This is a genomic window from Salmonella sp. NW177 (genome assembly GCF_051811585.1).
GTDB lineage: Bacteria > Pseudomonadota > Gammaproteobacteria > Enterobacterales > Enterobacteriaceae > Salmonella > Salmonella enterica.
Genome location: NZ_JAMMZV010000002.1, coordinates 213778 through 271448 on the forward strand (window position 1 = coordinate 213778; position 57671 = coordinate 271448).

57 protein-coding genes, 1 tRNA gene and 4 pseudogenes (1 of these 62 running past the window's edge) are annotated in these 57671 nt (G+C 49.6%); 25 read left to right on the forward strand and 37 right to left on the reverse strand.

The genetic code is table 11. The features are described 5' to 3' along the window. Positions 1-227 carry the beginning of a glutathione-dependent disulfide-bond oxidoreductase gene (yghU, locus tag NA986_RS07710; RefSeq protein WP_000774851.1) on the reverse strand. 640 nt of this gene lie to the left of the window's left edge, so only the first 227 of its 867 coding nucleotides appear in the window; its start codon is at positions 225-227; the stop codon falls past the left edge of the window. Between the two features lie 226 nt (positions 228-453). On the opposite strand from yghU, the gene gss reads away from it, so the two are divergent. Together gss and NA986_RS07720 are read left to right on the forward strand one after the other, a co-directional pair. Then, a complete protein-coding gene (gene gss / locus NA986_RS07715) occupies positions 454-2310 on the forward strand; it encodes a bifunctional glutathionylspermidine amidase/synthase (protein ID WP_000033690.1) in 1857 nt (618 codons plus the stop codon). Between the two features lie 669 nt (positions 2311-2979). Further along, on the forward strand, positions 2980-4038 hold the full coding sequence (locus tag NA986_RS07720) for a methyl-accepting chemotaxis protein (RefSeq protein ID WP_020899247.1): 1059 nt from the start codon (positions 2980-2982) through the stop codon (positions 4036-4038). A 299-nt stretch (positions 4039-4337) separates the two neighbouring features. Here the strand turns inward: NA986_RS07720 and uxaC are convergent, their stop codons facing one another. The 3 genes from uxaC to uxuA all read right to left on the reverse strand — a co-directional run bounded on the left by uxaC (position 4338) and on the right by uxuA (position 8529). Continuing rightward, a complete protein-coding gene (gene uxaC / locus NA986_RS07725; protein WP_000190180.1) occupies positions 4338-5750 on the reverse strand; it encodes a glucuronate isomerase in 1413 nt (470 codons plus the stop codon). An 11-nt stretch (positions 5751-5761) separates the two neighbouring features. Further along, entirely contained in the window at positions 5762-7234 is a 1473-nt protein-coding gene (locus NA986_RS07730) for a fructuronate reductase (protein ID WP_000437132.1), read from the reverse strand. Between the two features lie 110 nt (positions 7235-7344). Then, positions 7345-8529 carry a mannonate dehydratase gene (gene uxuA, locus NA986_RS07735; protein ID WP_000815487.1) on the reverse strand — a complete coding sequence of 395 codons (1185 nt, stop codon included), beginning with the start codon at positions 8527-8529 and terminating at the stop codon, positions 7345-7347. A gap of 403 nt (positions 8530-8932) precedes the next feature. On the opposite strand from uxuA, the gene NA986_RS07740 reads away from it, so the two are divergent. The 5 genes from NA986_RS07740 (at position 8933) to iraD (ending at position 14065) form a co-directional block, all read left to right on the forward strand. Continuing rightward, entirely contained in the window at positions 8933-10237 is a 1305-nt protein-coding gene (locus NA986_RS07740; RefSeq protein WP_000784371.1) for an MFS transporter, read from the forward strand. 396 nt (positions 10238-10633) lie between these two features. Continuing rightward, positions 10634-11512, forward strand: coding sequence for a carbon-nitrogen hydrolase family protein (locus NA986_RS07745; RefSeq protein ID WP_000089254.1), 879 nt, complete (start codon positions 10634-10636; stop codon positions 11510-11512). Positions 11513-11550: 38 nt separating this feature from the next. Beyond that, positions 11551-12474 carry a polysaccharide deacetylase family protein gene (locus NA986_RS07750; protein ID WP_000540892.1) on the forward strand — a complete coding sequence of 308 codons (924 nt, stop codon included), beginning with the start codon at positions 11551-11553 and terminating at the stop codon, positions 12472-12474. Positions 12475-13199: 725 nt separating this feature from the next. Then, complete coding sequence (locus tag NA986_RS07755; protein ID WP_000338753.1) at positions 13200-13685, forward strand: Hcp family type VI secretion system effector; 486 nt, start codon at positions 13200-13202, stop codon at positions 13683-13685. Continuing rightward, positions 13685-14065 (forward strand): anti-adapter protein IraD, encoded by a 381-nt coding sequence (gene iraD, locus NA986_RS07760; protein ID WP_000988938.1) that lies wholly within the window; start codon positions 13685-13687, stop codon positions 14063-14065. Before NA986_RS07755 ends, iraD begins: the two co-directional genes overlap by 1 nt. Positions 14066-14199: 134 nt before the next feature. Here the strand turns inward: iraD and NA986_RS07765 are convergent, their stop codons facing one another. After that, positions 14200-15684 carry an NAD-dependent phenylacetaldehyde dehydrogenase gene (locus NA986_RS07765; protein ID WP_023216894.1) on the reverse strand — a complete coding sequence of 495 codons (1485 nt, stop codon included), beginning with the start codon at positions 15682-15684 and terminating at the stop codon, positions 14200-14202. A 161-nt stretch (positions 15685-15845) separates the two neighbouring features. On the opposite strand from NA986_RS07765, the gene NA986_RS07770 reads away from it, so the two are divergent. The 4 genes from NA986_RS07770 (at position 15846) to NA986_RS07785 (ending at position 19779) form a co-directional block, all read left to right on the forward strand. Then, positions 15846-17147, forward strand: coding sequence for an NAD(P)/FAD-dependent oxidoreductase (locus tag NA986_RS07770; protein WP_023216893.1), 1302 nt, complete (start codon positions 15846-15848; stop codon positions 17145-17147). Positions 17148-17161: 14 nt separating this feature from the next. Next, the gene (locus tag NA986_RS07775) at positions 17162-17536 is read left to right on the forward strand and encodes a cupin domain-containing protein (RefSeq protein WP_000542984.1); all 375 of its coding nucleotides are present in this window, start codon (positions 17162-17164) and stop codon (positions 17534-17536) included. A gap of 208 nt (positions 17537-17744) precedes the next feature. Next, positions 17745-19244 carry an APC family permease gene (locus tag NA986_RS07780; RefSeq protein WP_000475956.1) on the forward strand — a complete coding sequence of 500 codons (1500 nt, stop codon included), beginning with the start codon at positions 17745-17747 and terminating at the stop codon, positions 19242-19244. Then, the gene (locus tag NA986_RS07785; protein WP_000100101.1) at positions 19222-19779 is read left to right on the forward strand and encodes a DUF3156 family protein; all 558 of its coding nucleotides are present in this window, start codon (positions 19222-19224) and stop codon (positions 19777-19779) included. The genes NA986_RS07780 and NA986_RS07785 overlap by 23 nt, the downstream gene beginning before the upstream one ends. Before the next feature lie 104 nt (positions 19780-19883). Here NA986_RS07785 and NA986_RS07790 read toward each other — a convergent pair whose 3' ends face one another. The 14 genes and pseudogenes from NA986_RS07790 to NA986_RS07855 form a co-directional block, all read right to left on the reverse strand. Further along, positions 19884-20567 (reverse strand): helix-turn-helix transcriptional regulator, encoded by a 684-nt coding sequence (locus tag NA986_RS07790; RefSeq protein ID WP_001275357.1) that lies wholly within the window; start codon positions 20565-20567, stop codon positions 19884-19886. A gap of 777 nt (positions 20568-21344) precedes the next feature. After that, positions 21345-21731, reverse strand: coding sequence for a hypothetical protein (locus tag NA986_RS07795; protein WP_000385068.1), 387 nt, complete (start codon positions 21729-21731; stop codon positions 21345-21347). 269 nt (positions 21732-22000) lie between these two features. Next, positions 22001-22651 carry a hypothetical protein gene (locus NA986_RS07800; protein ID WP_000724402.1) on the reverse strand — a complete coding sequence of 217 codons (651 nt, stop codon included), beginning with the start codon at positions 22649-22651 and terminating at the stop codon, positions 22001-22003. Next, positions 22629-23153, reverse strand: a complete 525-nt coding sequence (locus NA986_RS07805; protein WP_031625888.1) for a DUF943 family protein — start codon at positions 23151-23153, stop codon at positions 22629-22631. Before NA986_RS07805 ends, NA986_RS07800 begins: the two co-directional genes overlap by 23 nt. 328 nt (positions 23154-23481) lie before the next feature. Continuing rightward, entirely contained in the window at positions 23482-23589 is a 108-nt protein-coding gene (locus NA986_RS07810; protein ID WP_071787107.1) for a DUF3289 family protein, read from the reverse strand. A gap of 210 nt (positions 23590-23799) precedes the next feature. Continuing rightward, positions 23800-24303 carry a hypothetical protein gene (locus tag NA986_RS07815; RefSeq protein WP_023216892.1) on the reverse strand — a complete coding sequence of 168 codons (504 nt, stop codon included), beginning with the start codon at positions 24301-24303 and terminating at the stop codon, positions 23800-23802. A 402-nt stretch (positions 24304-24705) separates the two neighbouring features. Further along, complete coding sequence (locus NA986_RS07820; protein ID WP_000421096.1) at positions 24706-24984, reverse strand: bacteriocin immunity protein; 279 nt, start codon at positions 24982-24984, stop codon at positions 24706-24708. Between the two features lie 14 nt (positions 24985-24998). Continuing rightward, positions 24999-25175 (reverse strand): annotated as a pseudogene (locus NA986_RS07825) (type VI secretion system tube protein TssD); the annotation flags it as partial. A 51-nt stretch (positions 25176-25226) separates the two neighbouring features. After that, positions 25227-25493, reverse strand: a complete 267-nt coding sequence (locus NA986_RS07830; RefSeq protein WP_000768133.1) for an STY3281 family bacteriocin immunity protein — start codon at positions 25491-25493, stop codon at positions 25227-25229. Further along, positions 25490-25807: a PAAR domain-containing protein gene (locus NA986_RS07835; RefSeq protein ID WP_023216891.1), complete on the reverse strand. Its 318-nt coding sequence runs from the start codon at positions 25805-25807 to the stop codon at positions 25490-25492. The genes NA986_RS07830 and NA986_RS07835 overlap by 4 nt, the downstream gene beginning before the upstream one ends. 1099 nt (positions 25808-26906) lie before the next feature. Then, positions 26907-27047: pseudogene (locus NA986_RS07840) on the reverse strand (type VI secretion system tube protein Hcp); the annotation flags it as partial. A gap of 36 nt (positions 27048-27083) precedes the next feature. Then, positions 27084-27742 (reverse strand): annotated as a pseudogene (locus NA986_RS07845) (tyrosine-type recombinase/integrase); the annotation flags it as partial. 159 nt (positions 27743-27901) lie between these two features. After that, positions 27902-27977 (reverse strand) — tRNA-Phe (locus NA986_RS07850). Between the two features lie 105 nt (positions 27978-28082). After that, positions 28083-28790, reverse strand: coding sequence for a DUF554 domain-containing protein (locus NA986_RS07855; protein ID WP_023216290.1), 708 nt, complete (start codon positions 28788-28790; stop codon positions 28083-28085). Positions 28791-29215: 425 nt separating this feature from the next. Here NA986_RS07855 and NA986_RS07860 point away from each other — a divergent pair, with 425 nt between their 5' ends. Beyond that, positions 29216-31351: an ornithine decarboxylase gene (locus NA986_RS07860; RefSeq protein WP_023216289.1), complete on the forward strand. Its 2136-nt coding sequence runs from the start codon at positions 29216-29218 to the stop codon at positions 31349-31351. A 61-nt stretch (positions 31352-31412) separates the two neighbouring features. Here NA986_RS07860 and NA986_RS07865 read toward each other — a convergent pair whose 3' ends face one another. From NA986_RS07865 to mutY, 4 genes are all read right to left on the reverse strand, one after another. Continuing rightward, a complete protein-coding gene (locus NA986_RS07865) occupies positions 31413-32669 on the reverse strand; it encodes a nucleoside permease (protein WP_001049803.1) in 1257 nt (418 codons plus the stop codon). A gap of 216 nt (positions 32670-32885) precedes the next feature. Next, positions 32886-33971, reverse strand: coding sequence for a membrane-bound lytic murein transglycosylase MltC (gene mltC, locus NA986_RS07870; protein ID WP_000976289.1), 1086 nt, complete (start codon positions 33969-33971; stop codon positions 32886-32888). 112 nt (positions 33972-34083) lie between these two features. Beyond that, on the reverse strand, positions 34084-34359 hold the full coding sequence (locus NA986_RS07875; protein WP_000091706.1) for an oxidative damage protection protein: 276 nt from the start codon (positions 34357-34359) through the stop codon (positions 34084-34086). A 27-nt stretch (positions 34360-34386) separates the two neighbouring features. Then, the gene (gene mutY, locus NA986_RS07880) at positions 34387-35439 is read right to left on the reverse strand and encodes an A/G-specific adenine glycosylase (protein WP_001148957.1); all 1053 of its coding nucleotides are present in this window, start codon (positions 35437-35439) and stop codon (positions 34387-34389) included. A 154-nt stretch (positions 35440-35593) separates the two neighbouring features. Between mutY and trmB the strand changes: the two genes are divergently transcribed. The 5 genes from trmB to NA986_RS07905 all read left to right on the forward strand — a co-directional run bounded on the left by trmB (position 35594) and on the right by NA986_RS07905 (position 39783). After that, complete coding sequence (trmB, locus tag NA986_RS07885) at positions 35594-36313, forward strand: tRNA (guanosine(46)-N7)-methyltransferase TrmB (RefSeq protein WP_000786890.1); 720 nt, start codon at positions 35594-35596, stop codon at positions 36311-36313. Then, positions 36313-36639, forward strand: coding sequence for a YggL family protein (locus NA986_RS07890; RefSeq protein ID WP_001107574.1), 327 nt, complete (start codon positions 36313-36315; stop codon positions 36637-36639). The genes trmB and NA986_RS07890 overlap by 1 nt, the downstream gene beginning before the upstream one ends. Positions 36640-36688: 49 nt before the next feature. Next, positions 36689-37408, forward strand: a complete 720-nt coding sequence (locus NA986_RS07895; protein ID WP_000984827.1) for a DUF2884 domain-containing protein — start codon at positions 36689-36691, stop codon at positions 37406-37408. Between the two features lie 188 nt (positions 37409-37596). Then, positions 37597-38643: an L-asparaginase 2 gene (gene ansB, locus NA986_RS07900; protein ID WP_000394189.1), complete on the forward strand. Its 1047-nt coding sequence runs from the start codon at positions 37597-37599 to the stop codon at positions 38641-38643. A 132-nt stretch (positions 38644-38775) separates the two neighbouring features. After that, on the forward strand, positions 38776-39783 hold the full coding sequence (locus NA986_RS07905; RefSeq protein ID WP_023216288.1) for a DUF1202 domain-containing protein: 1008 nt from the start codon (positions 38776-38778) through the stop codon (positions 39781-39783). A 90-nt stretch (positions 39784-39873) separates the two neighbouring features. On the opposite strand, the gene hemW is transcribed toward NA986_RS07905, so the two are convergent. Genes hemW through NA986_RS07930 form a run of 5 tightly spaced genes read right to left on the reverse strand, consistent with a single transcriptional unit; the run spans position 39874 to position 43180 of the window. Next, positions 39874-41010 carry a radical SAM family heme chaperone HemW gene (gene hemW / locus NA986_RS07910; RefSeq protein WP_001096532.1) on the reverse strand — a complete coding sequence of 379 codons (1137 nt, stop codon included), beginning with the start codon at positions 41008-41010 and terminating at the stop codon, positions 39874-39876. After that, positions 41003-41596: an XTP/dITP diphosphatase gene (locus NA986_RS07915; RefSeq protein ID WP_001174769.1), complete on the reverse strand. Its 594-nt coding sequence runs from the start codon at positions 41594-41596 to the stop codon at positions 41003-41005. The genes hemW and NA986_RS07915 overlap by 8 nt, the downstream gene beginning before the upstream one ends. Positions 41597-41603: 7 nt before the next feature. Then, positions 41604-41894 carry a DUF167 family protein YggU gene (gene yggU, locus NA986_RS07920; RefSeq protein ID WP_001277203.1) on the reverse strand — a complete coding sequence of 97 codons (291 nt, stop codon included), beginning with the start codon at positions 41892-41894 and terminating at the stop codon, positions 41604-41606. Next, complete coding sequence (locus tag NA986_RS07925; RefSeq protein ID WP_001094848.1) at positions 41891-42457, reverse strand: YggT family protein; 567 nt, start codon at positions 42455-42457, stop codon at positions 41891-41893. The genes yggU and NA986_RS07925 overlap by 4 nt, the downstream gene beginning before the upstream one ends. Before the next feature lie 18 nt (positions 42458-42475). Continuing rightward, positions 42476-43180 carry a YggS family pyridoxal phosphate-dependent enzyme gene (locus tag NA986_RS07930; RefSeq protein WP_000997790.1) on the reverse strand — a complete coding sequence of 235 codons (705 nt, stop codon included), beginning with the start codon at positions 43178-43180 and terminating at the stop codon, positions 42476-42478. Positions 43181-43197: 17 nt separating this feature from the next. Here NA986_RS07930 and NA986_RS07935 point away from each other — a divergent pair. Continuing rightward, positions 43198-44178 (forward strand): annotated as a pseudogene (locus tag NA986_RS07935) (type IV pilus twitching motility protein PilT). A 131-nt stretch (positions 44179-44309) separates the two neighbouring features. Continuing rightward, positions 44310-44996 carry an IclR family transcriptional regulator domain-containing protein gene (locus NA986_RS07940; protein WP_023216287.1) on the forward strand — a complete coding sequence of 229 codons (687 nt, stop codon included), beginning with the start codon at positions 44310-44312 and terminating at the stop codon, positions 44994-44996. 46 nt (positions 44997-45042) lie between these two features. On the opposite strand, the gene ruvX is transcribed toward NA986_RS07940, so the two are convergent. From ruvX to metK, 8 genes are all read right to left on the reverse strand, one after another. Beyond that, entirely contained in the window at positions 45043-45459 is a 417-nt protein-coding gene (gene ruvX, locus NA986_RS07945; RefSeq protein ID WP_000017096.1) for a Holliday junction resolvase RuvX, read from the reverse strand. Further along, positions 45459-46022, reverse strand: coding sequence for a YqgE/AlgH family protein (locus tag NA986_RS07950; protein WP_001053167.1), 564 nt, complete (start codon positions 46020-46022; stop codon positions 45459-45461). Before NA986_RS07950 ends, ruvX begins: the two co-directional genes overlap by 1 nt. A 215-nt stretch (positions 46023-46237) precedes the next feature. Then, on the reverse strand, positions 46238-47185 hold the full coding sequence (gene gshB, locus NA986_RS07955) for a glutathione synthase (protein ID WP_000593248.1): 948 nt from the start codon (positions 47183-47185) through the stop codon (positions 46238-46240). 19 nt (positions 47186-47204) lie between these two features. After that, on the reverse strand, positions 47205-47936 hold the full coding sequence (rsmE, locus tag NA986_RS07960) for a 16S rRNA (uracil(1498)-N(3))-methyltransferase (protein ID WP_001675718.1): 732 nt from the start codon (positions 47934-47936) through the stop codon (positions 47205-47207). A 76-nt stretch (positions 47937-48012) separates the two neighbouring features. Then, on the reverse strand, positions 48013-48720 hold the full coding sequence (gene endA / locus NA986_RS07965; protein ID WP_000286124.1) for a deoxyribonuclease I: 708 nt from the start codon (positions 48718-48720) through the stop codon (positions 48013-48015). A 94-nt stretch (positions 48721-48814) separates the two neighbouring features. Beyond that, complete coding sequence (locus tag NA986_RS07970) at positions 48815-49312, reverse strand: SprT family zinc-dependent metalloprotease (RefSeq protein WP_000856775.1); 498 nt, start codon at positions 49310-49312, stop codon at positions 48815-48817. Between the two features lie 78 nt (positions 49313-49390). Next, complete coding sequence (gene galP / locus NA986_RS07975) at positions 49391-50785, reverse strand: galactose/proton symporter (RefSeq protein ID WP_001113171.1); 1395 nt, start codon at positions 50783-50785, stop codon at positions 49391-49393. 492 nt (positions 50786-51277) lie between these two features. After that, the gene (gene metK / locus NA986_RS07980) at positions 51278-52432 is read right to left on the reverse strand and encodes a methionine adenosyltransferase (protein WP_001062140.1); all 1155 of its coding nucleotides are present in this window, start codon (positions 52430-52432) and stop codon (positions 51278-51280) included. 55 nt (positions 52433-52487) lie between these two features. On the opposite strand from metK, the gene NA986_RS07985 reads away from it, so the two are divergent. The 6 genes from NA986_RS07985 (at position 52488) to NA986_RS08010 (ending at position 57028) form a co-directional block, all read left to right on the forward strand. Then, a complete protein-coding gene (locus tag NA986_RS07985) occupies positions 52488-52787 on the forward strand; it encodes a hypothetical protein (RefSeq protein ID WP_001543499.1) in 300 nt (99 codons plus the stop codon). Positions 52788-52846: 59 nt separating this feature from the next. Further along, complete coding sequence (locus NA986_RS07990; protein ID WP_001751809.1) at positions 52847-52996, forward strand: hypothetical protein; 150 nt, start codon at positions 52847-52849, stop codon at positions 52994-52996. A gap of 85 nt (positions 52997-53081) precedes the next feature. Next, positions 53082-53213 carry an acid stress response protein YqgB gene (gene yqgB, locus NA986_RS07995; RefSeq protein WP_000729109.1) on the forward strand — a complete coding sequence of 44 codons (132 nt, stop codon included), beginning with the start codon at positions 53082-53084 and terminating at the stop codon, positions 53211-53213. Between the two features lie 8 nt (positions 53214-53221). Beyond that, the gene (speA, locus tag NA986_RS08000; RefSeq protein ID WP_001278580.1) at positions 53222-55198 is read left to right on the forward strand and encodes a biosynthetic arginine decarboxylase; all 1977 of its coding nucleotides are present in this window, start codon (positions 53222-53224) and stop codon (positions 55196-55198) included. Positions 55199-55342: 144 nt separating this feature from the next. Then, positions 55343-56074: a hypothetical protein gene (locus NA986_RS08005; RefSeq protein ID WP_000032793.1), complete on the forward strand. Its 732-nt coding sequence runs from the start codon at positions 55343-55345 to the stop codon at positions 56072-56074. A 153-nt stretch (positions 56075-56227) separates the two neighbouring features. Further along, positions 56228-57028, forward strand: coding sequence for a FadR/GntR family transcriptional regulator (locus NA986_RS08010; protein WP_001576357.1), 801 nt, complete (start codon positions 56228-56230; stop codon positions 57026-57028). A gap of 314 nt (positions 57029-57342) precedes the next feature. Here the strand turns inward: NA986_RS08010 and NA986_RS08015 are convergent, their stop codons facing one another. Next, complete coding sequence (locus tag NA986_RS08015; RefSeq protein ID WP_302622586.1) at positions 57343-57531, reverse strand: hypothetical protein; 189 nt, start codon at positions 57529-57531, stop codon at positions 57343-57345. Between the last annotated feature and the right edge of the window lie 140 nt (positions 57532-57671).

Here is a 57671-nt window from a genome sequence, read left to right on the forward strand (position 1 = left end):
TCATATTCGGCGCCGGTCACGCCCAGCGCCAGGAGCTCTTCCAGCATAATGGTCACTTTCTGGCCGTTAGGCGTCCCCAGCGAATAAAGCTGTAACGGATGTTTGCCGACGGGCAGCGTTTTGTCGTGCGTCGGGCCGGAAACCGGGCGATTAATGTTAGCGAACGCGCCGCCGCCGGATTTATCCCACGTCCAGACTTTTGCGGGTTGATAAGTATTATCTGCCATATTGACCTGCCTTCACAGTGGTGGTGTTGAAGCAGTGTAGCAGCTTGCTAGTCGGACATTTAACCGATTGGGACATTCCGGCGAGTGAAATTTTAACCTTCTGGCCTCAGTGTGCCTTATTGAGGTGTATGATTATGTCGACCTCTGTCCGGTTAGTGTCACAGAGCAGACAATCAGAGCGAAATCACGCCAGGCTGCTCAGGCGGTCTTGTTTTGAGGTAAGTGCATGAGCAAAGGAACCACCAGTCAGGATGCCCCCTTCGGGACATTATTGGGTTACGCCCCCGGCGGCGTAGCGATCTACTCTTCAGATTACAATTCCCTCGATCCGTGGGACGACGACGACGCAGCTTTTCGTAGCTACATCGACGATGAATACATGGGGCATAAATGGCAGTGCGTGGAATTTGCCCGCCGTTTTCTCTTTCTGAATTATGGCGTTGTTTTTACTGACGTCGGCATGGCCTGGGAAATCTTCTCGCTACGTTTTCTGCGCGAGGTCGTGAATGACAATATTTTGCCTTTGCAGGCCTTCCCGAACGGTTCGCCGCGCGCGCCGGAGGCTGGGGCGCTGCTCATCTGGCAAAAGGGCGGCGAGTTTAACGAAACCGGGCACGTCGCGATTATCACCCAACTCCTGGATAACAAAATTCGTATTGCTGAGCAAAACGTTATCCACACGCCATTGCCGCCAGGGCAGCAGTGGACTCGCGAACTGGAAATGGTCGTAGAAAACGGGTGTTACACCCTGCGCGACACCTTTGATGACACGACGATTTTAGGCTGGATGATCCAGACCGACGACACGCAATACAGTTTGTCACAGCCTGACATCGCGAATCAGTCGCTGGCGATTCGCGGCGCAAGACTGCCAGAGAAAGGTCAGTTTGACGGTCAGTGGCTGGATGAGCGCGATCCGTTACAAAAAGCCTATGTACAGGCGAACGGACACGTTATCAATCAGGACCCGTACCAGTATTTTACCATCACCGAGAGCGCCGAACAGGAGCTTATCAAAGCGACCAATGAGTTGCATTTGATGTACCTGCACGCCACGGACAAAGTTTTAAAAGACGATAATCTGCTGGCGCTATTCGATATCCCCAAAATTCTTTGGCCGCGTCTGCGCCTCTCCTGGCAGCGCCGTCGTCACCATATGATCACCGGTCGTATGGATTTCTGCATGGATGAACGCGGGCTGAAAGTCTATGAATACAATGCCGATTCCGCATCATGCCATACCGAAGCGGGATTAATTCTCGAAAAATGGGCTGAGCAGGGCTATACCGGTAAAGGGCATAACCCGGCGGAGGGCTTAATTAACGAGCTGGCAGGCGCCTGGAAACACAGTAAAGCGCGTCCTTTCGTCCATATCATGCAGGATGATGATATCGAGGAGGACTATCACGCGCAGTTTATGCAGCAGGCGCTGCATCAGGCCGGTTTCGCGAGCAAAATTCTCCGCGGGCTGGGCGAGTTGCGCTGGGATGACGCTGGGCAGTTGATCGATGGCGACGGACGGCTGGTGAATTGTGTCTGGAAAACCTGGGCGTGGGAAACGGCGATGGAGCAGATACGCGAAGTCAGTGAGACGGAGTATGCCGCAGTGCCTATTCGTACCGGGCACCCGGAAAATGAAGTCCGGCTGATTGATGTATTACTGCGCCCGGAAGTGTTGGTGTTTGAACCGCTGTGGACGGTGATCCCGGGTAACAAAGCGATCCTGCCCATCCTGTGGTCGCTCTTCCCGCATCATCGCTATTTGCTCGACACGGATTTTACCGTTAACGATGAGCTGGTGCAGACCGGCTATGCGGTAAAACCGATTGCCGGACGTTGCGGTAGTAATATTGATTTGGTGAGCCATCAGGAAGAGCTCCTGGATAAAACCAGCGGCAAGTTCGCCACGCAGAAAAATATCTATCAGCAGTTGTGGTGCCTGCCGAAGGTCGCCGGGAAGTATATTCAGGTCTGTACGTTTACCGTGGGCGGTAACTACGGCGGTACGTGCCTGCGCGGCGATGATTCATTAGTCATTAAAAAAGAGAGCGATATTGAACCGTTAATCGTCATCAAAGCGTAACGGGGGCATTCTCGTCGGGATATCGGCGTGTGTGCCGATATCCCGCCTGTTGTGTTTACCAGCGAACGGCTATCAGCCTGCCATTTACTGGTAACATATGAGAAATAATATCACAAATTATTCTTAACTTTTCTGACGCAGGCGGTGACGCTCGCCGCGTTGGCGCATCCGTTTCCTGATTTTCGACTAATCGATACTTTTTGCGGCTGGTTACGCTGCGCCCATTCCTTTGGATTTAGGTCATGCCTGTTTGGTTGGTAAACGGACAGCATAATATATTGATGAGTCCAAATGATATTATTGGTCATATAAAAAGTTTACGTTAGGTTATTTTTCTATTGCAAAAGTTTGCGTTTAAACCCTGTCTGCAATCTTCGTGGCGAGATATAGCTACACCTAAGTAAATGCAGTTAATTATTATTCAGCTATTGTTGTCAGCCTTGTAAATAATATTTCCGTATAAAGCGAAGCGACTTCCATCATGACTGTTAATGGTATTGTTGAATAGTTTACTTTGTAATTATTTAAGTTTGGTGGACGTTTTGTCTTATTCTGGTGAGCGTATGGTTATGGCAGATGACAGCCGATTTTTCATTATGTTAGCATGAGTTGATAATACTTTATCCAGGCATAGATCAGGATGTCCACATATAATAAGGAGAATGGTATATGTTTAAAAAAGTATTAGGCTTGCGCCACTGGAATAATAATGTTGTAAAAATACCGCCGCCAGCAGCAGAATCTGGCGCTAATGCGTCTGACGTGGTGGTGGATACTCCTGAGCCTTATGAGCGGATACTGTGTCAAAAAATTCTGATGGGGATCTCGACGATCGATATCATTCGTAATGCCATCATTAAGTCCTGTGAGCAGCTCAACATTGAAAAAGAACGCATTAATGAACTTAACGAACAGAATGATAAAGCCAGAAGTTCATTAAAATCGCTCGTGGAATTTATCACCGAAATTGGCACGACTTCGTCGGATATTGGCTGTCGTATGGGCGACTTAAATACCTCCTTAACGCAAATTAATGCGTGTATTAAAGAGATACAGAAGATCGCTAACCAGACCAATTTGATAGCGATTAACTCCGCGATCGAGGCCGCGCGCGTAGGGGATGCCGGGCGTGGTTTTAGCGTTATTTCGAAAGAGGTGAAAAACCTGTCCGAAGATGTTAAACACAGTTCGAAAAGCGTCAGTACGTTAACCTCTGTAATCAAAGATAATACGGCCAGAGTGAGTGAGGTGCTGGATAACCAACAGCCGGTTATTGATAATATTACGACTAACATAAATCAAATTGTGGAGTCTATTGGCATCGTCATCGATAAATCGCTGAGCATGAAATCGGTCATGCAGTACATCTCTACGGTGCAGTTTTTGAATATTGTCAAAGTTGACCATGTTATCTGGAAAATGGAAGTCTACAAATTACTCTTAAATAAAGACATAAACAGTAAAATAACGATGCACGATCAGTGTCGGCTGGGGAAATGGTACTACGGTTTTGAAGGGCAGCAGTTTAGCAATTACTACAGTTTCCTTAGTCTGGAAGCGCCGCATAAAGAGGTGCATACCGCTGGTCACTCTGCGCTGAACTATTTTGCCGCAGGCGATATGAATGCGATGTCGCAAGAACTCGACAGAATGGAGCGCTCCAGTAATGAGGTGGTTAACCAGCTGGAAATGCTGGCTGTCGATTTATTAAAAGAAACCACACTGTGAAGTCATGAGTTATTACCGTATAACCAACAGGAGCCATTATCAATAGGACTGATGTATCACACTTTCTGCACTGGAGTTATTCCGGACAGAGAAAAAAAGCATGACGCAGAAGATGGCTGTGTTTGTTTACCCGAATCACTTACCTTAGTAAGTGATTCGGGATTAATCAGCAACATCTTTGCTTTTTATCGGCGGCCAGACTTTGGCTGGAAAAGTGCGTTACTGCTAAATTTCTCACTCTCTTACCGCCTTCCTGCCCCTCGAAATACCTGAGACCTGTGCTCACAGATTAATAGCGATTATTTAATCGTGAAATAACGCTGGGCATTATTGAAGCAGATATCCTGAACCATACGGCTTAGCATCGCTTCATCATCAGGAATCTCTCCGTCCTGCGCCCACTGTCCCAGCAGGTTACAGAGAATACGACGGAAATATTCATGTCGCGTATAAGAAAGGAAACTGCGGGAGTCGGTCAGCATCCCGACAAACTGACTTAACAGTCCCATTTGCGACAGTTGCTCCAGTTGGCGCAGCATCCCGTCTTTCTGATCGTTAAACCACCAGCCGGAACCAAACTGCACTTTTCCGGCAATTCCCGGCCCCTGGAAGTTACCGATCATGGTCGCCAGGACTTCGTTATCACGTGGGTTCAGGCAATAGAGGATAGTCTTGGGCAGTTCATTGGTCACATCCATACTGTCGAGCAAACGGGAGAGCGCCCAGCTAATGTTATTATCGCCAATGGAGTCAAAGCCGGTATCCGGCCCCAGCAGGCGGAACATCCGGGTATTATTATTACGGATCGCGCCAATATGTAGCTGCATCACCCAGCCGCGCGCGGCGTACTGACGGCCCAGCCAGACCAGCACCGCCGTGGTAAACTGGGCGATCTCAAGTTCGCTCAACGTTTCGCCAGCCAGACGTTTGCCCAGAATGGCGTCAAGCTGCGCGTCGTCGGGCACCGGCGCAAATCGCAGCGTTTCAATGCCATGATCGGACGCGCGGCAGCCGCAGGCGGCGAAATGGTCGAGACGGCGAGTGAGCGCCTGACGTAAATCGTCGAAACGGGTAATGCTGACATCTGCCGCCGCTTCCAGTTTCCCCAGGTAATCGACAAAGCCGTCCAGTTCGATTTTGAAAACTTTGTCGGGGCGCCAGCTTGGCGCGACTTCAATATCAATGCTGTCGTCGGCGGCTATCTGGCGGTGATATTCCAGAGAATCTATCGGGTCGTCGGTGGTTCCGACCATCCGCACATTCATCTGCTGCATAATACCGCGCGCGGAAAAGGCCGGCGTCGCCAGTTTCTCATTACACTGCGTCCAGATACTTTCCGCGGTATCCGGTCCGAACAGCGTACCTGTAATGCCAAATGGACGGCGTAGTTCAAGGTGCGTCCAGTGATACAGCGGATTGCCCAGCGTTTTTGGTACGGTATTGGCCCAGGCCATATATTTTTCATAATCGCTGGTCTCTTTGCCGGTGATCAGCGACTCATCCACGCCTGCGCTTCGTAGCGCTCGCCATTTATAGTGGTCGCCTTCCAGCCAGATCTGACCGAGGTTATCGAAACGGCGATCGTCGGCGATTTCCTGCGGACTTAAATGGCAGTGGAAGTCATAAATCGGCATGGGCGCGGCGTATTTATGGTACAGCGTGCGGGCAATGTCGTTTTTAAGTAGAAAATCTTCAGTCATAAACGTAGCCATGATTTATCTCCTTACTTAGCCAGCGCTTCTACCGTGGCTTTCGCGCCATTCTGCAATAGCTGTTGGTAAGCGTCGGTAACGGCTTGCACAAATTCGTGGTTCTTCGGCAGGTCGTTGCCAAAGATAGACTCGATGGCCAGTAGCCCGCGAACGCGTTCTTCCGGCGTCTGATATTGCTGATGAATCGCCTGATACTGCGCGAGCAGCGGATCGACGACATCAATGGTTTTACCTTGCTCATCGACACCGCCGACGTAACGCATCCATCCGGCGACGCCCAGCGTCAGGCGGCGATAGTCATCGCCCTGTTGCAAGTGCAGACGTACCGGGTCCAACAAACGCTGCGGCAGTTTCTGACTGCCATCCATCGCGATCTGCCAGGTGCGGTGTTTCAACGAGGGGTTAGTGAAACGCGCGATCAACAAATTCGCATACCCTTCCAGATCGGTGCCTTCCGGCATTGACAACGTCGGCGCTTGTTCATCAAGCATCAGCGCCAGCGCCGCGCGACGGTAAGCCGGGTTGGTCATGGTATCGGCGATAGTGTCATACCCGCCGAGATAACCCAGATAGGCGAGGAAAGAGTGACTGCCGTTAAGCATACGCAACTTCATCATTTCAAACGGTACGACGTCTGCAACGAATTGCGCGCCGACGGTGTCCCAGTCCGGGCGACCATTCACAAAGTTATCTTCGATGACCCACTGGCGGAAGGGTTCGCAGGCGATAGCGCAAGGATCATAAACCCCTAACTGGTCGGCAACCAGTTGTAGCGTCTCTTCGGTCGCCGCCGGAACAATGCGGTCAACCATGGTGCAGGGGAAGGTCACATTGTCGGCAATCCATGCGGCGAGGGCGGCATCGCGAGCTTTCGCCAGGCCGAGGACGGCAGCCTTCGCGACGTGACCATTCTCGCGCACGTTATCACACGACAGCACGGTAAAAGCTTTCAGTCCTTGCTCCCGGCGCATGTTTAGCGCTTCGACAATATAGCCAATGGCGGATTTAGGCTGCTGTGGATGGGCAAGATCGTTTTGGATAAGCGGGTTATTGACATCAAGCTCGCCGCTGGCGGGGTCGGTGCAGTAGCCTTTTTCGGTCACGGTTAAGGAGACGATGGCGGTTTCCGGGCGCGCCATTGCCGCCAGAATCCCTGCATGGCCGTCGAATTCAGGGTGCAGCGCTTCTTTCATTGAACCGATAATTTTCAGTTCGGTGCTTTCTGCGCCGCGTTCTGCAACGGTGTACAGCAGATTTTGCGCTTTCAGGTTCGCGATCAGCCGCGCGTCGTTACCCGGCATCAGGTTCACTTCACAAATGCCCCAGTCGCTGTCGCTCTTTTCCAGTAGATGATGGGTAAAGAGCGCCTGGTGCGCGCGGTGAAACGCCCCGCAGCCCAGATGCACAATACGGGATACCAGACGTGATTTGTCCCAGTTTGGGCGGGCGACGGAAACCTGGGCGGTGGCGATATTCTGTTCCATTGCAAACTCCTGTCATTCGACGTCTTCGCCCGCGATCTCCGGGGCGAGGCATGTTGCTATTGCATTGAGTAGGGGAAATCGCATGACGCGTCGCGCCATGCGCAAGAAGGTTATTTGCTAAAGAAAGCGCGCTGGATAGCCAGTTCGACGCCGCGGACTTCCGCAAGCCCTTTCAGACGGCCAATGGCGGAATAACCCGGATTCGTTTTCTTCTTCAGATCGTCCAGCATCTGATGACCGTGGTCCGGGCGCATTGGGATCAGATCGTCGCTACCTTCGGCTTTACGACGGTGCTCTTCTTCCACAATCGCTTTAACGACTTCATACATATCCACATCGCCGTGCAAATGGGCGGCCTCGTGGAAGGTCTTCGGATTCTCTTCGCGCAGCGTAGAACGCAGATGCGTAAAGTAGATGCGCGGACCAAATTGCTTGATCATATCAACCAGATCGTTGTCGGCGCGCACGCCGTAAGATCCGGTACACATGGTGAAGCCGTTCGCCATGCTATTAACGGTTTCCACCATCCATTGCATGTCTTCAATGGTAGAGACAATGCGCGGCAGGCCGAGAATAGGGCGCGGCGGATCGTCAGGGTGAACGGCCATACGCACGCCAACCTCGTCGGCAACCGGAATAATGGCTTTCAGGAAATAGGCAAAATGTTCACGCAGTTTTGCTTTATCGATATCTTTATACGTCGCCAGGTGTTGACGGAACTGATCCAGCGTATAGCCTTCTTCCGCGCCAGGTAAACCGGCAATAATGTTGCGGGTCAGACGTGCTTTGTCTTCCTCGCTCATGGTGGCGAAACGCCGCTCTGCCTGAGCGATCTCTTCTGCCGTATAGTCGGCTTCTGCTCCCGGACGCTTCAGGATGTGCAGTTCGAACGCGGCGAATTCAATCTGGTCAAAACGCAACGCTTTTGAACCATCCGGTAATACGTATTCCAGATCCGTACGTGTCCAGTCCAGCACCGGCATAAAGTTATAGCAAACCGTATAGATACCGCATTGCGCCAGGTTACGCAGCGTTTGCTGGTAGTTTTTGATCCATAAATCGTACTGACCGGTGTGGGTTTTGATGTCTTCGTGGATAGGTACGCTCTCTACCACAGACCACTCCAGACCCGCCTCTTCAACGATTGCTTTACGTTTCTGGATCTCGTCTACCGACCAAATTTCTCCATTCGGGATATGGTGTAACGCCGTTACCACGCCGGTTGCGCCAGCCTGGCGTACATCTGACAGCGTTACCGGGTCGTTAGGTCCGTACCAGCGCCAGGTTTGTTTCATATCTCGTTTCCTCTTCTTGCGATAACGTCTTCGTGGTTGACCCATTGCCAGCCAACATCGAAACGTGCTTTGTAAACCCGTTCTGACCCCTAAATTCAACCAAAATTTTTCTCATGTCAACCTTATTGTCTAAATTGGCTAACCAAATCACAAATATCATCATTCACGGTCTGCCAATTTTATTTATTTGATCTGCGTCAATTTTTACTGGGTGAAAAGCATTCACCATTCAACTTGAAATGAGTTGATGTATTTATTTCAAGAATATTAAGGGCGGGAGTTGCCGCCAGATTTTGACCGGTCCGGATGAGAAAATATTGATTGGTCAACCAATTTTGTGATTTCAGTTTTCCCGCTACAGGTCAGACGGCGCGGAGCTAATGTTTTTTAACGAGGCTTTATCATGAAGATGACAAAATTAAGATGGTGGATTATCGGCCTGGTCTGCGTAGGGACCATCGTAAACTACCTGTCCCGTAGCTCGCTTAGCGTTGCGGCGCCAGCGATGATGAAAGAACTCCATTTTGATGAGCAACAATATTCCTGGGTGGTGAGCGCCTTCCAGCTTTGTTACACCATTGCGCAGCCGATCACCGGCTATTTGATGGATGTCATCGGACTGAAAATCGGCTTCTTTATCTTTGCCTTGTTATGGTCGCTGATCAACATGGCGCACGCGCTGGCCGGCGGCTGGATAAGCCTGGCATTTCTGCGTGGTCTGATGGGGCTAACCGAAGCGTCAGCGATTCCGGCCGGGATTAAAGCCAGCGCCGAATGGTTCCCGACGAAAGAACGCGGTATTGCGGGGGGCCTGTTTAATATCGGTACTTCGATTGGTGCGATGCTGGCGCCGCCGCTGGTGGTCTGGGCGATGCTGACCTTTGCTGATAGCGGCATCGGTACTGAAATGGCGTTTGTGATTACCGGTGGGATCGGCGTGCTGTTCGCCATCACCTGGTTCCTGATTTATAACTCGCCAAATAAACACCCGTGGATCACCCACAAAGAGCTGCGTTATATCGAAGACGGCCAGGAAAGCTATCTCCAGGACGATAATAAAAAACCGGCCGTTAAAGAGATCGTTAAAAAGCGTAACTTCTGGGCGTTGGCGATTACCCGTTTTCTGGCTGACCCGGCATGGGGAACGCTGAGTTTCTGGATGCCGCTGTATCTGATTAACGTGATGCATCTGCCGTTAAAAGAGATCGCCATGTTTGCCTGGCTGCCGTTCCTGGCGGCGGACTTTGGCTGCGTTGCAGGCGGTTTCCTGGCGAAGTTCTTCATGGAAAAGATGCACATGACCACGATCAATGCGCGTCGTTGTAGCTTTACCATCGGCGCTGTTTTGATGATTTCGATCGGTTTTGTCAGCATTACGACTAACCCGTATGTCGCCATTGCATTGATGAGTATTGGCGGTTTTGCGCACCAGACGCTGTCTACCGTTGTGATTACCATGAGCGCTGACCTGTTCAAGAAAAATGAGGTCGCGACGGTTGCCGGTCTGGCAGGATCTGCGGCGTGGATGGGACAGTTAAGCTTCAACCTGTTTATGGGGGCGTTGGTCGCTATTATCGGTTACGGCCCGTTCTTCATTGCGCTCAGTCTGTTCGATATTATCGGCGCCATCATCCTGTGGGTACTGATTAAAGATCCGGAAAAGCACCACCCGCCAATGACGGAACAGCCGCTGGCGTCTCACCGCTAAAGCTGTCTCGGTTTCACTGGCCTGATAAGCGAAGCGCTACCGGGTTCTAACGGCCACCTTCGGGTGGCCGTCTTCATTACCCTTATCGGTAAAAATACGCGTTGGTTTTATACCAGCGCGTTATCATTTAGTTTGCCTGATTATTTTCAGATGCTGAAAATAATATTGTGGTAAGGGTTATTGTTTTTCTCCTGGATTTTTATCGACTCTCTGTCTCGCTGCGATCATCGATAAAGTCCCCTTTATGTAAATAAATGTTCAATGCTTCTACTCTTTTCTCCATATATTTTGCGCAGCTTCACAAAAAAATAACCTGATGTCGTAATGTCCGCTCCCTAATATTCTCCATGCGCTATACGTTAATTTAAGTTTAAATTTCATGCCGGGGATATCACGATGTCACGTAATTTTACTGTTTCAGCCTGTCAGTATATTGTTACCGAAATAAACACTTTTGAAGATTTCATAACAAAGGTAAGGATACTTCTTAATAAAAGTCAGGGGGCTGATGTCGTTATCTTCCCGGAGCTATTTACCATTGAGTTATTTACATTATTGAAAAAATGGCAAGAAAGACCCATTTCACACCTTACTTTAATTGATCAGTTCACGGATGCCTATAAGCAGCTTTTTCAACAGGAAGCGAAAGAAAGAGGACAGTTCATTATTGCTGGCTCTCATCTGGAGCAGACTGGAGCAGATCGCTATGAGAATGTTGCGCATATATGGGGACCCGATGGCGAACATTATGCTCACAGTAAGACGCATATCTTCCCGGCTGAACGGGGTTGGTATACTCAGGAAGGCGATAAAATGGCTGTTTTTCAACTGCCATTTGCAAAGGTGGGTTTTAATATTTGTTATGAAGCAGAAATACCGGAGTGTGCCGCGACGCTGGCGGAACAGGGTGCGGAGTTAATTTTAACGCCTTCCGCTACGTTTACTGAACAGGGATTTTGGCGAGTCAGGCATTGTTGCCACGCACGTTGTATTGAAAATCAAATTTATCTTGTTCACTGTTGCCTGGGCGGAAACCCGGGCGGGCCACTGCCAGGCTGCTGGGCCCGAAGTTCAATTTTAAGCCCCTGTGATGTCGTGTGGAAAAATCCACAAGGTATTATCGCAGAGGCGCACGTCAATCAAGAGGATGTCATTTCAGGAGAAATTAACCTCGATGTTCTATATGAAAATAGACTTGGGGGGGCAGCAACAACGTTCAAGGACAGACGCAGAAAAGCAGGCATATATAATATCTGGCCATCACACATTAAATAACAGAATGTGTCCCTTCTATGTATTAGCTGGAGGTCGTTATGGGATATTTAAAATTACCTGAGGGTAAAAGGATTGCGGTCAATCTTGGTGTCGATGTAGATGCTCAGTCTTTATGGCTGGGCGGATTTAATCGACCGTCGCCATCCTTTATGTCACGAGGAGAGTTTGGTGCACAAGTTGGCGTACCAAGGCTTCTGAAATTGTTTAAAGAAAATAATATCAAAACCACCTTTTTTATTCCCGGACACACTGTAGACACCTTCCCGGAAATCAGTAAAGCGATTTTTGATGCCGGGCATGAAATCGCTCACCATGGCTACTATCATGAAAATCCGACTCTGGTGAATCGTGATACAGAACGCCGACTTATGGATCTGGCGTTCGCCTGTTATAAAAGACATTTTGGCATACGCCCTGTGGGATACCGTTCTCCCTATTGGGATTATAGCGAGAATACGCTGGATCTTCTGGAGGAAGCCGGTTTTCTCTATGACAGTAGCCTGATGGCGAGAGATCTTGTGCCTTACCATCCTCAACGTTGGCAGGTGAATTGGGAGACGGGAAATATCGCAGGCCCGGCCAGCGCGATTCTGGAAATTCCTGTTAGCTGGTATCTGGATGATTTTCCCGCACTGGCGTATACCGGCAACCAGGAGGGGATGAGCGATACTGACGGTGTTCTGCGACGCTGGAAGGATATTTTTACCTATGCTTATAACCATCAGGAAAACGGTTTATATGCGATGGCTCTTCATCCGCAGATAATCGGTCATGGGCATCATATGATGATGTTGTCACGTTTGATTGAACATATTAAAGGGCATGATGGAGTATGGTTTGCAACCTGTGAAGAGATAGCCAGTGTCTGGGTGGATGACGAAGAGGATCGACAAAAAATGCTCCGTCCTGATGTTCGTGGCGTAGCGCCGGTTCCGGATGATTATGGCTGGCCAGGCAAATGATATCACCTCATGACAATGTTAATATCAGTCGGGTAACGGATTACCCGGGCAGAAGTTACCTGTTTGCCCGCTTGTTAATGCATATTGTCCATCAGAAAGGGAGACTATCCCGGGACGTATAAAATCTTTTTTATTTCGGTCAAAACGTTAATCAACGAGAATAGTTTGTTTTTTGATTTAAATCATTTTTTAGTGTTCACAGGAAAATAAGCAAATAACATTTATAATGTGAGCATTAAGAAAAATAAAATTTCCATAGTGATTAATTTTTATGTAACGCTTTGATTTTTAATGTTTTTGTATGTGTTAATTGATGTAAATCAATTTGTATTTTTTTATTAAATAAGTAAAAATTAAGTTGATATTTGCTTTTTGATGTGTTTTTTATATATAGCTGATTATTATTCTGAAATGTCAATTTTTGAATAACGACGCTGTGATACCGGCACCAGGGATACTTTGCGATAAAAGGGATTGAATATGGCAGAGAGCGTTCAGTATAACCTCAATTGTATTTGGCCACAGCGGGCCAAAACCTTCTATTGCATTGCAACCAGCGGAATAACGTTCATCAGACGTGGGTAAACGTTGGCAAAATCCCTGCAAACCTGGCGTTTTTCACGCTGTGTTTTTTGGTCGTTGCGCTTTTAATAAGAGTCACAAGCGTTGGCCGCCGGTATTCGTCTGGCTGCTGAACTGCCACTTGATCAACAAGGAGATAAATCATGGATGCGATTTTTTTAAAGCTCGACAATATCAAAGGCGAAAGCCAGGTTGAAGGCTTTGAAGATCAGATAGAGATCATGTCTTATAGCCACAATGTGGCAATGCAGGTAAATAACGATGTTAGCCTCACCGAGCGGACTTCCGGGCGTGCGCATGTTGGTGAAATGTCGCTCACTAAATTTGTCGACCTCGCCACGCCTGTGCTCAATGAGTACTGCTGTAGCGGGAGGCTAATTAGAACCGCGGTGCTGACGTTGTGCCGCAATGACGACGGCAAAATGCGGTCGCTTATCGTTTATACCCTGACAAACGTGCTGATATCACAACTCAGTGTTAGCGGCGGCGCCGGCGGTAAGCCGGTGGAAACGATGTCGCTGAACTTCACGAAAATCGAATGGCAAATCACTGCCGAGAAATCAGACGGCGCTCAGCAGGAGTCCAGAACGTCAGTATGGGATCTGGCGATGGACCAGATAGGGAAATGATGATGACGCCAACCATTCCGGTCGCGCTATTCGACAGGCTCTTGGTTGAGGGGATAAGCCCACATGAATTGGTACGACGCAAGTTAATGTGTTTATTCAACTCTTGCGCCGTGCCAGGTGGCGAGACATTACCGCCGCTGCTCACTCGGGGTATGCCGGAATGGCACGAGGTGAATGTGGGTGACAAACGGGTTCTCAACTGGTTTTGCCGTGAGCTTCGCGCTGCTATTTTACGTTATGAACCGAGCATCAACATGCTGAAAGTCAGTGTAAAAGATGCCCATCATCAGACGCTGGCGTTGTCTTTGGAAGCGATGTTACAGGATGAGTCTGAACCGTTAAGGCTGGAGATAGCCTACTCTAACGGTAGATGGCGCTAGTAATGCAGGAAGGAACGCCGGGCCGGGCGTTTAACATTACCCACAAGCAATAAAACGCAGCGAACGAACCTGATAATCAGGCAGACAGTCCACCTTTCGGTATGGTTGATCTGCCTGCATCATTTTCAGGATGGTTAATAACGGACCATGACCGATTTAAGTTCGGTATAGTCATCAATAAACGCGCTGCCAAATTCACGACCAATGCCCGATCCTTTCATCCCTCCAAAGGGTACCGCGGGATCGAGGAAGGTATGCATATTGACCCACACCATGCCAGCATCAATATCTTCAGCGTAGCGTAATGCCTTAGACATATTTTCCGACCACACACTTGCAGCAAGGCCGAATGGCGAAGCGTTGATATGCGAAAGCGCCTCTTTTTCATTCTGATAACCGATAAAGCTACAGACAGGGCCAAAGGTCTCCTCGTGCATCAGCGTACTGTTTTTACTACGCACTTTTACCGCCGTCGGCTGTAAAAAGTACCCTTCGCCGGGTAAAGTTTCACCGCCGTAAACAATGGTATCCCCTTCTTCCCGTGCGCGTTGAATCAGACGCAGCACTTTTTCAAGCTGAACCTGATTCGCCAGCGGGCCCATCACCGTTTTTTCATCTAAAGGGGAGCCGGGCACGATCTCCGATAACCGTTGCCTGAGGAGCGTCATGACCGTATCCAGTTTTTCCTGGGGCAGATAAAAACGCTCTGCGGCAGCACAAATCTGTCCTTGATTCAGATAACCGGCTTCAAGAATACCGTTGACCATGGCTTGTGCCGTGAGATCATTGAGAAACAGCGCCGCATTTTTCCCTCCTAGTTCGAGGGTAACGCGTTTTCCTGACGATGTTGCCGAACGCCGGACTTTCTCACCTGTCGCAACTGATCCGGTGAAACTCACTTTGGCGCAATCTGGATGCGCGATCAGCTGTTGCGCTATCTCACCGCCAGCACCGTTTACCACGTTAATTACGCCATCAGGGAAACCTGCCTCTTTAGCCAGCTCAGCGACTCGCAGCAGTGTCAGCGGGGTATATTCACTTGGTTTAATGACGATGGTGCAGCCACATACCAGCGCTGCGGCCAGCTTCCAGATAGCAATCATAATTGAGAAATTCCACGGCACAATACCGACGACCACGCCAATGGGTTGGCGTTGGGTAAACGCTGTGTATCTCTCTTCTCCCATTGATGGCAGGGAGACATTCAGCGTTTCACCGGTTATTTTTCCTGCCCAACCGGCAAAGTAACGCAGGAAGGCCACTGACTGATCGAGTTCAAGACCGCGCGACAGCGTAATCGTTTTACCTGAACAGACGCTTTCCAGTTGAGCTAACTCTTCACGATGAGCGGCAAGAGTATCAGCCAGTTTCAGCAGTAATGCGCCGCGTTGTAACGTTGGCATTTTACGCCAGACATCAAACGCCCGTCTGGCGCTCTGCATGGCCTCTTCTGCCTGCGCAGGGGTTGCCGACACAACGTCGGCGATAATTTTGCCGGTGGCTGGGTTAGTGACCGAAAAGTTCGTGCCGTTTCCGGCCTGACGTTCACCTGCAATAAATTGTCCGTGTCGTTGGCGTAAAAAAGTCGTTACTTCGGCAAGTAATGTCACATCGCTCATCAGAAGTGCCTGTAGGTCAGGAATGTACGTTTTTCCATCTCAACATACTTGCCTGGAACTGAATATCGTTCCAAAGAACGTCATTCTTCCGGACGATATTTTGTAAAACGTTACCGTGCTGTGATAGCGGTCTAAGTCAAGCGTGATGACAAGGTAACGCGATGAATACAAAAATCGATGCGTTGAATTACTACGGCGCGACGAAAAAATACCCGTTGCATTTTCCTGCTCTGCAAGAGGATATTGATGCCGATGTGGTGATCATTGGCGGTGGCTTTTCAGGCATCAATACCGCGCTGGAACTGGCGGAGCAGGGGATCACTAATGTTGTCGTTCTGGAAGCCCGTCATCTTGGGTATGGCGGCACCGGACGAAACGGCGGTCAGGTGATGGCCGGTATAGGTCACGACATCGAAGCCGTTAAAAAATATGTAGGCGCAGCGGGAATGGAGACGCTGTTTAAAATCTCGAACCTCGGCGCGGGTATTATTCGGGAGCGAATTCGTAAATACCATATTGATGCTGATTTTGTCCCCGGATATGGTTATCTGGCCTACAACCAGCGGCAGTTAAAAACGCTGCAACAATGGGAAAAAGAATTCAAAGCCGCCACGCCGGAAGACGATATTGAACTCTATACCGGTAAAGACGTGCAGCAGGTTATCGGTTCCGACGTCTACTGCGGTGTTCTCAAGCATATGGGGGGAGGGCATGTCCACTCGCTGAATTTATTGCTGGGCTCCGCTCAGGCTGCGAATTCGCTGGGGGTGAAGATATTCGAATATTCACCAGTGGTTGAGGTCAGTTACGGTAAAACTGTGCGGGTACGTACTGCGATGGGCAGCGTAAAAGCGGCCAAATTGCTGTGGGCCTGTGATAGTTTTCTCAATAATCTGGAACCAGAAATTTATAAGAAAACGCTGGTTACTTATTCTTATCAGGTCTCTACAGAACCTCTCTCCAGCGAGCTTGTTGAGCGGATCAGTCCCTTGCGCGGGGCTTTTAGTGATATCCGCCCGGTGATAAATTACTACCGTCTCACAAAAGAAAACCGTCTGCTGTTTGGCAGCGCCACAAGGTTTCTTGAATATACCCCGCACGATTTTGCTGCCTGGAACCGCACTCTGTTGACGGAGGTCTTCCCTTATTTGAAAGACGTTAAAATCGATTTTGCCTGGGGCGGACCGATGGCCTGTAGCGCGAATCTGTTTCCGCAGATTGGCACGCTTCGTGAGCACAATAATGTTTTTTATGTTCAGGGTTATTCCGGATTTGGCGTTACGCCTTCCCATATTGTATGCAAAATCATGGCCGAAGGAATAAATGGCGGTTCCGAACGGTATCGTCTGATGAGTAGCATTCCCCACGCGACAATTTATGGTCGCGACAGTCTACGTCTATTACTGGTCAGTGCGGGAAAACTGATACATCAAACAGCCGGTTTCTGGAAAGGCCGGAATTAACCAGGAGAACATTAATGCACGCTTTTAAACTCAATCAACCTGTTCCTGAATTACAGCCAGTCGGGAGTGTCAGCCTGTTAGGGGCGTTGCCAACAGAAGGCGATCCCCAGGTCGCCGTTGCGATGATTTACGGTAAACCTGAGGATGTATTTACCTGTGGACTGTTTTCATCGACCCGCGGCGGTTTCACTATGATTTATCCCTTTACCGAGCACGCAACCGTGCTGGAAGGGGAAGTGGAACTCACTGTTGCGGGTCAGGAACCGATACGTTTTTCACCGGGCGATAGTTGGTTTGTTGAACAGGGAACCGAAGTGGCATGGAAAGTTTTAACGCCCCGTTTTGTAAAACATTATCTGGCAAACGTCGAAAGCCACAAACAGGGTTGAATCCTTTAATTGTTCGTCAGTAGCGTTGGCATCACTGGGGAGAATAACTCGCTCCCCACTTGCTATTAGCGCATGCGGGGACGGCGTCACAACGTTATTTACCGTTATCCCTCTTCAGGACGATACCTGTTAGATGCGCTGCCTGCCATAAATAAGCGTTATTCCGGAGCGGTAATTTATTGTTGTAATAATAGTGAAGAGGTTGACCATGTTTAAAAACAGACTTGCCAGCCATCTTGAACGTGGCGTTATTGGTTTCCCCACGACGCTTGCCAGCTCCGTCGGGCTGATTATGGCAAGCCCGGTGATCCTGACCGTGACCAGTGGTTTTGGCTCAGGGGGAGATACCTTTGCCCTTGCGGTATTACTGGCATTTATTATGATGCAAGCGCAGATTACCACCTTTGCCGAAGCGGCAACGCTCATTCCCACGACTGGCTCCGTCTACGACTATATTTCCTGCGGGATGGGGCGTTTTTTCGCTATCACCGGTGCGCTTTGCGCTTACCTGATCGTACACATTTTTGCCGGCACGGCAGAAACGATTCTCGCTGGCGTCATGGCGCTGGTGAACTTTGAGTCCGTTAGCGAACACGTGGCCATGCAGCACAATACCTGGATGGTTGGCGTCGGCATGGTAGTGGTTTTCGGGTTATTGAATGCCATTGGTGTTGAAGTATTTGGCAAGGTGGAAGTGTTTCTTACATTCGGTATGTGGACTACCCTGACCATCTTCGGTTTATGCGGGATCCTGTTATCCCCGGTCACTCATCATTCCGGGTGGTTTGGCGCACCGCTTGATGTCAGTAATCTTTCTGGTCTGTTTGGTTATATTGGCATGGCGATGTTTATGTTCGTCGGTTGTGAACTGGTAACGCCAATGGCGCCGGAAATTAAAAAAGCGCATCGTACGATTCCCAGAGCGATGGCGCTTGGCCTTTTAGCGGTGGCAGGTTGTATGTTCCTCTATGGCGCTGCGATTAACCGGCAGGTAAATAATGTGGTGGTCGATGCGGCAAACCATATCTTTTTACTGGATACGCCGATGGCTATTCCCGCCTTTGCCAATCGTGTCATGGGACATGCCGGGCAATACTGGCTGGGCGTGGGGTTGTTGTTAGCGGGATGTGCGACGATTAATACGCTAATGGCGGCAGTACCGCGTATTATATACGGCATGGCGCTGGACGGCGCTTTGCCGCGATTTCTGACCTGGTTGCACCCCCGCTTTAAAACACCGGTCATCGCCATCGCATTCGGTGTTGCGATTCCCTGTTTACATGCCTGGTATCTGAACGGTGATATCGACCACATTGTTCCGCTGATCCTCGCTGCGGTCTGCGCCTGGGGAGTCGCTTATCTGCTGGTAACGTTATCGGTCGTTATCTTACGTATTCGGCGCCCCGATTTACCACGCGCTTACCGGGCCCCCTGGTTTCCCTTACCTCAGATTATTTCGAGCGTGGGTATTATTATCGCCATTATTAATATCGCGCCTCCAGGAATGAACAGTCGGGATGTACTTATACCATTCGGTATTATGCTTGGATTGACTGCCGCCTATGCCTTATTCTGGACATTATGTGTGCAACGGGTTAATCCTTTCCTCCCGCTTCCGGTAGAAGAGGTCGTGGAACGGGCGATGGGCAATTATGAAAAGCGAAACAATGAAGAGATGACGCCAGATGTCCTCCGTCCCCTGGTTTAAGAACGCATTAATGAATATGGTGTTACGTGATTTGAGCGGCTGGCGTTGTGAAAAATTGACCGAACATAGCGCTGTGCTGCATCTGAATGCATTTACCCAGGTTATCTGCCATGTTCAGCAAAAACGGTTATTCATGGCCAGTATTCACAGTTGTGAATTCAGGGTGAAAGGCACAATCAATTATCCTTTGCAGGGCAAAATTCGCGTTCATCAGCCCGGATGGCTGAAACGTTATCCCGTCATTTTTACTGGCAGCAAAAGTACCGCCGGGCTGATTAACTATCTTAATTGTTTCCCCAATTTACAACAGGCACTGAGTGAACTGGATTATCGTCGGTTTACGCTGGTTTTACATCATAAGGAATGGTATTGCAGCATTGAGCTATGGGCTGCTAGCGAAGTGGTTTGTAAAATGCCGCCGCTGCGCCGTTATCTGCGGCTTGAGCGGCACCAGCGTGTTCTTCTGCTTAGTGTGATAAATATGATCAATCAGGCCATGAATCAATGGCTGCAACAGGATACTGACGCCAGATAATATGACATTTTATTGCGGCATCAGATCAGAGAGTGGTATTAATTCAGGCATATATGATACATGGAGAAAAGACCCGCAATTGACGCGGGGTAAAAAGAACGCTTTCACATATTCAGTGAATGTTGTACCGAGGACATTCTGGTTCGGGAAACCAGTTCCGTGCGATTTATCACTTCTGTTTTAGCAAAAATATTACGTAAATGCGTTTTCACTGTTGAGAGAGAAATATTCAACTGACGGGCAATCAATTTGTTGCTGGCCCCTTCGCAGACCATTCCCACAATTTCACGCTCTTTGGCGGTCAATATTGACGTCAGATTGTTGTCTTCCTGAAGAGAATCATGAATCGCCAGTCCCAGTAATGGTTGTACTGCCTGGGCTCGCAAACGCTCTTCGCTGGAAAAAGGTATATCGCGCATTAATGAAATGCCCGCGATAATACGATGGCCCCGACGAATAAAGATCTCAATCATGTCGCACACATGATTAGGTAGCATAAATTCATGATAATAATGGCGATGACGGGCACAGATACCGGGCGTCATCGTCGCTACGGTAATAACCTGCTGGCCGAACCGGGAAGGCGATAGCGGGTCTAATGGTTGAAAATGCTCCAGATATTGTTGGTGTGTGCTATTAGAAATGTTATGTAAAACATAAGCTTCCGGCTTTAAATAAGCATTAACACGATAAAAAACCGCCGACGACAGAGGAATGAGTTGCGCAATGCTCTGTAAGCAATGGAGAGTGATCCCGTCATTATGGCCAGTAGTTGATAAGGCTGACATGTTATCTCCTTCCATCCGGATGAGCGCGCCGGGACGCAGTAAAATAGTGGTATGTTGAAACATACAATTTACATTGGGTTAACACAATCATTCACATGTTAATAATGTGACGCGTGTTGCGATATTTTTTATAACCGATTGAAAATAAATGTTTTTAATTTAAATATTGTCTGGATTTTTTAAAAATAATTAAAAATTATTAATATAATTTTTTTCTGTCGCGGTTGACTCATCTCCTGAAAATGCCTTGGGTGCTCGTCCTTCAGGACGATATTCTTTTGAGACGCCTGTTCTATGATTTTCTGTAATAGCGCAGGTTAACAGAGACTTAATTTCTGGTTCAGACAGGATTTGCTAAATAACGTTTCAATAGCGTCATGCGCTATGCAGAAAACCGGGGTTTTTACCCACAAAAAGCGGTGGCTGCCAGTATATTTTAATGAACAGTAGTGAACATGAAGAACGGAATAACCTGTTGATTTTATAAAGCAAAACGGACGCCATAGGGCGTCCGCATCTGAATGGTTGGTGCCCGGACTCGGAGAAGTCCTTTGGGCTAATGGACTGTTAAAGCTATTTTTGACCGTTTATCAAGACCACTACAAAACTAACCATTACAGAATTATCTACATGATTTTCCCGGTGTGGGTTTGATTCCTGCTACTGTCTGATAATTGTTGAACCAGTTCTTCTGTATAGGGTATCAGCAGAGCAGGCTTTCGAAATTTGACATCCAGTAAGAATCGGTGTGAGACACTCACGGTTTTTTCCTGCCGTCTATTCATCATTGAAAAATGATAGTATTTTTATGAGAATAAGAGCCAAAAATATAGAGGCGCCTATATAAATCCCTCGTTCTGTCCAGGTATCCAGACGAAATAACCAATAGACACATAAAAAAACAAGTAGCCCACCAATAATTGACGCGAGAGCGCCAATGATTTTTTTGAACATATATTTAAAAGTACCTTCATTATATTTCATGGTTTTTCTTTTTGTGTCGCCATTACCATTATTATGACAGTTAATTTTATGCTGAAGAATAACCCTGCCATTATCTGTTTTCTGGCATATCTTATTAGGCGTAAACGTCAACAGGCGTAGCGCATGATAGTAATTTTCTTGTTTTGAAGGCCAGTTTCTATCAACGATTAAATAATCCACTGTACGTATACTATAACGATGCTGATCTGATAAAAATGATACATATTATCAAGTGGAACAGAAAAATGATAATTGCTCTCACCTGGAATTTCAAGCTACTCGTCTGTGTCAAAGACAGAACTAAAGCGGCATGAACCACTTAAATAACGCAGAGTAACCTCGTCATTAATGATACGCTCATCTCAGTATCCAACATCCAGACTCCTGGAAATTTACTGCATTCCTGTAACTCAAATTATTTAGAGCATATTAATATCGGATATTCCTTTTTAATTAACGCCAATCTCCATACTTTCCAGTGACTTTAATATGTATGGCGTAAAATCAATCAACTGATTATCTATTTTTCTGATTAAACTGCCTGCGCCGCATAAAGCATGTGAGCCATCAATCATACAAAAATAAAATTTCTTTTTTATGTTATCATCTTCGTATATCGTTTTATCCATCTCCGAAATATTCTCATCAATGATTAAGAAACCCTGTGCATTCACTGAACTTATATTATATAAAACTGATGGTTTAAATTTATTATTTGTTTTTGTTGCATCATCATCTATCACCCATATGTTTTTATTTTTATCAAAAACGATGTGCTGTATATGTGAGCCATACTCACCAACATCATACACCTCTCTGCTATATGAACAACTCCATAATGTAATTGGATAAAACTCAGGATCATAAACATGGTTTTTATCATTGAGATCTTTAATATTTTCATTTAAGAAAAAGTAATCATTAAATTTTACGTTCTTACACTCAGGGGTTTCCACGCGATAGTCAATCCTTGCATCAATGCGAAGCATTCTTACAGAATATTTCGACTCACTTAATTTGTCTGGTAATGATATAGATGGAATAATATTTGCTTTCAAAGGTAAGATAAGAAACAAACTAATGATAGTGATTTTTTTCATGGCTTTTATCCTGGTTGAGCTTGGTGGAGTTATTTGATTCGATAAGCTTATCATCATCTTTTTTCGGTTGATAAAAATAACCAGAGCCAGAAAATAAAAACATCCGATAATAATTACCACCAGATTCAGCAGACATATATATATCTTTTTTGATACATTTTGATTCTGATTTTATATCAGGAAAACAATAAAATTCATCCTCGGAATCATAGGGCGATAATTTTTGATAACCGTCACCAAAATCCCATATATATACCGAAAAATCATTTTCAGGGAGATTATATTTTTCCAGAATTTTTCTTTCATTTTCTCTCCACCAATTCAGCTTTCCCCTGTCCGTAATGGGGAAATGCCTGGCAAGAATGTTAATGTCTTTACCTGAATAATAATGGACATCCACGATTTCTACTGGTCTGTCTGACCATAAGTATATAACAACAGAACAAAATAATATGGCGATTGTCACAATATAAATGAATTTTTTCGTTATTACCCATGACACAATCACATTCCTTATGCAAAATATCGGACTATGCTATGTTAACAATACAAACAAATACCTTGCCGACAATACATACCAAATCAGGAGTAATATCCTCTGACACCTGAGATTTTTACGGTGGTATTTATTTCTGTAATATACACTTCATCCTTTAAGCTGCCTCTTTGTTGGCTGCGCTCAGAAAACCCGGTCACATCGTTATCTATACTCCCGGGGATTTCTTCCCTTGCCGCCGCGATGCATCTAGAATGATTTTGTGTATAAATGGCTTAAACTCATACCCCTCTTTCTCATAATGTTGAAGTACAAACCAAATTTTAAAGACATCTCAATGGCTATAAAGCCAATGTGTTATATCATTACTGTCAAGACTAAAATGATCCTGCATCCTGTAATGCCCGTTTGCTGCATAGGCATTTTTGATACATTCAATGATGTTATGGTAACGTGTGTGGCATACATATCATGAACAGATAATCTCAGCCCGTAGCTATAGGCCCTCCACGATTTTATTTCCCTCTGTCGGCAATTGTTCCGCATCTTTTGTTGTTGCCTTTTGCTTCCCTGAAGATGTAGAACCGTTACCCGTGTCGACTGTAGGTACATTTGACGGTACAGGGTAATTTAATTTATTCAACAACCCTTATTATGGTGAAAAATAACTATCTATAGGCATCAAAGCGTTACAGATCTTTCCATCAAATAATTCAAAATTATGGACGTTTACTAAAAATTTATCTTTATATGAGTAGTTAGCACCAACTACTGGAATAGTAAAAATCTCGATCTCTTCATTTTTTTTATTTATTATTAACATGCCATCAAAACCATGAAGTATTTGATCGTCACTAAAATTACTCAATGATACTCTAATATTTATTATGGATTTATTATTCCCAGCCAAAAAGGAATTAATTAAAGAATCGGTTATTCCATGAGGATAAGTATCAACATATACTATTCGTATAGAGTTCCCCGCTCTTTCATTCCAACAGGATTTATTGACCGCATATATCCTTTCATCAGCTCTATATTCTTTAAAATATTCCTTCCCTTCTGAGTTACCCCATATGAATAAATAATATCCTCGCTCACCAGCGCTGACAGAAAATGTCACAATCCAGATAAAGAGGAATATATATTTAGCCATATCATCTATCTCTTACATTAGATTTTTTTGAACGGATGTAAATTCGCCACCGCAAAGGTGTCCGACTCCTGGCCGTCAGCCTCCAGCGTGGAACTTTAGCGGGCGAGAGTTCGTCAGGCTCATACTTTATCGTGTTTCCAGAACATGAAACAATGTACAAAAATAGACTCTTAGTGAGTAGGCCGTAGGATCTTTCCCTACAGCCTCTCACAAACCGTACGTAAAGCTCTCACTTCATACGATTCGCGTCAGATAAATATATCCTCTGGCACTACGGTTCAGTGTAAAAACACTCAGAATTATGCCTTTGATAGTTACTCCCTTAACTGACATATTTTTGCCTTTTAACGGTCACTGCATTATCATCCCGGTTCCGGTTGACAAACTCCTCACCACTGATCGCTACTTATTTTCCTTAAAACAGGGGAGTCTCTGAGACTTCCGCCAGCGTTTTAGCTCTTCAATAACTCCTTCAGGACTATCTTCTCGTTCCTCTGATGGATAAAATATCAAATCCCCGCCATCAGGGTGTTGAGTAATTTTATTAAAATGGCGTAGAAGATTATCAATAAACTTCGATAATTCATCTCCAGTCAACTCTTCAGGAGGCTCAAAAAAATTATTTAAAAACTCGATAAACTCATCTTCTGTATAATCTTCAAGGTTATTTTTTAGTTCCATTTTCACCTCAAACCTTACTTATACAATCGTATATGATTTTTAGGAGTGTTTATCCTAAGGTTATCAACATCAAACACCATTCCTCCATACTGGATCTTTCCAACGTGGTAAATTTCATAAGCCCACCTACCTCCGACTTGTTGCCTTATCAAGGTGTACGGCGCTCGACCTCTTTTTATCAAAGTTTGATTCGATTTACTAAACTACGCCAGTAACTCTGGGCATTCCCCTACACCTGATTTTCATTTACTTTTCTTAAAACAAGGCAAACCTTGAGATTCTCTCCATTCTTTAATTATGTTCAGAATGCCCTCAGGTGTTCCATCACTTTCCGTTTCAGGATAATAGATAAGATCTGTTCCATCTGGGTATTCAGTGATCTTCTCAAAATACTCAAGTAATGGATCTAATGTTTCATCTGTATCCGACTCGTTTTCAGAAAATATCACTCTCAAGAAATCAATGAACTCACTTTCCGTATAATCACTAATATTTTCTTTTAATTTCATAAATCGCCTGTGTATGTCAATATGGTGTTCACACGGGGATTGTCTACATTGTAAACATCGCCTCTATTTGCAACTTCATCTATATGATGAAGCTCGAACCCCTGTTTTCCGACTCTGTCAACTTTTCTAACCTTTGATGCCTTACTTGATTTCATTCGAGTCATATTAACCACCCCGCCACAGTCCACCGCATCACCCATTCTGGCAACGGGCAGGCCGTCAATAAATACCGTGGGGAAACCCGCTATAATCACGGTCTCGTAATAATCGTCGTACTGGGTGCCTTTATGGTTGAGTCGGACGGCTGTGGGCATTTTCCTCCATAGCTTCCTTACTAAATAATAAGTTGTGAGATTATCCTGGAAAATAAGAATAATTATTTATTAGAAGTTAATAAGTGATAGGAACATTGTACTTACTGCAACTTCAATAGAAATAATTAATTCTTTTAATAAAAATATAAGATCTGAATCTTTTTTATGCGAATTCAGGATATTAATTAATTTATTTTCTCTTCTATTTGATGGCATAATTCCATCTGGGAATGTATGTATTGGTTTTCTCAACGCACTGCTAATTTTTTTAAAATTTGTTATTAGATAAAGTTTCTCTTTCTTTTTTCTATGAATTTGGATATAGTATGAGTATTCTGTTTGTGTACTAAATTTTTTAGTGACCATGACACAGATATCATTATCAATGATAATCTTACCATCAGAAAATTCAATTTTTTTAATAAAGAAAAAATTTTATTTCCCCGCCAAAAATATATGCAGGTTCCAAACCAAACATTTCATTATCAGCTAATGCGCCTAATTTTTTTAACTGTGCGATCAAAAAGATAATTATTGTTATCATCCACTAAATCAAATCCTTCCTGACTTGAAGATGCAAGAAAAGATGCGATTTCGCTGTCAAGAATATTTTTTGTTTTATTGATAAACCTATTTTCATTAAAAATGATCTTATTAAGTAAAGGTAAGATGGTAATATTTCCTCCTGTGAACCATGGCCTGATTTAATGCTATCATTGGATGCATCATCTGGTGTTTTTAGTCTTTCATTCTTATTCCAGCTTGCACCTGTTGAACTGTTGATACCTCTGGAGGGTGAAGCTGACGACAGTGGTTGCCATCGGCGTTAATCCGTCCACATCCAGCGTAAAACGCAGGCCATTTTGTGACATAACCTTGTTCTGGATTTATTGACGAAAAAGGAACCACGGTCCGCTCGTGGCAGTGGCAATGGGGAGGACAGCCGCTTCAGGCACGCTACCGCCAAAGTTTCCGGCATCCACCATCTCCCATATATGAAACGTAACAGACGTAACTCATTGCTGGCACGGGCTTTTTGTCTCCGTTCCCGGACAAAAACAGCATCCCACCATTAAGGCGGAATGCTGTGGATTTACTCTTATGCTTCCAGCGGCGCACGCCAGTCATCAGCACCTGAAGTGCCTGTTGAAACGTGTTCCCACTCAATTTTGTGGTAAGCCAGAGAAACTCTAACCAGATGTGTGAACTCACGTTTGGTGTTGTCCTGGCAGTGCGGCATACCGGAAAGTGTCGATAGCCGGTATCCGGCCTTGTTGTAGGTGTCGATATAGCCCAGCAATTCAGGCAGGCGTTTCAGGTGAAGGGCGGGGTGATGCTGGGTTATAACAGGAGTTACAACGCCATCCAGATCGAATGCCGGATTATATTTAATCGTTCCCTGCTGTACGGCGTGGCGCATAATTTTGGTCAGATACTGGCGTATACGTCCGGCAACAACATGCACACCTTTATCATCAATGTCTCTGACCAGTCGTGCGAGATGTAGGGTTTAAGTCGCCGAAATACCCATTGCGCCGATATCAGGGAAAACGTAGTGTTGGAGGCAGACAGGAATTTTATTGGCGTGACCTTCTGACCAGAGTTTCAGGCAGCCGGTATGCCACAATCTAGAGATGTACTGGAACATTAGTCATTCATTGATAACCTTTTTTCGTCCCGGCGCTGCTGAGAAGGGGTAAAGCCGGATTTTAGTACGCGCCGGGTGGCATCGCGTTTTTCGCGGGCAAGGGCGAGTGAAGTTTCGGGATAAGGACCGAATGATACCCCGGACTCTTTTCCCTCAAAACGATATTTGAAATACCAGATACGAAAATCGTTGGGTTTTACCAGAAGATACAGGCCGAGTGTATCAGCGAGTTTGTAGGGTTTATCAGAAGGCTTTGCACTACGGGCTTGTTTGTCGGTTAATGCCATTTGAGGGCACTCCTTTATCTAACCGGACTGAGCACCGAGTTGACCACCAAAAGCCCCTGATTTGGGCGGATAAATAGAAATTCGCTGGGAAGAGTTTTTCCACTAACTCATTGAATTAAAAACACATGGGGATTTTTAAGGAAGTATAAAAAGGGAAGGTGGTGCCCGGACTCGGAATCGAACCAAGGACACGGGGATTTTCAATCCCCTGCTCTACCGACTGAGCTATCCGGGCAACGAGGCGCATTAAACCGTAATCGCCTCGCTTCGTCAACGAAATTTCTTCAAATCAACGTAGACTGCACAATCTATCACCACTTTGTTGTTATTGCACGCAGAATCAGGCAAAAAACATCGCCCATGCGGCGGAAATCGGCATCGCCAGCAACAGCGCCGGGAGCATATTCACTATCGGAAACATTTTGATTCCACATACACGCAAGCCGGTCGCCACCAGCAGCAGTCCGCCCACGGCGCTAAAGTCGCCCATCATTGCCGGCGTAGTCAGTGGAAGAATGAGGGTGGCGCAGGCGGCAAGCGTTAACTGGATAATCAACATCGGCGCGCAAATCGCCGAAACGGCGATGCCAAGCGAACAGGCGAAAATAATGGCAGTGAAAAAATCCAGAAAAGATTTAGCGATCAAAATGTTTGGATCGCCGGTCATCCCTTCATGCATCGCGCCGAAAATACCGGTGCCGCTGGCGCAAAAAAGTACAATGATAGCGACGTAACTTTGAATAAATGAGTCGTGTGTTGGCTTCTTACCCGATGCCATAAATAATTGTTGGATTTTCGCGACTGCGCCATTAATGCCTTTTTCCAGCAAACAAAACTCGCCGATAAGCGCGCCGACCAGCGTCGCCAGCACCATCACCGGAAGATTAGCGCACTTCATCACCAGCAGAATGCCAATACCCAGAGAGCACAGACCAAAAATAGACGTCATTGAGACGCGAATCCGTTCTGGCAGACGCTGACTTAACAGCGCGCCAATAACGCCGCCGAATAAAATTGCGCCAGCGTTAATAAAAGGTCCAATTACCACAATGACTCCTGTTATTTGTCTTTCAAATTGCCTTATTATCACGCGATTAAGCTGTTAATAGCTTGACTATCTGTGACGTATAGAGCGCTGATTTTACCTTGCGCCGTCTGGTGAAAGGTGCCATGATTGCGCGAAATTTCTCCTGCCAGCATGGGGCTCGCCGGGATGAACATAGCGCCTTTATATTGTCTTCACTGTCGCCTGACTGCGCGAGGTTTGCCCCTTTCTTTCCTTTTTTTTGTCATCCCCGCTATGCGGTGAGGGCAGCGCACGCTCACTGCAGGACAACAGTAAAATCAGAAACAGTCTGTTTTTACTGATGTCTGGCGGTCGGAGCTGGTATCCAGTTTGACCCGGCATCTCGTTGGGCAAGGCATCGGGCCTTGTCCGGGGTTACTCTACTCCCGAAACGGGTATTTGCGCTTATGAAATCAATGAATATTGCCGCCAGCGGTGAACTCATCCCCCGTCTCTCCACCCACCGAAACGTAGTGGCGCTGGACAGTACCGACTTTACCGATGTGGCCGCAGTCGTCATTACCACTGCCGACAGCCGTAGCGGTATTCTGGCGTTGCTTAAACGCACCGGTTTTCACCTGCCGGTGTTTATGCTTGCGGATGAACCCGTCAGCGCGCCTGTCGGCGTTACGGCGGTAATAGTCGGGAACGCGCAGGAATGGCTGGAGCTGGAAAACGCTGCCTGTCGCTACGAAGCGGAACTTCTGCCGCCCTTTTATGGCACCCTGACCCAGTATGTCGACATGGGGAATAGTACCTTTGCTTGCCCGGGGCACCAGCATGGCGAGTTTTTTAGAAAACATCCCGCAGGCCGCCATTTTTATGACTTTTTTGGTGAAAACCTGTTTCGTGCGGATATGTGTAACGCCGATGTGAAACTTGGCGATCTGCTAATACATGAAGGTTCTGCCAAACACGCGCAGAAATTTGCGGCAAAAGTGTTTAATGCGGATAAAACCTACTTTGTGCTGAATGGCACTTCGGCGGCGAATAAAGTGGTCACCAACGCCCTGCTGACGCGCGGCGATCTGGTGCTGTTTGATCGTAATAATCACAAATCCAACCACCACGGCGCCCTGATTCAGGCCGGGGCGACGCCAGTCTATCTTGAAGCGGCGCGTAACCCGTTTGGTTTTATCGGTGGCATTGATGCGCACTGTTTTGATGAAACGTACCTGCGCGACCAGATTCGTGACGTGATGCCGGAAAGCGCCGATGCGCTGCGTCCGTTCCGTCTGGCGATCATTCAGCTGGGTACCTATGACGGCACTATTTACAACGCCCGTCAGGTGGTGGATAAAATCGGACATCTCTGCGATTACATTCTGTTTGACTCCGCGTGGGTAGGCTATGAGCAGTTTATCAATATGATGGCGGATACCTCGCCGTTGCGGCTGGAGCTTAATGAAAACGACCCAGGGATCTTTGTGACCCAATCGGTACATAAGCAACAGGCGGGGTTCTCTCAAACCTCGCAGATCCACAAAAAAGATAACCATATTCGCGGCCAGGCGCGTTTTTGCCCGCACAAACGCCTGAACAACGCCTTCATGTTGCATGCTTCAACCAGTCCGTTCTACCCGCTGTTTGCGGCGCTGGATATCAATGCCAAAATCCACGAAGGGGAGAGCGGTCGCCGCCTGTGGGCGGAGTGCGTTGCGCTGGGCATTGACGCGCGTAAAGCCATTCTCGCCCGTTGCAAACTGCTTCAGCCCTTTATCCCACTGGTGGTTGACGGCAAGCCGTGGCAGGCATATCCAACGGAGACCATTGCCAGCAATCGTCGTTTCTTCAGTTTTGAGCCCGGGGCGAAATGGCATGGCTTTGAGGGTTATGCGGATGACCAGTATTTTGTCGACCCCTGTAAACTGTTACTGACCACGCCAGGTATTGATGCCGATAGCGGGCGGTACACCGAATTCGGCATCCCGGCGACCATTCTCGCCCACTATCTGCGTGAGAACGGTATTGTGCCTGAGAAGTGCGATCTCAACTCGATTCTGTTCTTGCTGACACCCGCCGAGAGCGAAGAGAAACTGGCGCGGCTGGTCGCGATGCTGGCGCAATTTGAACGGCACATTGAAGACGATACGCCGCTTGCGGATGTATTGCCGACGGTTTTTCAGAAATACCCGGTGCGCTACCGTGATTACACCCTGCGTGAGCTATGTCAGGAGATGCACAACCTGTACGTTAGCTTTGACATTAAGGATCTGCAAAAAGCGATGTTCCGCAAAGAAAGCCTGCCGCATGTGGCGATGAACCCGCAGGATGCCAACAGCGCCTTTATTCGCGGCGATGTAGAACTGGTGCGTATCAGCGAGGCGGGCGGGCGTATTGCTGCCGAGGGGGCATTGCCATACCCGCCGGGCGTACTGTGCGTGGTGCCGGGGGAGATTTGGGGCGGCGCGGCGCAGCGTTATTTTTTGGCGCTGGAAGAGGGCATCAATCTGTTGCCCGGTTTTTCGCCGGAATTGCAGGGAGTGTATAGCGAGACCGATGCCGATGGAATTCAACGCTTGTACGGATATGTTTTAAAGTAACGTTGCCTGCAGGCCGGATAAGGCATTTACGCCTTATCCGGCCTGCGAAACAGGGCAAGAATTAATGTGCAACGGGTTGCGAACCTGCCGGAACGCGAACGTGTTTGTATTTGAACAAGGCTACGAACGCGAAGGCCAGCACCAGCGAGTAGCCTGCGAAGATGAGCCACACGGTCTGCCAGTCGGTAATGCCGTTTTGAGTGTAATACTCCACCACTTTACCGCTCACAATGCCGCCCAGGATACAGCCGAAGCCGTTGGTCATCATCAGGAACATCCCCTGCGCGCTGGCGCGGATTTCCGGGCGTACTTCTTTTTCGACAAACACCGAGCCAGAAATGTTGAAGAAGTCGAAGGCGCAGCCGTACACAATCATCGACAATACCAGCAGAACGGTACCGAACGGCGTCGGGTCGCCATAAGCGAACAGGCCGAAACGCAGCATCCACGCCACAATACTGATAAGCATAACGTTCTTAATACCATAACGGCTCAGGAAGAACGGAATGGTCAGGATGAATAACGTTTCAGAAATCTGCGAAATCGACATCATCACCGAGGCGTGCTGCACGATAAAGCTACTGGCGAATAGCGGATCTTTATCAAAGCTATGCAGGAAGGTGTTGCCAAACATGTTGGTGATCTGCAGTTCCGCGCCCAGCATCATGGAGAAGATGAAGAAAATCGCCATCCGCTTATTTTTAAACAGCGCAAAAGCGTCAAGGCCCAGCATTGATGTCCAGCTCTGGTTTTTCTGTTGGTTCGCCACCGGAATGTGCGGCAGGGTAAAGGTAAACAGTACCAGCAGAACGGAAAGCGTCGCGCCGATATAAAGCTGCATATGGCTCAGCTCGAAACCGGAGAAACTCACGCCCCACATCGCCAGAATAAAGCCAATGGTGCCCCAGATACGGATAGGCGGGAAGTCAGTCACAATATCCATGCCGGCAGACTGCAGGCGGTAATACGATATGGTATTGATCAAGCCCAACGTCGGCATATAGGCCAACGAGTTAAGCAGGATCACAAAGAACATCGCCCCAGGCGTAGTGACTTCCGCGGCCATGAATAGCGTGATGGCGCCGACGACATGACACAGGGCATAGACCCATTTCGCGCTCAGCCATTTGTCAGCCACAATGCCTAACAAGGTCGGCATAAAGACGGCGGCAATCCCCAGTGAACTATAAACTGCGCCAATAGATGCGCCGTCAAATTTTAAGGTGACGAACATATACGAGCCCAGGGTAGTGAGCCAGCTTCCCCACAGACAGAACTGCAGAAAAGAGAGTATTTTAAGCTGCAGCTTAAGATTCATGTTAATTTCCTCACACCTGAGAGCGGATGAATGTTTTAAAAGGCACATTTGCCGTTGTGATTTGGTGTGATTCTATCAATGAGAGGCGGGCTTTTTTTGTTACCTGTGACAAATATTTGCAAACAATTTCTGATTGCAAAGCAAAAGGGTGACGGAGTTAACACTTTTACCTTTCCCGCCTCTGTCATTTGCCAGCCAGAGGCGGGATGCGATGGTTTATCGGCGGCGATACGATCGCTGGGCGGAATTCACCTTATACAGATAGCGGCGCGACTCCGCAGATGGATGTCGGGTGGTTAATATCTGGTACACATCCCCCGGCGACATGCGGTTAATCATATTCGCGGCCTGAATCTTATCGTTCGAGAATACGCGTAATACGCTGCCTGCGCCGCCATTGTAGGCGGTAATGACCGCATAGCGCCGCGACGTCGGATTCTCAATACCGCTCAGATAGACATTATTCAACATCGCCAGATACGCTGTGCCGGTATCGATATTGCTGGCGGGGTCGAACAGGAAGTTACGGCTTGGCGTGCCGGACTTACCCTGAGAACGGAAAACATCTTTCCCGGCGCTGTGTTGCACCACCTGCATCAGGCCCAGCGCATCCGCATGGCTGACCGCATACGGGTTAAACGAGGACTCCGTTTGCATAATCGCCAGAATCAGCGACTCGTCAACGCCGTATTTACGGGAGGCCTGGCGTACCATGCCAATGTATTTATGCGCGCGTTTATCAAGGTGGTTCGGCACCAGATTAATGGTGACGCTGTAAATAATACGCAGGCCGTTACTGCGGCTTTTGAGCCGCGTTTTCAGCAAGTAATCCGCGAATGTCGTGGCGCGGCCTTCCCAGCGAATAGGCTGGCCGGTATTGTCGAGGACCTGACCATACAGGAAGGGTTCTTTAGAAATTTTTATGTCATCGACATCGGAGTAAAGATCGACGGAGGTTGGGTCGTCACCCATGAGCAACGTTTTAATAATGGCTCGGCGCAGATGTGCGGTAGGTTCCGTCCCGGCGATGGTTTCCACGGTAATGGTCCCATCATCAAAGTTGATGTGGCTACGGGTCTGGAACTGATCGGTATATTTGACGTAGTCTTTCGGCCCGGCGATCAGGACTTCCTTATATCCCCACAGATTTTCAATATTGTTGGCAAATTGCCCCATCAAAATATCAAAGCCGTTGGTATCCTTGACCCAGGCTTCATTATACGTCTCGCCTTTTTTGGTCGAACTGGAGCAGGAGATGAGCAACGGCGCAATAACAGCAAGCGCGAGTAATTTTTTCATCATTCCGGGAGTGCATGTTGTGTTGTCGTTATGCCATGTTGCCGGGCAGCGGCGCTAAGGGCTTATCCGGCATAACTCACCGGCCGAATAAGCGCAGCCTCATTCAGCAACGGGCCTATTTTTTATCTTCCGGCGTATAACCTTCGATATGAACGTCTTTGCCTTCGAACAGGAAGCTCACCATCTCCTGTTCCAGCAGTTTACGGTGCTCGGCGTTCATCATGTTGAGCTTTTTCTCGTTAATCAACATGGTCTGCTTATGCTGCCACTGCGCCCACGCGTCCTTAGAGATCTCGTTATAGATACGTTTTCCCAGTTCGCCAGGGTAGAGCTGAAAATCTTGCCCTTCAGCGTCGCGTTGCAGGTAAGTACAAAAAATCGTTCTGCTCATAAGTCATCCTCTTCATCGACCGGGGCGTTAAACTGGCGCTCCGGTACGTAACTGCTGTAACAAGCGCTCCACGGGGGCCGCCAGTCCGACTGACGGCGGTTGCGCTAAGTTATACCAGAGCGCGCTGCCTTCATCCATGCAGGCGTCCAGTGACGACACGGGAAGCCACATAGGCACAATATCCAGGTGGAAATGGCTAAATGTGTGGCGAAACGCGTTAAGCTGGGTCAAATTATCAGCGTTAACATGCCGTTGCGCCAGCCATTCACGTAATTCAGCTTCGCTGGCGAACTGCGGAAAGCAGTAGAGTCCGCCCCATAAACCGCTGGGAGGGCGCTGCGCCAGGAAAATCTCCTGATTATGCTGTAACAATAAAAAGTAACCCGTCCGCTCCGGCAACGTCTGTTTCGGTTTCTTGCCCGGATAGCGTGACCAGCTTTCATGCGCAGCGGCGATACAACCGTTTTGCAGCGGACACAGGGTGCACTTTGGCTTTGAACGCGTACAAACCATCGCGCCCAGATCCATCATCGCCTGATTAAAACGCTCCACGCCGCGTGCGGGCGTCACTTGCTCGCTCAGCGTCCACAGCGTATTCTCCACCTCTTTTTTTCCAGGCCAGCCGCTAACAGCATAACAGCGAGCCAGCACACGTTTAACGTTTCCATCAAGAATCGGATAATGTTTACCTAACGCGAGGGAGAGAATTGCGCCGGCGGTTGAACGCCCGACGCCGGGTAGCGCGGCGATTTCGGCAAAAGTTTGCGGGAATTCTCCACCGTGAAGCGTCGCCACCTGTTGCGCCGCTTTATGCAAATTACGCGCGCGGGCGTAATAGCCGAGCCCGGTCCATAAATGGAGCACTTCATCCAGCGGCGCATTCGCTAAATCCGTTACCGTGGGAAAGCGCGCCATAAATCGCTCAAAGTAAGGAATCACCGTCGTCACCTGCGTTTGTTGCAACATGACTTCCGAGAGCCATACTTTGTAAGGCGTCTTGTTAATTTGCCAGGGCAGCGTTTTCCGCCCGTATTTGTCGTACCAGTCCAGAACCTGGGCTGAAAATTGAGACGCTTGCATGGAAACTCATTCATTATTGCCGGGGGCAAGATTGCAGCACAGAGGCCGCAGGGTGTAAACCGGAACTTTCCGCAGTGCGCTTCATGCTTGCATCCGGCAACTAACTTTGGATAATGCCCGTTTTCAGAACTCAAACACAGCAGACTACACTTTTATGAAAAACGACGTCATTTCACCGGAATTTGATGAAAACGGTCGCCCGCTGCGCCGTATTCGTAGTTTTGTTCGTCGCCAGGGGCGACTGACAAAGGGGCAAGAGCACGCGCTGGAAAACTACTGGCCGGTGATGGGCGTCGAGTTCAGCGAAGCGCCGGTAGATTTCGCCACGTTGTTTGGTCGCGAAGCGCCGGTGACGCTGGAGATTGGTTTTGGCATGGGGGCGTCTCTCGTGGCGATGGCGAAAGCGCGCCCGGAGCAGAATTTCCTCGGCATTGAAGTGCATTCACCCGGTGTCGGCGCGTGTCTGGCGTCCGCTCATGAAGAGGGCGTTGAAAACCTGCGCGTCATGTGCCACGACGCGGTAGAAGTGTTGCATAAAATGATTCCTGACAATTCTTTATCGATGGTTCAGCTCTTTTTCCCTGACCCGTGGCATAAAGCGCGTCATAATAAACGCCGTATCGTTCAGGTGCCGTTTGCTGAACTGGTATTGAGCAAGCTGAAATTGGGCGGCGTTTTCCATATGGCGACCGACTGGGAAGCGTATGCGGAACACATGCTTGAAGTCATGTCTTCTATCGACGGGTACAAAAATCTGTCAGAGAGCAATGATTATGTACCGCGCCCGGAATCGCGCCCGGTAACGAAATTTGAACAACGTGGCCATCGTCTTGGTCATGGCGTATGGGACTTAATGTTCGAGAGGGTGAAATAATGGCAAAGAACCGTAGTCGTCGTCTGCGTAAAAAAATGCACATTGACGAATTCCAGGAATTAGGATTTTCGGTGGCATGGCGTTTTCCGGAAGGTACATCTGAAGAGCAGGTCGATAAGACTGTCGATGACTTTATTAATGACGTTATTGAGCCTAATAAACTGGCGTTTGACGGCAGCGGCTACCTGGCCTGGGAAGGGCTGATTTGTATGCAGGAAATCGGTAAATGTACCGAAGAACATCAGGCGATTGTGCGTAAGTGGCTGGAAGCACGCAACCTTGAAGAAGTCCGAACCAGCGAACTTTTCGACGTTTGGTGGGACTAATAAGTACAGGGTCGGCAAATGCCGGCCCGCTTTGTCTTGAGGGAAAGTTATGATGCGCAAAACGCTGCTGGCGGCAGTGCTAACGTTTACGGCGATGGCCGCTCATGCAGATTACAAATGCAGCGTCACGCCGCGTGACGATGTGATCCTGAGTCCACAAACGGTGCAGGTGAAAGGTGAAAACGGCAACCTGGTGATCACGCCGGACGGCAATGTGATGTACAACGGTAAGCAGTACACCCTTAGCGCCGCGCAGCGCGAGCAAGCGAAAGATTACCAGGCGGAGCTGCGAAGCGCGCTGCCGTGGATTGATGAGGGCGCCCGATCGCGCGTCGAAAAAGGCCGCGTGGCGCTGGATAAAATCATCGCTAAAGAGGTGGGCGAAAGCAGCAACATGCGTAGCCGTCTGACGAAGCTTGATGCGCAATTAAAAGCGCAAATGAACCGCATTATCGAACATCGTACGGACGGCCTGACGTTCCACTATAAGGCTATCGACCAGGTGCGTGCCGACGGTCAGCAGTTGGTGAATCAGGCGATGGGCGGTATTTTGCAGGACAGCATTAACGAAATGGGCGCCAAAGCGGTGCTTAAAGGCGGCGGCAATCCTTTACAGGGTGTGATGGGCAGCCTCGGTGGTTTGCAAACCGCTATCCAGAACGAATGGAAAAACCAGGAGAAAGATTTCCAGCAGTTTGGCAAAGATGTCTGTAGCCGCGTAGTGACCTTAGAAGATAGCCGCAAAGCGCTGGTTGGCAGCCTGAAGTAATCTTTTCTTTTTAAACAATGGCGCAGATCGTATCTGCGCCTTTTTATTCTGTTTTTTCCTGCATTTTGTTATCCATCTCTAAAAAATACTCTCTGTCGGATATATATCGCTGGTTAATCGTATGGCGTCACATTATTCGTCTGCAATATAGAGATAATGCGACCAGTTGACATAACTGGAGATATAACATGGAGTTTTTCAGGAAAACGGCATTAGCTGCTCTGGTAATGGGTTTCAGCGGCGCAGCGTTCGCTTTACCGAATATCACCATCTTAGCGACCGGCGGAACGATCGCTGGCGGTGGTGATTCAGCAACAAAATCAAATTATACGGCAGGTAAAGTCGGCGTCGAAAATCTGGTGGATGCCGTTCCTCAATTGAAGGACATTGCGGTAGTGAAAGGCGAGCAGGTCGTTAACATTGGCTCGCAGGATATGAACGATGAAGTCTGGCTCACGCTGGCGAAAAAAATCAATACCGAGTGCGACAGCACCGACGGTTTCGTGATCACCCACGGTACTGATACGATGGAAGAGACCGCTTATTTCCTCGATCTGACCGTGAAATGCAATAAACCGGTGGTACTGGTCGGCGCGATGCGTCCTTCCACGTCAATGAGCGCAGATGGCCCGTTCAACCTCTATAATGCGGTAGTAACAGCGGCTGATAAACAGTCTGCCAATCGCGGCGTGCTGGTGGTAATGAATGATACCGTCATGGACGGACGCGACGTCACTAAGACCAATACGACTGACGTGGCGACGTTCAAAGCGGTTAACTACGGCCCGCTGGGTTATATCCACAACGGTAAAATTGACTACCAGCGTACGCCAGAGCGTAAACATACCACCTCCACCCCGTTCGACGTGTCGAAGCTGACCGCGTTGCCGAAAGTCGGTATCGTTTATAACTATGCGAATGCGTCCGATCTGCCGGCAAAAGCGCTGGTAGACGCGGGTTATGACGGGATCGTGAGCGCAGGCGTGGGTAACGGCAACCTGTATAAAACGGTCTTTGATACCCTGGCGACCGCCGCGCACAACGGTACGGTAGTGGTGCGTTCTTCACGTGTGCCGACTGGCGCAACCACGCAGGATGCGGAAGTTGACGATGCAAAATACGGCTTTGTCGCTTCCGGCACGCTGAACCCGCAAAAAGCGCGTGTCTTACTGCAACTGGCGTTAACCCAGACTAAAGATCCAAAACAGATCCAGACGATGTTTAATCAGTATTAAAGATAATGCCCCGGTCGGAAGGCCGGGGCTATCTTTGGAAGACCTCTCGCACAACCAACACTATTATCTTGCTAATTATCATCCTGGTTATGATAATCGTGGGCGTCATGTTTCTGGACGGGAGGTCCACAAGTGGTTCGACAATGGATTGCTGGCGCAGCGCTGTTTGTCCTGATTTCAGGCTATAGTTGGGCAGAGGTTGCTCAACCCTCCGATAACATCTTAAAAGAACAGTTTAGTAAGCAGTACCACGGCATACTTAAACTGGATTCCATTACCTTAAAAAATCTTGATTCGACGGGCAATCAGGCCACCTGGTCTGCCGAAGGGGATATTTCTTCCCGTGAAGATATGTATACCGGCGTTGGTATGGCGGCGGATTATTATTTTGTTGAAAAAACCTGGACCAAAGATCGTCCCGTTAAATTTTCTGCCATGTTAACCAGCAAAGGGACGCCAGCCTCTGGCTGGACGGTGAGCTATTACTCATTACAAATGGCAGCCAGCGATCAGGGCCGGGCTATTGACGACATTAAAACGAATGATAAATACCTGATCGTCAACAGTGATGACTTTAACTATCGGTTTGGCAACATTGAAGCCTCCTGGCGTGCGCAGAAAGCGTCGATCCCCGGTCTTGAAGAACAACTCTCTGCCCTGGATAAGAAAATAGCGGTAGCTAAAAAAGAAGCGGACGCATATTGGGGAAAAGGCGCTGATGGGAAACCGTTGACCCGCGCCGAGGCGTTTAAAAAGACGTTAAAAGAGCGCGATGATTATGTAAAAGCCAACGATAGCAGCGTATATGCCGAGAAATACGAAAAAGAGGTCTATCAACCGGCATTAGACGCGTGCCGTAAGCAGAGTGAGCCGTGCAATGAAGCGGCTATTCAGCAGAAAAGAGATTTAGACATACACGAGCAACGGCGGCAGGTATTTTTGAAATCAGAAGAGCTGCGTCGAAAAGCGCAGAATGACTGGATAACGTTAGAGAAAGGACAATATCCGCTGAATATAGCGGTACAGAAACTTCAGATGCAACAGAGTGATATCCGCATGAAAATCTCGGATATTAATGACGGTTACGAGCGCTGGAAAAAAGATACGGACGATTTGCGTCGTAAAGGCGTTATTAAATAATGCGCTTGCTGGCGGCGCATTAACCGCCACAGGTCGGTAAGCGTCGCGCCATCAGGTATTTTACCCGCTGGCGCGACAGGCTTATCCTTGTTATTCCGCGAGAAACAACTCAAGAAGAGAGTTTAAAAATAGTTTACCGTGACGGGTAATCTGCCAGTATTGCTCGCATTCGGTCAGGTAGCCCTGGGCAATAGCCTCGTCGATTGGCTGACGAATAACCGCTTCCGTAAGCCCGGTATAGTCGACAAATTCGGCGCGAGGCGCGCGCTCCAGCAACCGAAAACGATTCATAAAGAACTCAAAGGGTTTATCGTCATCACTCACGTCACGCTGGCTTTCCAGGTAACGTCCCTGCATATAACCGCGTGGGTGACGGGTTTTGGTGGTGCGCAGGATCCTGCCGCCCGGGAAGGTGACTTTACCGTGGGCGCCGCAGCCAATCCCCAGATAGTCGCCAAAGCGCCAGTAGTTCAGATTATGCTGGCACTGATAACCGGGTTTGGCATAGGCCGACGTTTCGTATTGCTGATAGCCCGCGGCGGTTAATAACTGGTGGCCCTGCTCAAAGATATCCCACAGAGCGTCATCGTCCGGTAAAACCGGCGGACGCGAACCGAACAGAGTGTTGGGTTCAATCGTCAATTGATACCATGAGAGATGCGGCGGATTAAGCGCAATTGCCTGTCGCAAATCATTCAGCGCCTCTTCCAGCGTCTGGTCCGGCAATCCATGCATCAAGTCGAGGTTAAAGCTGCGTAGCCCAAGCCCATTTGCCAGTCTTGCTGCCCGCATCGCCTCTTGTGGACCGTGAATACGGCCAAGACGTTTCAGCTTAGGCTCACTAAAGCTCTGTACGCCAATGGAGATCCGGTTTACGCCGGCGCGCTGATAGTCGATGAAGCGGTCGGCTTCGACCGTGCCGGGGTTCGCTTCCATAGTAATTTCCGCATCCGCCGCCAGGTTCAGGCGCGCGCGCACGCCGTCCAGCAGCGTTTGCATCGCCGGCCCGGAAAGTAGGCTTGGCGTACCGCCGCCAATAAAAATGGTCTTTACTTCGCGCCCTTGCGCCCAGGCGACATCGGCGTCCAGATCGCTTAACAGATGCTGGACGTAGTCGTCATGCGGCACCTCGCCCTTCAACGCATGGGAATTGAAGTCGCAATATGGACATTTTTGTACACACCAGGGAATATGAATATAAAGACTGAGCGGCGGTAGTTTAGCCATTGCGTAACGCATCCAGCAGCAGCTTGAGCGCTTGTCCACGGTGGGAAATCGCGCTTTTTTCTTCACGGGTCAGTTCTGCGGCGGTTTTGCCTTCAGACGGTACGAAGAAAATGGGATCATAGCCAAATCCGCCATTTCCGGCCGCCTGGCGAGTAATGACGCCAGGCCAACTACCGTGACAGACTATCGGTGTGGGATCTTCGGCATGACGCAAATAAACCAGTACACAATGGAATCGCGCCTGGCGTTTGTCGTCCGGAACATCTCGTAGAGTATGCAGCAGTTTTTCCAGATTTTGCTGATCTGTCGCGTTTTCGCCAGAATAGCGCGCGGAATAGATACCCGGCGCGCCGCCTAAAACGTCAACGGCCAGACCGGAGTCATCGGCAATGGCGGGCAGACCGGTCATTTTAGCGGCATGGCGCGCTTTGAGAATCGCGTTTTCAATAAACGTCAGGCCGGTTTCTTCCGCGGAATCGACGCCCAGTTCCGTTTGCGCTACCACATCAAGCCCAAAATCGCTTAACAGCGACGCGAGCTCGCGCACTTTACCGGCGTTGCCGGTTGCGAGAACAACTTTTTGCATGGAATACCTACTCAGTTAACGCCGCAATTTCCGGCGGGATCTGTTGCGGGTGAATAATTTTTACCTGTTTGTGACGGCCCAGCTCGCCTTTTTCGATGACGATCTGACTTTTCGCCACGCGAAACTGTTTACCGAGAAACTTGATCAGATGGCTGTTTGCCTGACCATCAACCGGCGGGGCGGTAATGGCGACTTTCACCTCGTCGCCATGTAAGCCCACAATACTGTCGCGGCTGGCTTTCGGCTGAATATAAAGCCGTAACACCAGACCGTCTTCGCAGCGAGTCACAGCACTCATAGCGCCATCCACAGCCCCGGCAGCAACATGTTGCCTGTCGCTTGTAAGACTTCAGCGATCCCCATATTAACGACATACAGCAGCAGCACCAGAACCATCGGCGAGAAGTCGATGCCGCCCATCGCAGGCAGTATACGGCGAATCGGGCTGAGCAGCGGCTCGGCAAGCTGAATCAATACATATTCAATCGGGCTACGACCCTGGCTCACCCAGCTCATGATAGCCATGACCAGCAGCACCCAGAAGATCAGCAGGCCGATTGTTTTAAGCAAGATAAGCACCGCGGCAATCCAGATAATCGCCTGAAACGTAATTACCTTAAACAGCACTATCGCCTTAATAACGCTAAGAATAAACGCCACCAGCAGGGAAGCGCTGTCAATCGGCCCCATTGGCGGGATAATACGACGCAGCGGTCCGATGATGGGCTGCGTAATTTTCACCACGAACTGGGAAAAAGGGTTGTAAAAGTCACAGCGGGCCCACTGCATCCACACGCGCAATAATAGCACCATGGTATACAGCTCAATTACCGTTGAGAGCAGGAAGGTCAACGTATTCATGGCGTTCCTCAGTTTTCCTTAATTTTTTGTGTAATCACGAGCACCAAAGATAGCGGTGCCGATGCGCACCATTGTGCTACCTGCCGCAATCGCGGCTTCCATATCGTCGCTCATACCCAGAGATAGGGTATCAACGTCAGGGTAGCGCGCTTTCAGCCCGGCAAATGCTACAGCCATTTGACGTGCGACTTCAAACTGCCTTACATAATCTGACTCTGGCGCCGGGATCGCCATCAGTCCGCGAAGCCGCAGACGCGGCAGTGTAGCCACCGCAGCGGCCAGCTCATCCAGTTCCGCCAGCGGAATGCCTGATTTGCTGTTTTCATCGCTGATATTAATTTGGATCAGAACATTCAGCGCTGGCAGATTATCCGGACGCTGTTCGCTCAGCCGTGAGGCGATACGCAGGCGATCGATGGTATGACACCAGTCAAAATGCTCGGCCACCAGCCGACTTTTGTTGGACTGTAAAGGGCCTATAAAGTGCCAGTGCAGGCCTTCCACTTTCGCTTCCTGAAAGTGGCGGATTTTTTCCACCCCCTCTTGTACATAATTTTCACCAAATGCCCGTTGTCCGGCGGCAATGGCTTCTGCGATGTCGCTCGCAGGTTTGGTTTTACTCACTGCAAGCAACGTAACTTCTTCTGAAGAGCGGCCGCAACGCGTCGCCGCGGCGGAGATTTTGTCCCGGATGTGTGCCAGGTTATGCGCGATATCGTTCATTTTCCGAGGATGTTTATATGAATATGGAAGAAATTGTGACGCTTAGTGTAAAGCATAACGTCTCGGATCTACACCTGTGTAACGCCTGGCCTGCGCGATGGCGCAAACAAGGACGCATGGAGACAGCGCCTTTTACCGCGCCTGATGTCGACAGGCTTCTGCTTGATTGGCTTAATGATGCGCAATAATATCAGTGGCGAACGCACGGCCAGCTTGATTTCGCCGTCTCGCTGTCTGGCACGCGGCGCCTGCGCGCCAGTGCGTTCACACATCAACAGGGAACGTCGCTGGCGCTACGGCTATTGCCCGAGCGTTGTCCTGATCTGGCGGAAATCCAGACGCCGCCGATAGTACCCGCACTGCTTGCCAGCGAGAACGGACTGATTCTGGTCACTGGCGCTACTGGCTGCGGGAAATCCACTACGCTGGCGGCGATGGTGGGACATCTTAATCAACATGCCGATAAACACATCCTGACGCTGGAAGATCCTATTGAGTACCGTTACACCAGCAAGCGTTGCCTGATACAGCAGCGGGAAATCGGCCAGCATTGCGCCACTTTTGCCGCCGGGCTGCGCGCGGCGTTACGTGAAGATCCCGATGTCATTTTGCTGGGAGAGCTGCGTGACAGCGAGACCATTCGCCTGGCGCTGACGGCGGCGGAAACGGGGCATCTGGTACTGGCAACCCTGCATACTCGCGGTGCGGCGCAGGCGGTGGAAAGATTAGTGGATAGTTTTCCGGCGCAGGAAAAAGAACCGGTACGCAGCCAACTGGCGGGTAGTCTGCGCGCCGTACTATCACAAAAACTGGAGGTCGACAGACAGGATGGGCGCGTGGCGTTGTTTGAATTACTGATTAATACGCCAGCCACAGGGAATTTGATCCGTGAAGGCAAACTCCATCAGTTGGCCCACGTGATACAAACCGGGCAGCAGCAGGGGATGATGACATTCGCCCAGAGCGCGCAATGGCGTCAGGCGCAGGGACGACTGTAGCGAAGATGGCGGCGTAGGGGGGGAGGAAAGTGTTGACTGGCGCGGTGGATTGAACGGCATGCAGGCTTGTATCCTGGCGAACCGGCGTTAAAATCGCAGCTTTGTTAAAACCACAGCGAAGCCATTTAACGATGTCATCACAACCGAATCAAAGCCTGATAGATGGCATTCGCTGTCTGCAATATCTGGTCTCCAGCGACCGTGCTATCGGATGTCGCGAGCTTGCCCGGCTGATGGATATTAATACCACGCGCGTTAATCGCCTGTTAATGACGATGGCCTCTATTGGACTCACGATGCAGGATGAGCACCGACGCTATTTACCCGGGCCAGGCATTCATGCTTTGGCGGTGCAGGCGATTCGCGGTTCAGCGCTGTTCTCCCATGCGTTGCCTATCCTTGAGCGCCATGCGCCCAGAGACATCGTGGTGGCATTAGGCGTGCTATGGGAGGACCAGATTATCTATATTTATCACTCTACGCCGGGTTCGCAGGGAAGTCAGGCGTTGGCGGGGTTTCGCATGTGCCCGGCCTGGCAGTCGGTAACAGGAGTGGCGTTACTGGCGGCAGAAAGCGATGAGGCGCTAATGCAGCGTTTTACTCCGGAGCAGTGGCGTAATCTGGCGCCGCATGTGGCGCAGCAGCGCCAGCGGGGATACGTGCTGTGGCATCACGCTGATGGTGAAGTTTCTATGGCGCAACCGCTAGGCAAGCACGCCGCAGCGCTGGCCTTTGCGGGAATGTGGCGGATTGATGAGGCGGAGGCGGCTGCGCGTTTACAGGCGCTGAAGGCACTAAACCAGCGTATTGCCCAGTAAGCCTGGCAACCGTGACCGCGTTATCCGCCTGCTGACAAAAACGGCTTTAATACCCCTGTTCAAAATAGCTTTCGAGGATAATCACGGCGGAGGCCGAGTCCACTTTGCCTTTGTTCAGCGCGCGATACCCACCTCGTTCAAACAGACCGGAGCGTGCTTCAACGGTGCTGAGTCGTTCATCGTGCAGCGTGACAGTTACCCCGAAACGCCCATGAATACGGTTGGCGAATTTACGTGCGCGCGCCGTCAGCGGTTGTTCAGTGCCATCCATATTGAGCGGTAGCCCGACAATAATTTCGTCCGGCTGCCACTCTTTCAGCAAACGTTCAATGAGCGTCCAGTCGGGCGTGCCGTCCTGTGCTTTGATTGCCGGAAGCGGACGGGCGGTGCCGGTAATGCGTTGTCCTATTGCAACGCCGATGCTTTTTGTGCCGAAGTCAAAGGCCAGTAAGGTGCCGCTCATCAGGCGTGCCCCGCAACGCCAGGCATGGTCAGAATATCAATGCCAATAAGTTTTGCCGCTTCGCGCCAGCGCTCGGCAATGGGCGTTTTGAACAAAATATTGAGATCGGCGGGCGCGGTAAGCCAGGCGTTATCAAGCAACTCTTGTTCAAGCTGGCCTTTATCCCAGGAGGCGTAGCCCAGCGCGACCAGCACATCGGAAGGCTGTTGTTGGGTTCCTAACGTTTCCAGCACATCGCGGGAGGTGGTAATCACGGTATTGTCTGAGATACGAATGCTGGAGGCGAAACGTGACGGCGGAGTATGGAGAATAAATCCGCGATCTTCCGCCAGCGGGCCGCCGAGCATCACGGCTTTATCAAGACGAATTGCCGAATCGCGCGGTTCCGGCGTAATTTTTAATTTTTCCAGAATCCCTTCAATTTGCAGATTTTCCAAAGGCTTATTAATAATAATCCCCATAGCTCCGTCCTGGTTGTGCTCGCAAATATACACCACGGAACGGCGGAAAATCGGGTCCTGGAGCGCAGGCATGGCAATAAGAAAGTGATGCTGTAAATTCATTGTCAGAGGTTCTGTTTCCTGGTTCAAAAAAACGACAGCGTTCAGTATGTGGGGAAAGCGGACGGTTGTCACTCATATAAGCCGTCTTTTGCCAAAGGACGGCTGCCTTATCGGGCAATAGATTGCCGGATGGCGATGCTGATGCGCCGCCTTATCCGACCGGGGCGGCGTGATTGCTCAGGCCCGGTAAGCGCACGCCACCGGGCAATAAACCTTTACTTCGCCAGACGCGCTTCGATGGCGTCCATCAACATCCCGGTGATAGAGATTGGGTATTCCGCTTCAATTTCACGCACGCAGGTTGGGCTGGTCACGTTAATTTCCGTTAAGCGGTCGCCGATAATATCCAGACCGACGAAAATAAGCCCTTTGGCTTTAAGCGTCGGCCCAACGCGGCGGGCGATTTCCCAGTCGCTTTCGCTCAACGGACGGGGTTCGCCGCGACCACCAGCCGCCAGGTTGCCGCGGGTTTCGCCGCCCTGCGGAATACGCGCCAGGCAGTAAGGCACCGGCTCGCCGTCGACGACCAGGACGCGCTTATCGCCATCTTTGATAGCGGGCAAATAGTTCTGCGCCATGCAGTAGCGGTTGCCCAGCTCGGTCAGCGTTTCGGCAATAACGCCTATGTTAGGATCGCCTTCCTTAACGCGGAAAATGGACGCGCCGCCCATACCGTCCAGCGGTTTCATAATGATATCGCCGTGCTTTTCCCAAAACGCTTTGAGCTGCGCTTTATTGCGCGTTACCAGCGTTTCCGGGGTCAGGTCGGCAAACCAGGCAGTATACAGTTTTTCATTACAGTCGCGCAGGCTTTGCGGTTTGTTGACGATCAGCGTCCCTTCTTCTTCAGCGCGTTCCAGAATATAGGTCGCATAAATAAACTCGGTATCAAACGGCGGATCTTTGCGCATCAAAATGACGTCCAGATCGGCGAGTTTAATCTCCTGCTCGCTGCCGAACTCGTACCATTTATCGTAATTTTGCTCCACGCTCAACGTTCGCGTGCGGGCGCGGGCTTCGCCGTTAATCAGATAAAGGTCGGCCATCTCCATATAATGAAGTTCATAACCACGACGTTGGGCTTCCAGCAGCATAGCGAAACTGGTGTCTTTCTTGATGTTGATGTGTGCGATGGGGTCCATCACGATGCCGAGCTTGATCATTATTTTCTCCGTTAACGCTTCATCCTAAGTCGCCAAAACGCACCTGTAGCGCGGTAATGGCGGTGAGCGCGGTTGTCTCAGTACGCAGAACGCGAGGTCCTAACAGAATATCAGTAAACTGATAGCGCGCGGTCATCGCGATTTCGTCCGCCGACAGCCCGCCTTCCGGGCCGATCAGCAGTCGGACGCGTTCAACCGGCAGCGGCAGAGTGTTGATGCTGGCATGGGCGCGCGGATGAAGATTGAGCTTCAGCCCGGAATCTTGCTCGGCGCACCAGGCTTCCAGCGCCATCGGCGGGCGAATTTCCGGCACCCGGTTACGCCCGCATTGTTCGCAGGCGGCGATGGCGATCTTTTGCCACTGCTGACGCTTTTTGTTCAGACGTTCATTATCCAGTTTAACGCCGCAGCGCTCAGAGAACAGTGGCGTAATGAGGCTTACACCCAGTTCGATCGATTTCTGGATAGTAAATTCCATTTTTTCACCGCGCGACATCACCTGGCCCAGATGGATATGCAGCGGCGATTCACGATCGTCGATTTCGCCTTTCATCACTTGCACTTCAACGCTTTTCTTACTGGCGCTAATGATTTCAGCATCGAATACCTGATTACTGCCGTCAAACAGCTGTAACGCTTGTCCCGCTCCCATGCGCAGTACACGACCAATATGATTGGCCGCATCTTCGCATAACGAAATCTGCGTACCGGACGTCAACAATTCAGGGTGATAAATGCGGGGAATACGCATAATAAAAAAATCCGCGTCATGGCCCCGGCGTTTGGCTATCCAGGGCATGGGTTAACAAGAATCCCGCTAGTGTAGGTTAGCTCTTTCGCGCCTGGCAAGCGCGTTGCACATAGGGATTATGATTACCCTGGACCTTCGCGATACGCGCATCGCGCTCGCACTCCCAGGCGGTAACGGGGTACTGCTTATCCCAGACGTTAAAAAGCTGCGTTTGTTGGCGGGAAAGTTTCAGTTGGTATTGGTCGCGCATATAAAAATAAGTGCGGGCGATTGCGCCACGGGCGCGGGCGGGCGGCTCGGCGAGCTTCGCTTTAAAATCCACTTTCATGGCGCATTGCCCGTACTGACCTTCGCCGCCGTTCCACTGGCTATACATAAAATTGCCGCGATCGCCATTCACTTCGCCAATCGCGGGTTGCAGGTTATGCATATCGCTTTCCATTTTGCGGTAGACCGGGTCTTTAGCGCAGTTTTTTCGCCCGCCGTCCTGCCAGCACTGGCGCTGATGACCGAATTGCCAGGCGGGGACAACGTGCTCCCACTCAATGCGTCTGGCGCGATTCTCGTTTTTACGCACCTTATAGCCGCAGGACTCCAGGTCTACGACGCCTTTTTTACCCTGCCAGCGGATTTGGCACCCGCAGTAAAAGCTGCCGGGCGCGTCAGCATTGACTTTGACGCTCGCCGCTTTGGCCTGAGAAAAATTGTTAATGCCATCGGCCAGGGCCTGGCCTGAAAACGCTGCGGCCAGCAACGCAGCGGCAAAAGAAAAATTACGGTACATTGCACACTCCATAGCAAAACGAGCCCGCAACGTAACGAAAGTTGTGTCTGTATGCAATCAGTCCGCTCAGGAAAGTTCCCGGACGTTTCGGGAACTACCCGGCGACCAGTGGTTCGCCGCAGTGAACGCAACGATAAACCGCTTCGCCGCGTACTACGCGGTTATGACGGCGGACGGTGAGTTGATGTTGCTGGCATTGGCAATGATAGGGAAAGGTATTGCGCCGTACGGATTGCAGCGCAAATTGATGGGTACGTCTGGCCGGAACGCCCAGCACGCTTTCCATCATCCACTTCCATTCCTTGCCATGCGGAGCCTTGCGTCCGAAGTGCTTCCACACCAACAGATGCGCCAGTTCATGCGGCACGACCTCTGCAATAAAGGTGTCGATGTTTTCCAGCAGTAACACCGGGTTGAGGCGGATTTCGTAGCTCTCCAGCCAGGCGGTGCCCGCCGAGGTGCCGCGTTGCGTATACACCAGTTTCGGCTCCGGATAATGTCTATCGAGCTTGAGGTTCGCCTGGGCGAGATTTTCCCGCAGACGGCGCATCACGGCCTGCTGGATAGCGATAGGGAGACGAGGGGTTTTCATAGCGGCAGAGAATAGTGCGACGGAAGAGGGACTGCAAGAAAAACGCTTCCTCCTGTGGCAGGAGGAAGCGTGGAGGGATTAGTCGTGGGCGCCGATTTCGCGCAGTTTACGACCTTTCATCAGGTTACGTTCAATGTGTTCCAGCGAAACGTGTTTGGTTTCCGGCACCAGCCACAGGGTCAGCAGGATAAACAGCACGTTCAGGCCAGCGTAGACCCAGAAGGTGTTGGCGTTACCCAGATTGTTCAGCATGGTCAGGAACGTTGCGCCGACGATCATATTGGCGATCCAGTTGGTCGCGGTGGAGCAGGTGATGCCGAAATCGCGGCCTTTCAGCGGCTGGATTTCGGAGCACAGTACCCAAATCAGCGGACCAGCGCTCATCGCAAATCCAATGATGAACATCAGCAGCATAGCGATAGCGAAGTATTGCGCAGACGGCGAATGGATGCCGATGTGCATCATCGTACCCAGAATCCCCATACCAATCGCCATGACCAGGAAGCCCAGCGTCAGGGTCGGCTTGCGGCCCCAGCGGTCAACCAGGCCGATAGCGATGAAGGTTGCCAGCACGTTAGTCAGACCAACAATAACGGTGCCCCACATCTGCTCCGTGGTATTCGTGTACCCCGCCAGTTCGAAGATTTTCGGCGCGTAATACATGATGACGTTCATCCCGGTAAATTGCTGCATGACCTGCAACAAAATGCCAAGAAACACGGCGCGGCGGAAGTTGCTGTTCTCTTTGAACAGCGCCCAACCGCTCTGTTTAACCTGCAAACTTTCGCGAATTTCATCGAGCTCACGTTTTGCTTCCGCACTGGTGTCACGCAGGCGCAACAGGACGCGTTCAGCATCATGGAAGCGGCGTTTCGCCGCAAACCAGCGCGGGCTGTCCGGCAGGAAGAAGACGCCGATCAGCAGCAGAATGGCCGGGATGATGATCACGCCGAGCATCCAGCGCCATGCGCCGCTGTAGCTGAACGCGGTATCGGACAGATAAGCGCCCAGAATCCCGATGGTGATCATGAGTTGGTACATTGAGATCATACTGCCGCGAATTTTTTCCGGCGCGATCTCGGACAGGTACAACGGTGCAGTGTAGGAAGCGACGCCGACGGCCAGACCCAGCAGCACGCGAGAAATAATCAGGACTTCAACGTTAGGCGCCGCAGCGGAGAACAGCGAACCGGCGACGAACAGGATAGCGCCGATCATCAGGCTTTTTTTACGGCCCAGCTTAAAGGAGAGCCAGCCGCTGCCGACAGCGCCGACGGCCGCGCCAAACATCATGGAGCTGACCACCCATTCCTGAGTGTGTGCGGTAATCTGAAACTCGTCGGTAATGAAGGGTAAAGCACCGGCGATAACGCCGATATCCAGGCCAAAAAGTAATCCTGCCAGGGCTGCAAGAAAGCAGACAAAAAATGTCATGGCCTTGTTGGAACGCCCTTGTTTTTTATTGTCAGGCATTATGCCCTCCGGTTGGGTTAGCAATTTTATCGATGTTAAGAGTAGGTGAGTACGCCGTAAAAAGATGTGAGGCTAATCACAATGGTGTAATCGTTTACACTACTATTTATCTCGGTGATTATTTAATTATCTGAAAAATAATAGTTTTAATAATCTTATAACCATATCAATCGCCTGGTATTCAGACAAAGTTGAAAAATTATGTAATATTTTCATCGCAGAATTAGCATACCGATAGTGATGCGGTCAGTTCTTAATGAAAATGAATGTAACCGCTTTCATGATGACTGAAACTGAATGATAAAAAGTGTAGTCGAAGAAACGAAAGGGGAGAGTGGATTGTGCTGCGCATCACAAAAAGGTCAGTATAAATTCACGCTGGAATATCTGATAACGTTGCGTGTATCAGCAATGATAAAGGCCAGCAGGGCGCTGGCCTTGATAAGTACGGTATGGTTTACCTGACTGAAAAACAGCGTCAGGCGCGGGCGATTATTTCAGACCGGCAGCATCGCGCAGCAGTTGCGCTTTGTCGGTTTTTTCCCATGGGAAGTTTTCGCGACCGAAGTGGCCGTAAGCCGCAGTTTCTTTGTAGATCGGGTGCAGCAGATCCAGCATCTGAATCAAGCCGTACGGGCGCAGGTCGAAGAATTCGCGCACCAGCAGAATCAACTGTTCAGCAGGCACTTTTTCAGTACCGAACGTTTCCACCATGATGGACGTCGGCTCCGCTACGCCGATAGCGTAGGAGACCTGGATTTCACAGCGATCCGCCAGACCTGCCGCCACGATGTTTTTCGCGACATAACGCGCAGCGTAAGCTGCAGAACGGTCAACTTTAGATGGATCTTTACCGGAGAAGGCGCCGCCGCCGTGACGCGCCATACCGCCGTAGGTATCAACGATGATCTTACGACCGGTCAGACCACAATCGCCCATCGGGCCGCCGATAACAAAACGCCCGGTTGGGTTGATAAAAAATTTAGTGGACGTATTTAACCATTCAGACGGCAGAATGGGTTTGATGATCTCTTCCATCACCGCTTCTTGCAGCGATTTTTGGTCGATATCTTCTGCGTGCTGCGTAGAGAGAACCACGGCGTCGATACCGACGATTTTGCCGTCGTCATACTGGAAAGTGACCTGGCTTTTTGCATCCGGGCGCAACCATGGCAGGGTGCCATTTTTACGCACTTCAGCCTGACGCTGTACCAGACGGTGCGCGTAGGTGATTGGCGCAGGCATCAGTACGTCGGTTTCATTTGTCGCGTAGCCAAACATCAGGCCCTGGTCGCCCGCGCCTTGTTCCAGCGGGTCTGCGCGGTCAACGCCCTGGTTGATATCCGGAGACTGTTTGCCAATTGCGCTCAGTACCGCGCAAGAGTTGGCGTCAAAGCCCATGTCGGAATGCACATAGCCAATTTCGCGCACCGTATTACGGGTAATCTCTTCGATATCGACCCAGGCGCTGGTGGTGATCTCACCGCCAACTAAAACCATGCCGGTTTTAACGTAGGTTTCACAGGCGACGCGTGCTTTCGGATCCTGTTGCAGGATAGCGTCCAACACGGCATCAGAGATTTGGTCTGCGATTTTGTCAGGATGCCCTTCTGATACGGACTCAGACGTAAAAAGGTGTTTTGCCATATTTAATTTCACCTAAGGAGAATTTAGTTAGCTCAAACTGTTGTGCGGAATAGTCATGACAGAAGATTCTACCATGAGTCTGAAGGTTACTGACACTGGCAGTCTGAGTGTTAATCAGTATGGATGGATTAACATCTGGACGGCTATTTTAGGTCACTTCTTCGCCCAATTTCCAGCTTTTTTTGAAGGCCGTCGCAATGTCGGTCAAAATCAGGCGGTAAACGTTTCTGATAATGCTGACATTATGCGCATTTATGCTTTGCTTTTTTTCTGCGTTCTGGGTATAAAACGCGACGCGCGGCTCATACAAAAGCACACGACGTTTTCTTCGTGTCGCCACTTCCAGCCGGGTTAAAACGTTGCTTTGGCTTGTGGGTTCGTCTTACGAGGCGGCCGTGGAGGTGATACGAGATAATGAACCGTTGTATTCTGCTGAATCTGTCGCATCGTTCTGGTGCGCGCATGTCCCCCGCAATCTGCATCTCTGCTTTGCATACCTGCCGATGTTATACCCATCTCGGCGCTTCTCAGGATTCCAGAGCCGGCAATGGCGCTGAAGACTGAACAAGGGCGCTCTTGTTAACGCAAGAGTTTTCTCGTGGTTTCGCCGAACCGTTATCTGTGAGTTCGGTTACGTGTTTACAATGATATGAAAAAGAAACCGGTCGCGCAGGCGGAGCATCAGCGCTATCTGCTGGAAAATCCGCTTGTCTATGGGTTGTTATCGCGTCTTCGGATTGCGATAGTAGTCAACTGTTTTACACTTGCTAATAAAAATTGAGGTTCGCTATGTCTGACGACATGTCTATGGGTTCGCCTTCGTCAGCAGGCGAACAGGGTGTACTACGCTCCATGCAGGAGGTTGCAATGAGCTCCCAGGAAGCCAGCAAGATGCTGCGCACTTACAATATTGCCTGGTGGGGCAATAACTACTACGACGTCAACGAGCTGGGCCATATTAGCGTATGCCCCGATCCCGACGTACCGGAAGCGCGTGTCGATCTTGCCAAACTGGTGAAAGCGCGCGAAGCGCAAGGCCAGCGTTTGCCGGCGCTGTTCTGCTTCCCACAGATCCTGCAACACCGTTTGCGTTCAATTAACGCGGCGTTTAAGCGTGCGCGTGAATCTTACGGTTATAACGGCGACTACTTCCTCGTTTATCCGATTAAGGTCAATCAGCATCGCCGCGTGATCGAGTCCCTTATCCATTCCGGTGAACCGTTGGGGCTGGAAGCGGGGTCAAAAGCGGAATTGATGGCGGTGCTGGCGCATGCCGGCATGACCCGTAGCGTGATCGTCTGTAATGGTTATAAAGACCGTGAATACATTCGGCTGGCGTTGATTGGCGAGAAGATGGGCCATAAGGTTTATCTGGTCATCGAAAAGATGTCTGAAATCGCGATTGTGCTGGAAGAGGCCGAGCGCCTGAACGTGGTTCCTCGCCTGGGCGTGCGTGCGCGTCTGGCCTCTCAGGGGTCCGGTAAGTGGCAATCCTCCGGCGGCGAAAAATCAAAATTCGGCCTGGCGGCGACCCAAGTGCTGCAACTGGTGGAGACCCTGCGTGACGCCGGGCGTCTGGACAGTCTGCAATTGTTGCACTTCCACCTGGGATCGCAGATGGCGAACATTCGCGATATCGCGACCGGCGTGCGCGAGTCCGCGCGTTTCTATGTTGAGCTGCATAAGCTGGGCGTTAATATCCAGTGCTTCGACGTGGGCGGCGGTCTGGGCGTGGATTATGAAGGTACCCGCTCGCAGTCCGACTGTTCGGTGAACTATGGCCTGAACGAATATGCCAATAACATCATCTGGGCGATTGGCGATGCCTGCGAAGAGCATGGTTTACCGCATCCGACGGTGATTACCGAGTCTGGCCGCGCCGTCACTGCGCACCATACGGTACTGGTCTCTAACATTATCGGCGTGGAGCGTAACGAATACACGGATCCGACAGCCCCTGCTGAAGATGCGCCGCGCGCGCTGCAAAATCTGTGGGAAACCTGGCAGGAGATGCATAAGCCAGGCACCCGCCGCTCGCTGCGTGAATGGCTGCATGATAGCCAAATGGATCTGCACGATATTCATATCGGCTACTCTTCCGGCGCGTTTAGTTTGCAGGAGCGCGCCTGGGCGGAGCAACTTTATCTCAGCATGTGCCATGAAGTGCAGAAGCAACTGGACCCGCAAAACCGTGCGCATCGTCCGATTATCGACGAACTGCAAGAGCGAATGGCGGACAAAATGTACGTCAACTTCTCGCTGTTCCAGTCAATGCCGGACGCGTGGGGAATCGATCAGCTCTTCCCGGTACTGCCGCTGGAAGGGTTAGATCAGGTACCGGAACGTCGTGCCGTGCTGCTGGATATAACCTGTGATTCCGATGGCGCTATTGACCACTATATCGATGGCGACGGTATCGCCACGACGATGCCGATGCCGGAATACGATCCAGAGAATCCGCCGATGCTCGGTTTCTTTATGGTCGGCGCCTATCAGGAGATCCTCGGTAACATGCACAACCTGTTTGGCGATACTGAAGCGGTTGACGTGTTTGTCTTCCCGGATGGTAGCGTCGAGGTTGAGCTGTCGGACGAAGGCGATACCGTTGCGGATATGCTGCAATATGTGCAACTGGATCCGAAAACGCTGTTAACGCATTTCCGCGACCAGGTAAAACAGACGGATCTGGACGATGCGTTGCAGCAGCAGTTCCTTGAGGAATTTGAAGCGGGACTGTACGGTTATACTTATCTTGAAGATGAGTAATTAAGAGTATTCCGCTTGTGGGTCGATTTAATTATTTAAGTCGACCCTTTTATATTTTATAAATTCTTAATTATCAGCGGTGCCGCTTCTCTATGTGATTTTATGGGCCTACAATCCCCCTAATAATTAAAAAGGGGTATGAGTATGAGCAAATTTAAATTTAATGCCGTCATTGTTGGCTTGTTTTTGCTGTTAGGCGGTTGTTCCAGCGGAATGCAATCTAATAATGGCTCTTCATCCGACGTCGGCACCGCCTGGGGCGGCGACGTGCATTCATCGGTACAAAGCGTTTCGGTAGAACGTGCCGATCGAGAACCTGCCGAAATGGTGATAATAAATTACTCCACTCAATATCCGTCAGGTTACGATAAAGTTTATAGTATACGTATCAGCGATCTTGAATATGCTGTGCGCGACGCTAATTTTAATTCGATTCCAATTACTCGTCGCTACAACGCATCAATGGGACAATGGCAATATAGTATTCCTGCAAGATCAGGGATGAACTATCAGTTATATATTCGTAATTACAGTCATGATACCAATTACGAAATCGTCGCAACGGTTGATGGCCTGGACGTGTTGAACGGAAAAGCAGGCTCGCTGAATCATCATGGCTATATTGTTAACGCCGGCGATTCACTGGCGATTAAAGGGTTTCGCAAAGATAAACACACTGAGGCGGCATTCCAGTTCGCCGACGTAGCTGACGCTTATGCGGCCCACTCCGCGCAGGGCGACGTACGCAACATCGGCGTCATTGGCTTTGCCGCTTTTGCATTGCAGGGTAAAGCAACAAATACGCTACCGCCTTGTTCCTCGCAGGCTTTCCCGGCGGACAATAACGGGTATGCGCCGCCGCCCTGCCGCAAATAAACCCGGCATCAAACGTCAAATATGCGTTATGGGAATCAGCGCCTTTCCTGCCGAGTCTGGTGGGGAAGGACTGTGTGACGCGCATAGCCGTAGGTTGCGGGAAAGAAACGACCACTCTCTGGCAGGGAAATTGTTTACCATAAACATTAGGATTTGTTTACACTACCCTCAAGTGGAGCAATTGCTGTCTACATAGGTATGTGCATGGAACAAATTTTAACCAAGCGGCGCTATTTTGATATAGGGCTGCAAATAGAAGAACTACTCTATTCAGGGGTATTTAAAGCTGGCGAGCGACTTCCGGCGGAGAGAGAACTCAGCGAGCGTTTTCAAACCAGCCGCACGACGATTCGTGAGGCGATTATTATGCTTGAGCTGAAGGGAGTGGTAGAGGTTAAGCAAGGCGCAGGCACTTACTTTATTGATAGTCTGGAGAAAATCAATCAAAAAGCGCTCTTGCCTTACTCAGACATTGGCCCCTTTGAATTGCTACAGGCCCGGCAGGTCATCGAAAGCAACATCACCGGTTTTGCCGCTACGCAAATAAGATTTAATGAACTTAAGCAGCTTAAGCGTATTATTGAGCAGCAGGAAAAGCAGATTGGCGGCGACAGCGACAAATTTGAAGAACTGGATCGCCAGTTCCACAATATCATCGCGGAATCCACGCAAAATCGTGTATTAATGAAACAATCTGCCGAGCTGTGGCGGGCTGTCAGGACCGAAAATCCGCGCTGGAAGCAGTTAAACTATAAGTATTTACATAAGAAAGAGTTAAGAATGAAATGGGTGGAAGATCACCGTAGTATCTTCCTTGCATTGCAAAAACGCGATGCTGAGCAGGCCAGACAGGCCTCGTGGACCCATCTTGAAAACAGTAAAAATGAGCTGGTAAAAATCTTCCAACAGGATGATTCGCTGGAAGATTTTGATGATTTTTTCTTCGCCACCTGACGGCTATTTTCAGGCGGATGACATTTTTGTCAGCGATTAACCGGGCCTGCCGCCAAAAACAAGCCCGGAGAGAGGGAATCAGGCTTCGTAAACGCTCAGCTTATCCCAGTCAAACTCTACGCCAATGCCGTAGGTGTCCGGTGCCACGGCGCGATAATTGTCGACCACCAGCGGATGTTTGGTATATTGATCGATCGGGAAACTGTGAACCTCCAGTCAGCCAGTCTCGAATGCGGAAACCAGTCTGACGTGTAATTCCTGCATACCGAGCGAGCATACCAAACGACCGCCATTCGTCGACAGACGCGCCGCCTTCAACCAGCCATTTTCCACAGCGGCAGTTTTTCACGTTTGCCTTTCAAATCCCAAAGGGCGATATCCACCGCAGACATCGCAGACATCGCAGACATCGCAGACATCGCAGACATCGCAGACATCGCAGACATCGCAGACATCGCAGACATCGCAAACGACGCGATGCCTCCGCAACCCACATAGTGCATATGCTATTCCATAAAGTCATAGATATCGTCAATCGCAGCGCCTCTTTCCCTGACAGTACCGGGGCAAGATCGTGGTCGATCATCGCTTTAATTGCATACCCTCCCTTTCCGCCGGTATAGGAATATCCGGTGCCAGTTGA

Coding starts and splice junctions, on each gene's coding strand:
- mltC (WP_000976289.1), bottom strand. CDS start 33,971: ATGATGAAAAAATTACTCGCGCTTGCTGTTATTGCGCCGTTGCTCATC.
- NA986_RS07835 (WP_023216891.1), bottom strand. CDS start 25,807: ATGCCCACAGCCGTCCGACTCAACCATAAAGGCACCCAGTACGACGAT.
- gshB (WP_000593248.1), bottom strand. CDS start 47,185: ATGATCAAGCTCGGCATCGTGATGGACCCCATCGCACACATCAACATC.
- NA986_RS07940 (WP_023216287.1), top strand. CDS start 44,310: ATGTCATCACAACCGAATCAAAGCCTGATAGATGGCATTCGCTGTCTG.
- NA986_RS07790 (WP_001275357.1), bottom strand. CDS start 20,567: ATGTCAGCCTTATCAACTACTGGCCATAATGACGGGATCACTCTCCAT.
- ruvX (WP_000017096.1), bottom strand. CDS start 45,459: ATGAGCGGCACCTTACTGGCCTTTGACTTCGGCACAAAAAGCATCGGC.
- NA986_RS07740 (WP_000784371.1), top strand. CDS start 8,933: ATGAAGATGACAAAATTAAGATGGTGGATTATCGGCCTGGTCTGCGTA.
- NA986_RS07780 (WP_000475956.1), top strand. CDS start 17,745: ATGTTTAAAAACAGACTTGCCAGCCATCTTGAACGTGGCGTTATTGGT.
- NA986_RS07915 (WP_001174769.1), bottom strand. CDS start 41,596: ATGCAAAAAGTTGTTCTCGCAACCGGCAACGCCGGTAAAGTGCGCGAG.
- NA986_RS07950 (WP_001053167.1), bottom strand. CDS start 46,022: ATGAATTTACAGCATCACTTTCTTATTGCCATGCCTGCGCTCCAGGAC.
- speA (WP_001278580.1), top strand. CDS start 53,222: ATGTCTGACGACATGTCTATGGGTTCGCCTTCGTCAGCAGGCGAACAG.
- NA986_RS07730 (WP_000437132.1), bottom strand. CDS start 7,234: ATGGAACAGAATATCGCCACCGCCCAGGTTTCCGTCGCCCGCCCAAAC.
- NA986_RS07860 (WP_023216289.1), top strand. CDS start 29,216: ATGAAATCAATGAATATTGCCGCCAGCGGTGAACTCATCCCCCGTCTC.
- trmB (WP_000786890.1), top strand. CDS start 35,594: ATGAAAAACGACGTCATTTCACCGGAATTTGATGAAAACGGTCGCCCG.
- NA986_RS07745 (WP_000089254.1), top strand. CDS start 10,634: ATGTCACGTAATTTTACTGTTTCAGCCTGTCAGTATATTGTTACCGAA.
- ansB (WP_000394189.1), top strand. CDS start 37,597: ATGGAGTTTTTCAGGAAAACGGCATTAGCTGCTCTGGTAATGGGTTTC.
- NA986_RS07925 (WP_001094848.1), bottom strand. CDS start 42,457: ATGAATACGTTGACCTTCCTGCTCTCAACGGTAATTGAGCTGTATACC.
- NA986_RS07770 (WP_023216893.1), top strand. CDS start 15,846: ATGAATACAAAAATCGATGCGTTGAATTACTACGGCGCGACGAAAAAA.
- NA986_RS07990 (WP_001751809.1), top strand. CDS start 52,847: ATGAACCGTTGTATTCTGCTGAATCTGTCGCATCGTTCTGGTGCGCGC.
- hemW (WP_001096532.1), bottom strand. CDS start 41,010: ATGGCTAAACTACCGCCGCTCAGTCTTTATATTCATATTCCCTGGTGT.
- NA986_RS07930 (WP_000997790.1), bottom strand. CDS start 43,180: ATGAACGATATCGCGCATAACCTGGCACACATCCGGGACAAAATCTCC.
- NA986_RS07800 (WP_000724402.1), bottom strand. CDS start 22,651: ATGAAAAAAATCACTATCATTAGTTTGTTTCTTATCTTACCTTTGAAA.
- NA986_RS07970 (WP_000856775.1), bottom strand. CDS start 49,312: ATGAAAACCCCTCGTCTCCCTATCGCTATCCAGCAGGCCGTGATGCGC.
- uxuA (WP_000815487.1), bottom strand. CDS start 8,529: ATGAAACAAACCTGGCGCTGGTACGGACCTAACGACCCGGTAACGCTG.
- NA986_RS07785 (WP_000100101.1), top strand. CDS start 19,222: ATGTCCTCCGTCCCCTGGTTTAAGAACGCATTAATGAATATGGTGTTA.
- mutY (WP_001148957.1), bottom strand. CDS start 35,439: ATGCAAGCGTCTCAATTTTCAGCCCAGGTTCTGGACTGGTACGACAAA.
- yqgB (WP_000729109.1), top strand. CDS start 53,082: ATGAAAAAGAAACCGGTCGCGCAGGCGGAGCATCAGCGCTATCTGCTG.
- NA986_RS07890 (WP_001107574.1), top strand. CDS start 36,313: ATGGCAAAGAACCGTAGTCGTCGTCTGCGTAAAAAAATGCACATTGAC.
- yggU (WP_001277203.1), bottom strand. CDS start 41,894: ATGAGTGCTGTGACTCGCTGCGAAGACGGTCTGGTGTTACGGCTTTAT.
- gss (WP_000033690.1), top strand. CDS start 454: ATGAGCAAAGGAACCACCAGTCAGGATGCCCCCTTCGGGACATTATTG.
- NA986_RS07720 (WP_020899247.1), top strand. CDS start 2,980: ATGTTTAAAAAAGTATTAGGCTTGCGCCACTGGAATAATAATGTTGTA.
- NA986_RS07865 (WP_001049803.1), bottom strand. CDS start 32,669: ATGAATCTTAAGCTGCAGCTTAAAATACTCTCTTTTCTGCAGTTCTGT.
- galP (WP_001113171.1), bottom strand. CDS start 50,785: ATGCCTGACAATAAAAAACAAGGGCGTTCCAACAAGGCCATGACATTT.
- rsmE (WP_001675718.1), bottom strand. CDS start 47,936: ATGCGTATTCCCCGCATTTATCACCCTGAATTGTTGACGTCCGGTACG.
- NA986_RS07775 (WP_000542984.1), top strand. CDS start 17,162: ATGCACGCTTTTAAACTCAATCAACCTGTTCCTGAATTACAGCCAGTC.
- NA986_RS08015 (WP_302622586.1), bottom strand. CDS start 57,531: ATGCACTATGTGGGTTGCGGAGGCATCGCGTCGTTTGCGATGTCTGCG.
- NA986_RS07755 (WP_000338753.1), top strand. CDS start 13,200: ATGGATGCGATTTTTTTAAAGCTCGACAATATCAAAGGCGAAAGCCAG.
- NA986_RS07815 (WP_023216892.1), bottom strand. CDS start 24,303: ATGGCTAAATATATATTCCTCTTTATCTGGATTGTGACATTTTCTGTC.
- NA986_RS08005 (WP_000032793.1), top strand. CDS start 55,343: ATGAGCAAATTTAAATTTAATGCCGTCATTGTTGGCTTGTTTTTGCTG.
- metK (WP_001062140.1), bottom strand. CDS start 52,432: ATGGCAAAACACCTTTTTACGTCTGAGTCCGTATCAGAAGGGCATCCT.
- uxaC (WP_000190180.1), bottom strand. CDS start 5,750: ATGGCTACGTTTATGACTGAAGATTTTCTACTTAAAAACGACATTGCC.
- iraD (WP_000988938.1), top strand. CDS start 13,685: ATGATGACGCCAACCATTCCGGTCGCGCTATTCGACAGGCTCTTGGTT.
- NA986_RS07765 (WP_023216894.1), bottom strand. CDS start 15,684: ATGAGCGATGTGACATTACTTGCCGAAGTAACGACTTTTTTACGCCAA.
- NA986_RS07875 (WP_000091706.1), bottom strand. CDS start 34,359: ATGAGCAGAACGATTTTTTGTACTTACCTGCAACGCGACGCTGAAGGG.
- NA986_RS07895 (WP_000984827.1), top strand. CDS start 36,689: ATGATGCGCAAAACGCTGCTGGCGGCAGTGCTAACGTTTACGGCGATG.
- NA986_RS07820 (WP_000421096.1), bottom strand. CDS start 24,984: ATGGAACTAAAAAATAACCTTGAAGATTATACAGAAGATGAGTTTATC.
- NA986_RS07985 (WP_001543499.1), top strand. CDS start 52,488: ATGACAGAAGATTCTACCATGAGTCTGAAGGTTACTGACACTGGCAGT.
- endA (WP_000286124.1), bottom strand. CDS start 48,720: ATGTACCGTAATTTTTCTTTTGCCGCTGCGTTGCTGGCCGCAGCGTTT.
- NA986_RS07830 (WP_000768133.1), bottom strand. CDS start 25,493: ATGAAATTAAAAGAAAATATTAGTGATTATACGGAAAGTGAGTTCATT.
- NA986_RS07750 (WP_000540892.1), top strand. CDS start 11,551: ATGGGATATTTAAAATTACCTGAGGGTAAAAGGATTGCGGTCAATCTT.